The sequence below is a fragment of the Marinobacter segnicrescens genome, assembly GCF_900111555.1.
GTDB classification, from domain to species: domain Bacteria; phylum Pseudomonadota; class Gammaproteobacteria; order Pseudomonadales; family Oleiphilaceae; genus Marinobacter; species Marinobacter segnicrescens.
The window spans coordinates 57,672-105,766 of record NZ_FOHZ01000003.1 but is presented as its reverse complement, the minus strand read 5'-3'; the positions used below and the strand labels follow the sequence as shown (position 1 = coordinate 105,766).

Genomic DNA, 48,095 nt, shown 5'->3' with positions numbered 1-48,095 from the left:
GGCCGAGCGTCGGCGTGTCGATTACCGTGGAGCCGGTAATCCGTAACGGGTGTTCGTGGGTGATAACATCGCCTTCCGGGTACTCGCCGATGCTGAACTGTTGCCCGTTGGTGGTGGTGATCTCCGCGTGCTGGATGACTTCGAAGGCGAGCAGGTCACCCAGCATACTTTCCACCTCGTCGAAGTTCATCAGCCACAGCTGTTGGCTGAGGTTGCCTTCAATAATCTCGGCGGTTTTCTGCTGGAGGTTACGGATTTCACCAAAGCGACGGCTGGTTTCGCCCGCCAGCTGCAGCCCTGTGGCGACAAGTGCGACCACCAGGCTGAAGAGTAATACATAGGCCAGCAGCCGCGCGGCCAGCGGGCGTACGCTGAGCGCTCGGGTCACGGCAGCAATCACTCTGGATGCAGACAAGGCACATGTTTCCCTGTGATACAGAATTCCATACGGCAGTCTAACAGACTGTCAATATAACAACACCGACAGTGTCAAACCTGAAACGGACATTCAGGTCATAAAGGTGAGCGCCGTAGATCCGTTCTTCGTCCTGCCGGCCACGGCGGAACGACGGCCTTGGATCATAGCAGGTCACATCCTCGATCAACCCTTTCAGATCAGGGTAGTGCTCTCCGGGGAGGGCGGCAAGCTGGGACAGGGCTTCATCAGAAAACCGGACGGGCAGCCGGCCCGGTGCCGTTTCGCCGGCCCAGCCGATGCGAGCATCCGGGATGGCGTCGGCAAAGGGCAGGTAAGGCTTGATGTCCAGTATGGGGGTGCCATCTATGAGGTCGTGGTCGCGGATGCGTAATATCAGCTCGCCTTCACGCCGGGTCAGTCCCTCGTTGCGGACGACAGAGAGGCCAAGGCTGTTGGGGCGAAAGGGCGAGCGGCTGGCGAAAACGCCGACCTTGCGGTTGCCGCCGAGTCGGGGAGGTCGGACCACTGGTCGCCAGTCAGCCCTGACCGCCTCGTGGAACTGGAAGGTGAGCCACAGGTGACTGCAGGTTTCCAGTCCCCTGAACGCATCCTCCCGATTGAACGGGGGCTGGATAACCAGCTCCGCCCAGGCGTGACGGGTCAGGCCAGGCTGGCGGGGCACGCCAAACTTGTCCCGGAAGCAGGACCGGGTTATTGCGATGGGCGTCAGCGTGAGAGCTTCTTGGGCAGGTCTGGCAGGGTGGCGCGGCACAGTAGCTCCTTGGCTTGCGGGAAACTCAGCGTGACAGGATGCGGCCCGAGAAGAACATCTCCAGGCGCACGAGCAAGGCGGTGTGTTCCTTGAAGTCATTGTCTCGCTGGAATTCAACCGAGGGAATGACCTCCCCGAAGAGCCAGTTCTGATAGAGACGGTAACGCCAGGTAACATCTGCAAAGTAGCCGGTGTGCCGCCATGTGGGCTGGCTTTCACCGAGTACACCTAACCGGGGGTTCAGCTCCGAGCGGTTATTGAGCCGTTTGTGAAAATCCAGGATCTGGGCCAGGTCGAACTGGCGCTCATCGTGTACCCATACTGCCTCGGAGCTGGCCAGGAAGGTCCAGCCATTGCCAATGTCCCTGCCGAATCCGAGCCAGGACGATGCGCCCCAGCCGTCCTGGTGGAAATAATAGACCCGCTGACGTGCGCCCACGCGCCAGTCCGACAGCCGCCAGTCCCCCCGCGCCGTGGCTCGCCAGAAAGCGTCCGGGGGAAAGCGCAGCCGGGCACCGATATCGTTGCTCAGGTTGATTGTGTCCGAGATGACCGACAGATAGCGCAGTGCCCCGGTGGCATCGCTGTCGGAGCGCTGGTCATCAGTAAGCTGTCGGCTGCGACGGCGCTCTCCGAGGGGAACCAGTTCATCGCTTTCGCTCTCCAGTACTACCCTCAGCTGCTCTTCGGCCGTGGGCAGGTCGAGTCTGAAGCGGGCTTCAGGCTCAACGCTGGCCAGTTTGCCGGTTTCGGACTCGGCGGCCAGCCCCAGCCTCAGGTAACTTTCGTTGCCGGGCAGTGACCGGGCATTGCCGGACAACGTGCGATCAGCCCAGGCCCCCAGAATCTGGATACGTTCAGACTGTACGTGCTCGTGGTGGATCACCCAGTTGGAAAAATTCAACCAGTAGGAGTCGCGGGGTTCCCGCCAGAACTCTTCCGGGGTAAAGGTGTAGAAGTCGGCAGGCAGGTTGTCCGGTGACAGGGATTCCGATACCGACGGCTCGGCCAGGACCGGTGTGCCCAGCCCCAACGCCAGCATAAGGGCGATGGCCGGCAGCCGGTAGCGATGGACAGCAGATTGAAGGAGCGCCAATATCTATCCCCGACAGCTGTCCAGAAGTTGCTTGTGCAGTTCCTGCACCTGTTTTTCCACCTCAGCCAGGGGCTGGTCATTACGGATCACGTAGTCAGCGCGGCTGAGGCGGTGCTCCCGTGGCATCTGGGCGGCGATGATCCGTTCCACCTGTTCGCGGTCATTATCGTCGCGGCTCATGGTCCGGTCGATCTGGGTTTCCACTGGCACATCCACCACGATGGCACTGGTTGCAAGGGTATGCTGATCCGTCTCCAGCAGAAGGGGAGAAACCAGTAACACGTAGGGTAAGTCGTAGTGGTCCGGTTGCAGCTGGCGGGCCAACTCATCGCGAATGGTAGGATGGAGCAGGGCTTCCAGCCATTCACGTTCATTGGCGTCCCTGAACACAATGGTGCGCAAAGCCGCCCGGTCAAGGTTGCCATCGGGCTGAAGGATATGGTCGCCGAAGTGTTCAGCAATCCTTGCCAGTGCGGGTGACCCCGGTTCTACCACTTCTCGCGCCACGATATCGGCGTCTACCCAGTGCACACCCAGTGCACCAAACATCTTTGCTACAGTGGATTTTCCGCTTCCGATGCCACCGGTCAGGCCGATTACCGCAGGCTTGCCCATCGATACCTCGTTCGTTGTTTTCCGGGGAGGCGTAAGGATTGCCTACGCCCCAAGGGTCAGTGGGTGAGGATTCTGCCACGGACCCGAGGCCGGATGCATCATTGTTTTATGTCCGGTTTAACCCAACCTGGCCAGGACCGAGTCTCCGATTGTACGGGTATCCCGCTGTGTGCCGCCGTTTTCCGCCAGGTCCGCGGCCATGGCGTCAAACAGTTCCTGCCCGGCCTTTGCCAACACCGGTTCCTTACGGCCAAGCCAGTCGAGCATGCGGGCAGTCGTAAACAGCATCGCGGTGGGATCGGCCAGGCCCTGGCCAGCGATGTCCGGCGCGCTGCCGTGGGTGGGCTCAAACATGGATGGCATGTCCGGGTTGTCCGGGTTCAGGTTACAGGAGGGCGCTACCCCCATGCCGCCGGACAGCACTGCGGCCAGGTCGGTAAGGATGTCGCCCTGCAGGTTGCTGGCGACAACCACATCAAAGGCCCAGGGGGCCTGCACGAATTTCATGCAGGCTGCATCGATCAGTTCATGGTGGGTGGCGACATCGGGGTAGTCCCGGGCAACTTCCTGGAAGACTTCGGTGTACATGTCGCCCCAGTAGCGGAGGGCGTTGCGTTTGGTGATCAAGCAGACCTGGCTTTCGCTGACCCGGCATTGGGGGCTGCGAAACTCCCTCTTGCGGCCCTCGGCACGCCTCGCTTCGGCCCTTTGGCGGGCCTGTTCAAAGCCATAGCGGATAATGCTCTCTGTGCCCCGGCGAGTGAACACCTCCATCTGGGTCGCTACTTCATGTTCGGTGCCCTGACGCAGGCGGCCACCCTGGCCGACGTACTCGCCTTCGCTGTTCTCCCGAATCACCAGCATGTCAATGTCCCGCGCCCGGTCGTCGGCCAGGTATTGTCGCGCGCCGGGCAGCAGCCGGGCTGGCCGTTCGCAAACCCACTGGTCGAAGCCTTTGCGCATTTCCAGCAACGGGGCGAGGGATACGCTGTCCGGAAGCAGGTAACGATCCGGGTCATCCATGGGCCCCGGGTCACCCAATGCCCCCAACAGAATGGCATCGTAGCGCGCAAGCTGCTGCAAGGCGTCAGCGGGCATTACCTCGCCATGTTGCTCATGCCAGGCGTGGGATGGCCAGGGGAACCGTGTCCACTCCAGGGGAAGCTGGTGTTTCTCCCGCAGTCGTTCCAGGCAGTGAACCGCCTCGGTCACGACTTCCGGACCAATTCCGTCGCCGGGCGTTACGGCGATGCGCAGGGGCTCGGGCATAGATCAACACTCCATGAGCTGCGAATTTACAACTGTTTGCAGAACGGGTACCCGGATACGGGTACTCTTGTCAGACTGAAAACGCAAGGGCTCCGGGAGCAGAGCCAAGGCGCCTTCCGGGCCTCTGGATCAGTGTAGTCAGGCAGGCTGGATTCGTCAGTCTTTTAATACATTTACGGACCCCCGCCGGGTGTCTATAGTGAAACGGGGTTCCTGTGTGTAAAGCTTCATGCAGGAGCAGGCTTTCCTACTCGCTAACACATAGGAGCATGCGTGGAGCGGCCAGAAGTATTGTTTGATGAATCCCATTGTGGCCAGTGTGCTTGTGGGGAGGGCCTGGATTTCCAGTTTTCGTTTGCTTACCAGCCAATCGTTGACGTGTTTGACGAGTCTGTCTTTGCCTATGAAGCGCTGGTGCGGGGCACCGGTGGTGAGAGTGCCTGGAGCGTTCTGTCACAGGTAAACGAGCAGAATCGTTATTCCTTTGACCAGGTTTGCAGGGTCAAGGCGGTCAAGCTCGCCGCCCGCCTGGGTATGAAGGCCATGCTCAGTATCAACTTCATGCCCAACGCTGTGTACCAGGCGGAATATTGTATCCGTACCACGCTGGCTGCCGCGAAAACCTACAATTTTGACACCCGAAAGATCATCTTCGAACTGACGGAAGGTGAAGACCTGTCTTCGGTCGATCACCTGGTGTCTATCATCAAGGCATACCAGGGGATGGGTTTCAGTACGGCGATCGACGATTTCGGCGCCGGCTTTTCCCGCTACAACCTGATGACGGCCAGCCCCCCGGATTTGCTCAAACTGGATATGGGGCTGATCCGCGATATCGACCGTGAGCCCAACAAACAGGCTGTCGTCAACGGAATAATTACCATGATGACCCAGCTTGGCGGGCGCATCGTCGCAGAAGGTGTTGAATCCGTGGAGGAGTATGCCTGGCTCCGCACCCGGGGAATTCGCCTGTTCCAGGGCTATCTCTTTGCCAGGCCCGGGTTCGAGACCCTGCCGGAACCCTGTTTTCCGGATATTGGGCAGGGGGGCTAGGCCCGGTGCTTTATCGTCTCATTACGCTGATTGGCGGCATTGCCTTTGTTGCTGTGCTCTACGGCCTCATCTGGTTGCTTTGCCGGAAGTTCCTGCAGGGCCACAAGGTCACTGATAACCTGAACGACCGAGCCACGGCGCTGGCTACCTGGACGTTCACTGGCGTGTGCCTGGGGCTGGTGTTTGCGGTTTTCGGTGCCTTCCTGCTGGGGCCCTGGGCGTTTTACCGCACTGTCAGGGCCCATGATGTCGGCGTGTCAGACGCTGCCGCGGTCTGGTGGGGGCTCGGCGTTGTTAGCCTGGCCCTGGTGCTGACCGGTGCCGGCTTTGCCGGTTTCCTCTGGGTGGTCGGGGTTTTCTGAGCCTTTTCGCAGGTGACCTGGCTCAGGCGCCGCCCTGGTAGTCCGTCGCCACGGCGTGAAACTGCTCCCTCAGCCACAATAGTGCTGGTTCTTTCTCGTAAGCCTGGTGCCAGTAAAGGTGAATATCAACGTCTGGCAACCCCTCGGGCGGGTTGAGGATGCAGGTATCGGACCGCGCAGTCATCTGACGCGCGTAGCCTTCCGGCATTGTCAGTAGCAGGTCCGAACCCTCGACGACCTGGCAGGCGGCGTAGTAATGCTGGCACCGGAGGCGGATCTGGCGTTGCAGTCCCATTCGGGACAGTTCGAAGTCCTCGATACCAGGCCCTTCATTCCTTGATGACACCAGGATGTGCTTTGCGGACAGGTACTTGTCCATGGTGAGGTCCTGACCCTCCAGCGGGTGCCCCTTCCTGGCGATGACCACGCGCCGATCCTTTCGCAGTTGCTCGTGGGCAGTCTGGTCGCTGATCGGTAGCAGCACGTCCACAGCGAAATCCAGTCGGCCTGCAGCCAGCAGACTTTCCATATCCCTTCGGGCCACCCGCTGGCTGTTGATCTCGATCTCCGGGTAGTCGTTCAGCCGGGTAACCAGCTGGGGCAGGAAAGTGGATTCCAGCACGTCGCGCAGAGCCAGGGCGAAGGTTTTGCGATGGCTGGAAGGGTCAAAGGCATGGAACTGGTTTACGGCACTGTGAATCTGGTTCAGGCCAGGTCGCATGGACTCCACGAAACGTCGTGCCAGTGGTGTAGGGACCATCCGGTTGCCCTGGCGCGAAAATAACGGGTCGTCGAAATGGTCTCTCAGGCGGGCTAGAGAGTGGCTGACCGCGGGCTGGGTCAGGTTCAGCGCCCGGGCCGCACGGGTCAGGCTACCTTCCCGGTAAATGGTATCGAATACGTGAAGCAGGTTAAGATCTAACCGGTTTGAGGCCATCAGGGTGCTGTCTCGCTACTGAATGAATTTCGATAATAGTAACGGATTAGAATAATTCAGTCGCGTAATACTTGGTGCCCCACTAGACTGGCCCGTTACGACAAATTTGAGTGGATTTCCCGGAATGTCCCAGAGAATCTTTATTACCGGTGGTGCCAGCGGCCTGGGTAGGGCATTGGCGCTGCATTATGCCCGTGAGGGTGCGAAAGTCTGCATCGGTGACGTCAACCCGGAAGACGGCATGGTTACGGAGGACGAGATCAATGCGGCAGGTGGCGAAGGGCTGTTCCTGCCTTGCGATGTACGCCGGCTGACGGACCTGGAAAAAGTGCGGTCGGAACTTGAGCAACGTTGGGGTGGCGTGGATGTCGTGGTCAACAATGCGGGCGTGGCCACCGCCGGGTCCATCGAAGACTCCACCATTGCTGACTGGGAATGGATACTGGACATCAACCTGCTGGGAGTCGTTCGAGGCTGCAAGGTGTTTACCCCGCTGTTCAAGCACCAGGGCAGCGGTACCTTTGTCAATGTCGCGTCCATGGCAGGTCTCATGCTTGCGCCCATGATGGGCAGTTACAACGTGTCCAAGGCAGGCGTGATCGCGTTGTCAGAAACCCTGAGTCTGGAGTTGCGGGACGCTGGCATACACATCTGTTGTGTGTGTCCGTCGTTCTTCCGCACCAACCTGGCCAGCGGTATGCGCTCGGACCTGCCGGGAATCCAGCAGAATATCAATGGACTGATGAAGCGGTCGTCTGTCAGTGCGGAGGATGTCGCGGACGATATCGCCCGGGCTGTTCGCCAGGGGGATTTCTGGGTTCTGCCCCATCAGAAGGAAAGGCGCTTGTGGGTTCTCAAACGCCATGCACCCTGGGCCTTTGACTATATCATGCACCGGGAAAGCCGGCGCTGGATCAAACGCATGGCAGGGGGCTGACTTGTGGCGACGATTTATCTGATTCGGCATGGCCAGGCCAGTTTTGGCAATCACAATTATGACCAGTTGTCTGAAACGGGTTGGGAACAGGCACGTGTACTAGGACATTGGCTCGCGGGCAGGGTACACCCGGACGTGGTGATTGGTGGGGATATGCAGCGCCACAGGGAAACCGTGGAGGCCATTGCATCTGGCTACCGGGCACCGTTTCCCGACATGCAGGTGGCTGTCGGCTTCAACGAATTCGATCCCACCTCTGTGGTGCACCGCTTCCGGCCCGAGTGGGCAGACCGGGAGCGCATGCAGGCGGACCTGGCCGCTACCGGGCATCCGGCGAAAGCCTTCCAGCAGACCTTTACGCAGGCGGTCCAGCGTTGGGTCAGTGGCGACCATGATGGTGAGTACCCGGAAAGCTGGGTGGAGTTCAAGGCCCGGGTTAATGGCGCGCTGGATGAGCTGATTGGCTGGGCCAATGGTGGCGATGTTTTCGTGTCTACCTCCGGCGGCCCTATCGCTGTGACCATACAGAGCCTGCTGGAACTCAGTGACAGCAAGGCACTGGCGCTGAACGAGGTGATAGCCAATACCAGTGTTACCCGTGTGCTGTACTCGGGACGGCGACGCAGTCTGGCGGTATTCAACAATTACAGCCACCTGGAGGCGGAAGGGCAGGACCTGGTCACTTTCCGCTGATGGATCAACGATTGACTGAAGGAGCGTATACATGAGCAAACAGAACCTGTTCGACCTTGATGGCAAGGTGGCCCTGGTTACCGGTGCCAGCCGGGGTATCGGTGAAAGCGTTGCCCGATTGCTGGCGGACAATGGCGCCCACGTCATAGTCAGCAGTCGCAAGATCGATGGCTGCGAGGCCGTGGCCAGCAGTATCCGCGAAAATGGCGGCAGCGCTGAAGCGGTGGCCTGCCACATTGGGGAAATGGAACAGTTGGAATCCATCTGGCAACACATACGCGAAAAGCATGGCAAGCTGGATATCCTGGTGAACAATGCAGCCACCAATCCGTACTTCGGCAAGATCGAGGAAACGGATCTGGGGGCCTTCCAGAAGACAGTGGACGTGAATATCCGTGGTTATTTCTTCATGTGTGCCGAAGCGGCCAAGCTGATGAAGGAGAAGGGCCAGCCGGGGGCCATCGTGAACGTGGCATCGGTCAACGGCGTGACACCGGGTTTCATGCAGGGCATTTACTCCATCACCAAGTCGGCGGTTATTGCCATGACACGGGCCTATGCCCGCGAACTCGGCCCGGACAATATCCGCGTCAACGCGCTGCTGCCCGGCCTGACCGACACCAGATTTGCGAGCGCCCTGACCACCAATGACAGCATCCGTGAGCGTGCCATGGAGCATATTCCCATGCACCGTATGGCGCATCCGGATGAAATGGCAGGCACGGTCCTGTACCTGGTCTCTGATGCTTCCAGCTATACCACCGGTACCTGTGTCAATGTGGATGGCGGTTACCTGACAGTCTGATCCGTCCGGCTCCTGCCAGTCGAGCGCCAAAAAAAGCCCCGGTCCTGATGGTCAGGCCGGGGCTTTTTTGCTGGCGCCGGTGTTATCGGGTATCAGCCTGGGATAGGGCTGTCCCGGTGGGCGGGTTGCGGTGCAGTGAATACAGCACTTTGTCCAGAAGCGCCTGTCCGTTCCAGGCCGGTGAGTGGTTGACGATGCCCACCACAGCCCAGGTTGTGTTGTTGTCGTCCCGGGTGAAACCGGCAACAGAGCGAACGTCCTGCAACAGGCCGGTCTTGATGCGACCCATGCCTTCCATACCAAGGTTGCGCAAGCGCCTTGCCATGGTGCCATCCATCGCGGTCAGCGGCATTGAGGTCATGAGATCGGGACCATAGGGGCTCGACCAGGCCTGGGCCAGTATGGCAGACATCTGTCGTGCGCTCATGCGGGCATGCCGGGAAAGCCCGCTGCCGTTGTCAATGACCATGCCACGGGTGTCAATGCCCTTGCCCTCCAGCCAGTCATAGATCGCCCGGATGCCTGAAACCCGGTCGTCTTTATCTGCCTCGTGACGATTGTTGGCACCAATGGTCAGCAGCAGTTGGCGGGCCATCACGTTACTGCTCCACTTGTTGATATCACGAATCATGGTGACGAGGTCCGGTGACGTGCTGCTGGTCACCAGCCGGGAGTCAGGTGGAATCGTGCCGGACCGCCAGGTACCGGTGATGGTGCCGCCAAGCTCACGCCACAGGGACATGAGAATCTCGCCGCTGTAGCGGTCGTGGGGCAGCAGCGAGAGGTAGGTTGTGGTGCGACAGCCTTCGGGCAGTTCGCCCTCCACCCTGACGGTGACCTTGCCGGCCTGGTCGAATACCGGGGTCCAGTCGATTTGCCGGCGACCGGGGCAGGAGCCCGACGCCACGGAGGTGATGCGATTGTCAATGGTGACGGATGGCAGGGCAGGCGTGGACCAGGCGCGGGTACCTCGTTCATCTGCACGCACCTGGAAGTGCACCAGGTTCATGTTAAGGAGCACCGGCGATGGTTCCACCAGGAACGGGCGATGGGGGTTGTTGCCGTTATCATTGAATCGCGGCAGGCCGTCGGGAAGCAGGAACACCTGTCCGTCGAGTACGATATCCCCCTCGATGGTATTGACCCCCAGCGAACGAAGTTCATGGATCACCGTCCACAGGCGTTCAATGGTGAGTTTCGGGTCGCCACCGAAACGGACATACAGGTTGCCCTTGAGGGTGTCTCCCTCGAAGGTGCCGTCAGTCAGGAAGCTGGTGGTCCAGCGGTAATTGGGGCCGAGGATTTCCAGCGCCGCATAGGTGGTGAGTACCTTCATGATGGAGCCGGGGCTCATCACCGCGTCGGCGTTGACGTATTGCTCGATACCCGGGCCATCCATTGGAATGGCAGCGACGCTAAGGCCGTTGAGGTCCTTCAGGGACTCCTCCGCGAAGCCGCGTACCTCACTGCCCCAGATACGCTTGTCCATTCCCTCGGCGAGGGCTGCCGTTGCCATGCCTGCCAGCAGGCTGGTCGCAATAATGCCTGCTCCCAGCGAGCGGGCCAGGATGCTCAGTCTGGTTGTGGTCAGTGTTCGAAGAAGCATGGCAGGAACATCCATCGTGGTGGGGGCTGATTATCTAACCTTAGCTTAATTTCTGTATGGCGACTATGTTCCCGGCCTATACATAACGTTAAAAAATGACAGCAGACTATGGGAATTAAAGCATTTTTGTGACAGCTGGTTACGAAGTGTAGGGCACCGGTTATCCGATGTCGGGAAGTCAAAGGTTTGTACAGGGCTGCCCGGACCGGCAGAGGTTGCTAGAATGCGCGGACCAGAACCGTATTTCATAGAGTTCAATCAAGGAGTTGGAAACGATGCTGACGGGGCACTGCCTGTGTGGCGAAGTATCATTTGAGTACGACGGTCCCCTCGGGCCCATAGCACTTTGCCACTGCAGCCAGTGTCGCCGGGCCCATGGCAGCGCCTTTTCAGCCAGCGCTCCGGTGCAGCGGGTGCATTTCCGTTTTACCGGCGGCGAAGAGCTTATTACCGAGTTTGAGTCCCGGCCCGGAAAATACCGGGCGTTCTGCAGCCGTTGTGGTAGTCAGCTATATAGCCGGGTTGATGCGATTCCAGGTATTCTGAGGCTGCGAACGGGTGTCATTAACGAGCCCCTGGGCAAGGGCCCGGGCGCCCATGTATTTACCGGTTCCAAGGCTGACTGGTTCCCAATCACCGATGACGTTCCCCAGTACGAGAAAACCGAGCGAACCAACGACCCTCATTAAACCCTGGACCCTGCGGTTCCGGGTCACAGGGTTGCTTTCCGTAAGGTAACCCGTCTCAGGGGCTGGGCGGTACCAGCCTCAGGACCTCGCCATCGGCCGAGTCCGTCAGCAGCCACAGGTGGCCATCGTTGCCCATGGCGACGGCTCTGATCCTTTTGTTGAGGCTGGCGATCAGGTCTTCCTCCTCAACTATACTGCGATCGTCCAGCTCCAGTCGCACCAGCTTCTGCATCTTGAGGGCGCCGACAAACAGGTCTCCCTGCCAGTCGGGAAAGTCCTCGCCGGTATAGAGCGCCATGCCCGAGGGGGCTATGGACGGATCCCAGTAGTGCAGCGGCTGTGCCATGCCTTCCCTGTGGGTGTCGTCGGTTATGGGTGTGCCGCTGTAATTGATGCCGTAGGTAATGTCCGGCCAGCCATAGTTGGTGCCTGCTTCTATGATATTGATCTCGTCACCGCCGCGGGGGCCGTGTTCGTGACTCCAGATGGCTCCTGTGTCCGGGTGCAGGGTCATCCCCTGAATATTACGGTTGCCTTTGGTGAACAGGGTTTTCCGGGTGTTCTCTCGGTCCATGAACGGGTTATCGGCAGGCACCTCGCCGTCGACCGTGATCCGGTGGACCGCACCTGCATCGTCGCTGAAGTCCTGGGCGCGATCCATCTCCCCGCGGTCGCCGACCGCCACGTAGAGATAGCCATCGGCGGGAATGACCATGCGTCCGGCGAAATGTCGGGTGGTACCCGAGCGGGGCTCCGCCTCGAAGATCACTTCAAGGTTTTCAAGGGAGTCATTCCGGAGTTCAGCCCGTGCCACCCGCGTGGTCATGCCCGCCTCGTTGGCGTGGGCATAGCTGAGAAACACGACCCGGTTCTGCTCAAAATCAGGGTGTAGCAGGATGTCCAGTAGCCCCCCCTGACCACGGGCTGCGACTCCCGGCACGCCGGCAACCGGCTCATCCGCCAGCTTTCCGTCACGAATGATGCGCAGGCGTCCCGCTCGCTCCGTAACCAGCTTGCTGCCATCGGGCAGGAAGGTGATGGCCCATGGGTGTTCAAGCCCGGACGCCACCGTTTCGACCTGGAACCGTGCCTGATCAGAGTCGTGGACCGTTGCCGCCGCCAGCGATGCAGGCAGGGCTGCTACCGCCAGTGTTGTCGCCATAGTGAGCGCCTTTGACATGGGTGCCTCCATAGAGTGCTGTTTGCGGGACATACCTGAGTTTATCAACCGTACCGGGCCAGCCACCAAAGAAACATTACCGGCGAGTTATGTTTGAAGTCCCTAACGAGGGTATATACGACGAGTCTGTGAGATAGTCTTTGCAAGCGAGAATGAATATCATTAAAGTATAGGGGAGACTTGTTACTACCCTGGCCCAAAGCGGGTTTGCCGGTCCAGGAATCATCACAGGAGAAGAAGTCTATGTTCGAACAGGAAGTGAAGGAGGGTATCAAGCTGGCTGCGACAGCGATGGTCATCATGCTGATCGCATCATTGCTGGTCATGGGGTGAACCAGCAGAGCTTAAGCATACGTAATGCCTGCTGACCGTTGAAGTTCCCCGGTCAGGGCTACACTGAACACGTGAGCCTTGAGCAAAACGCCACAGCCGTGGCTTTTCATGCAGCAAACGACAGGAGGTTTATCCTATGTCAGCCAATCACGTGTACAAAAAGACCGAAGTGGTAGGTTCGTCGAAAACCGGTATCGAGGATGCGATCGAAAATGCCCTCGCAGAGTGCGCCAAAAGCATCCGCAATATGGAGTGGTTCGAGGTGACGGAAACCCGGGGGCATATCGAGAACGGCAAGGTAGGCCATTACCAGGTCAGCCTCGTGGTCGGGTTCCGGATCGAAAACAGCTAATCTCGCAGGCCAGTCAGGTAAAGCCAGTCCCGGTTACCTTGTTCCGCACTGGCCGGGTGCTGGCTGCCTTTCTATGGGGGTAAATACCCGGGGTGTCCTGGTCATTTATAGCCTCCATGCTACTGCCCGACGCTTGCGCCTCTCACTTTCAACCGAGCGTATTATTCGGTCAGGGTTTGCGGTGATTCTTCTGCAGCCAGCGGTCGAGCTGGTCGGCAAATTCCTTTCGGTCCTGTTGGCTGAACGCTGCTGGCCCACCCGTAACCTGGCCCGCACTGCGCATCTCTTCCATAAAATTCCGCATGGCCAGTCGCTGGCGGATATTCTCGCGGGTGAAAGCCTGCCCCCTGGGGTTGAAGACATCAGCGCCTTGTTCGATGGCCTCCGCAGCCAGGGGGATATCCTGGGTGATGACCAGGTCTCCGGTGGTCAGTTGGGCGACGATTTCCTGGTCGGCCACATCGAATCCGTGAGGTACCTGCCGCGCGTGAATCCAGGGGCTCGGGGGCAGCTTGATAAAGTGATTGGCGATGAACGTGGTGTTGATCTGCCAGCGGGCGGCGGCCCGGCACAGAATCTCGCGGATGGGGACGGGGCAGGCATCGGCATCGACCCATATTGGCATGGTAACGGTTCCGGTTTGGATATTGGCGGGAGTGTAACCGCGTGTGGATGGTAATGGTAGCCGATGGTCCGTTGGGCGCAGGTTACGGTAGATAATATGGCTGGTTGAAATTGGAGATCCAAACCATGATCCTGTGTCGCCTGGCTTGTTCTGCTCTGCTGCTACTGCTTTCGGCGTTGACGGCTTCGGCGGTCTCGGCTGATGAGGAAGCCTGGAAAGCTCTGCAGGAGGGCAGGGCCTTGCTGATGTTGCGCCACGCACTGGCCCCCGGTACGGGTGACCCGGAGAATTTTGCCCTGGATGACTGTTCAACCCAGCGCAATCTCAATGACCGGGGGCGCGAGCAGGCCCGCGCCTGGAAGGAATTGCTCTGGAAACATGGTATTGGCGAGGCCAGGGTCTATACCAGCCAATGGTGTCGTAGCCGGGACACGGCAACGGAAATGGCTATAGGGAAGGTTACCGAATGGCCGCCACTGAACTCGTTCTTTGCCGGACGGGGAAACGGTGATATGCAGACGCGTCAGACCATTGCCTTGGTGAACGAGCTGAAGCCGGGGTTACCAGTGGTGCTGGTATCTCACCAGGTGAATATTACCCGACTTACCGGAGTGTATCCGTCATCGGGTGAAGGTGTGATCATCGCCCTGCCGTTATCGGACAACCCCACAATACTGGCCACGGTTATGCCCTGAGCCTTCCGGGTAGCCCGAAAGGCGGCAGGCCATAGGTCACCAGGGATTTGCAGAGCCATTTCAGAGATTCTGCAGGAAGCCATTGATGGCTTCACGCTGATTGTCGGCCTCCTCCCGGGTCTGGAAGACCAGTTTGTTTGCGTTCCGGCGCAGGTCCAGGGCGTCCCCGAATCCGCAATCCACCTCGGAAATTTCGGCCACCTTCTGCTTGAACCCGCTATCCTTGCGGCAAAGGTATTCCATTTCCGCCGCGACCTGGCCGCAGTATCCGGAGATGCTCAGATTGTTGAGTTGCTCATCGCCCAGACCATCCCAGTTCACCCGGGTCTTCACCCTGGTGCCGCAGACGGTGCTGGCAGACTTGTCGATGGCTGCAAGTGCCTGGCGCTGCCGCTTCAGCGCTTCGTCACGATCGAACCGCGCCAGCTCTGCCTGAACCCCCTGTTCCATTTGCTGCTGGTATTCAGCCATCAGCGCCTTCCGGTCCACCGATGCACCGCCCGCTTCGTCGGCGACCAGTGCATAGGGCTCTTCACGCCCCGGAATATAGGCGGTGTAGTCGGTGGGTGCCCAGTAGGAGCGGGCAAACACCACGACCGAGCGAAGCTTGCCATTGATTTCTGCCCGGTAGGCCCGTTCGTCGTTCGGGCGTTTCTCCACCTCAGTGAGCATCACCACGCCATCCAGCGGATGGTCTACACCATTGAGCCTGAGCAGTGCCTTGCTGCCATCTGCCGTGGGCACGAGGGTGGCCGAGATCCCGCTTTCACTGGTTAGCACTTCCGCCTGGTCACCGAGCTCCAGTGCACGGGCTGACAGAGACAAAAGCGCAAGGGCTATCAGAAGAGAGCAGGTGGGAAATCTTCGGATCATGGAGTTCAGTCCTTGTGTCCTGTTGAACGGGCCTGTCGTGTCAGGGCAGCAGCCCCGGACAAGCGTCAGGTAGTATGCTGCCGCGAATTCTGGTGCGATTCCCTGTCATTAACAAGACGATAGCTGATAACGTCTCAGTTTGTGGTCATTAGCGAGAACCGTGTCTCGTTTCCGTTGAACAATTGCTGACCATCGACTAGAAAATAGGGACAGGCCCGTGAGATCCACGGGGCACCCACCAACAGCCATCGTGACGCAACAGGCCACAAGCCCGGGAAGCCACGGTGTGAGGAGACGGGGATGAAAGACCGTTATGAGCTTACGGTGGACTATGTCCGCTACCTGAACGATGCCGGTGAGCCGCTGGATGAATTACCGGCACTGTCCGCTGATGCAGATCGTCTGCTCGATGCCTACCGCAATATGGTGCTTGCCCGCACCCTGGACCAGAAGATCATCGCCCTGCAGCGAACCGGCAAATGCGGTACCTACCCTTCCGTGCTGGGCCACGAGGTTATCGGGACCGCCATTGGTCAGTGCATGGAACGGCACGACGTATTTGTACCCTATTACCGTGACCAGGCTACGCAGTTGCTGCGAGGGGTGCCCATGGTCAACATGTTGCTCTATTGGGGCGGCGACGAGCGCGGCAGTGCAGGTTGGGAACTTTGCCCCCAGGACCTGCCGATATCGGTTCCGATTGCTACCCAGTGTTGCCATGCCGTAGGTATCGCTTCGGCCATGCGCATCCGTGACGAGAAGCGGGCGGTCGTGGTTACCCTGGGGGATGGTGCCACATCCAAGGGGGATTTCCTGGAGAGCGTTAACCTGGCAGGGGCCTGGCACCTGCCGGTCGTGTTTGTGGTGGCCAACAACCAGTGGGCCATTTCCACCCCGCGTGGCCTGCAGACCGGAAGCGAAACCATTGCCCAGAAGGCTGTCAGCGGCGGGTTGCCCGGGCACATCGTGGACGGCAACGACTACTTTGCCGTCAGCGAGGCTGTAGAGCATGCACTTGAACGGGCACATGGGGGCAAGGGCGCTACGGTCATCGAGGCAGTGACCTATCGCCTGGGTGACCACACCACTGCTGATGACGCCACCCGCTACCGTAGCGCGGACGAGCTGCGAAGTGCCTGGGACAAGGACGGTATCAAGCGCCTGCAGAGTTACCTTCACCGGGCCGGGCACTGGGACGCAGACAAGGAGAAAGAGCTCCAGGCTCACTGCCGGGACAAGGTGGATAAGGCGGTTCATGTTTACCTTGAAAAAGCGCCGGAGCCGCCTGTTGCCATGGTGGATTACCTGTTCGAGACATTGCCTGCTGCCCTCGCCGGCCAGCGTGAGCGGCTTGCCCGCAAGGTCGAAGGAGTAAGGTCATGAATGCGTCTGCAGAGAATGCCATCCGGCACGGGGAGGGCGCACCGGTTGCCCACAAGGTCACCCTGGTGGAAGCGGTCAACCTGGCCCTCGCAAGGGAAATGGCCAATGATGATTCGGTGGTGGTTCTCGGAGAGGACATCGCCACCAATGGCGGCGTATTCCGTGCCACGGTAGGTCTGAAGGAGCGCTTCGGCTACAAGCGGGTGATGGACACTCCACTGGCCGAGAACCTGATTGCCGGCACCGCGGTAGGCATGGCTACCCAGGGGCTCAAGCCGGTGGCGGAATTCCAGTTCATGGGGTTTATCTACGCCGGCTGTGAGCAGATTATCAGCCATGCTGCGCGTATGCGTAACCGCACCCGTGGCAGGCTCCATTGCCCCTTGGTATACCGGGCTCCGTTTGGCGGCGGCATCCATGCACCTGAGCACCACAGCGAGAGCACCGAGGCGCTGTTTGCCCATGTTCCAGGCTTGCGTGTGGTCATTCCCAGCTCGCCCCAGCGTGCCTACGGCCTGTTACTGGCCGCCATCCGTAACCCGGACCCGGTGATCTTCCTGGAACCAAAGCGCATCTACCGGGCTGTGACCCAGACGGTAATGGACAATGGCGAGGCCTTGCCCCTGGACACCTGTTTTACCCTGAGGGAGGGCGACGACATTACCCTGATAAGTTGGGGCGCGTCGATCATGGAAACCCTGCAGGCTGCCGACCGTCTGGCGGAACAGGGTGTATCGGCGGAAGTGATCGATGTGGCCACCATCAGCCCCCTGGATCGGGAAACCCTGCTGTGCTCTGTTGCCAAGACCGGCCGGGCGGTGATTGTCCACGAAGCCTGCCGCAATGGTGGTGTGGGTGCCGAGGTGGCTGCGTCGATTGCGGAAGGCGCCTTCCTGGACCTCCAGGCACCGGTAGTGCGAGTGACCGGTTATGACACGGTGATGCCCTATTACCGCAACGAGCAGCATTACCTGCCGCAAGTGGACGATATCGTGGCAGCCGTAGAGCAGGTGATAGCGCTCTGAGTCAGTGTGCGAGGGTTAGCAGGGAGTAACGTCATGAGGAATTTCAAGTTGCCCGATCTCGGCGAGGGCCTCCCGGAAGCCGAGATCGTGGAATGGCATGTGAAGGTCGGCGACACCGTTGAAGTGGACCAGGTGCTGGTGAGCGTGGAGACCGCCAAGGCCATCGTCGAAGTGCCATCCCCGGAGGCGGGCATTATTGCCAGGCTGTTCGGTGAGGCGGGAGATATTATCCATACGGGAGAGCCACTGCTGGCGTTCGAGGGAGAAGGCGACGACAGCGGTACGGTCGTGGGCGAACTCAAGTCCTCGCAGGCAAGGGACGGTCAGGGCGAGGCGGACTCCTTCATCATCGGCGCAGCCCCCTCCAGCAAGCGCGCCCGCGCCAACCGGGCCACCCCAGGGGTACGGGCCCTGGCAGAGAGGCTGGGTATCAGCCTGGAAAACATCAAGGGCAGTGGCCCCGGTGGTCTCATTACCAATGACGACGTACACCGCCAGGCCAGCCACCAGAAGCAGTTGGGAGAGGCGGAGGGGCTGCGAGGCCCAAGGCGCACCATGGCGAAGAACATGGCGCTGTCCCATGCCCAGGTGGTGCCGGTGTCGATCTTTGAGGATGCCGACATCCACGACTGGGAAAAGGGAACCGACATTACCATGCGCCTGGTGCAGGGAATGGCCCGCGCCTGCGAGGCCTCACCAGCCCTGAACTGCTGGTTCGATGGCGATAACCTGAGCCGGCGCCTGCTGGATGAGGTGCATATCGGCATTGCCGTCGATACACCCGACGGACTCTTTGTGCCGGTGCTGCGGGACGTCAATCACCGCTCCATGGAAGACCTGCGGCAGGGGCTGGAAAACCTCCGGGAGGCGGTGGCAACCCGCAAGATTCCACCCCGGGAAATGCAGGGCGCTACTATTACCTTGTCCAACTTCGGTACCATGACAGGACAGTACGCCAACCCCGTTGTGAGCCCGCCACAGGTGGCGATCGTGGGGGCCGGGAAAATTCGTGACAAGGTAGTGCCACACAAGGGTAAACCTGCTGTGCGCCGTATCATGCCGCTGTCAGTAACCTTTGATCACCGGGCCGCCACCGGTGGTGAGGCGGCAAGGTTCATGGCTGCACTGGTGGAGGCCCTTGGTGTTGATTCGAACGGGTAACAGGACCTGTGTCCGAAGTTGAAACCTGGCCGCGGGCACACCATAGTAGCTAGCATGACGACATTATTTATCGTACTGGTGGTTCTGTTCGCTGCCCTGTTCATTCTGGTGCCGCTGCTGGAAAAGCACGCATCGAAGGGGGATGCGATCAATGAAAGCCGGATTTCCCGGTGGATCATTCCGTTGATGGCGGCGGTACTGATTCTGGGGATATTGCGGCATTACTTTGGGTAGGGCATGCAGCCTGCGCAGGCGTGCCTGGCAAGTTGTCAGGGATAAATAACACGCATTAAAAAAGGCAGCCGAAGCTGCCTTTTTTACGTGCTGTGACCTGTTATTTACAGGGCAACAACGTTTTCCGCCTGCGGACCTTTCTGGCCCTGAGTAACGGTGAACTCAACCTGCTGGCCTTCTGCCAGGGTCTTGAAACCGCTGCTCTGAATAGCGCTGAAGTGAACGAATACGTCGGGGCCGCCTTCACGAGTGATAAAGCCGAAGCCCTTGGATTCGTTGAAGAACTTGACGGTACCGGTAACTGTAGACATATCTTTTAATATCCTGAAATCAATCTGATTAATGCGCCGCCAGGGACCATTGTTGGGCTGGTCAGCATTGTGCGGAAAAGAAACGCGCGGGATCAAAAACAGGACGTACACTACAATTACTGACAGGTCGTCTTATTGATGAACTGCTTTGCTAACTCTTTCCTACGTCGCCCAATCTACGCACCTTCCCCGGGAAAAGCTACTGTTATTTTCATTCGTGGGTATATTTACGCATCCAGTGCTTCCAGGGAGAGATCCCGGTTCAGGCGAAGTTGCATGAAATCCCGGGCGAGCACCAGGTTGCCGTCATAGAACGCGCTGGCCTCGCCGGCCAGTTCATCGATTACCGGGCCGCGACCGGCCTGAAACTGGTAACGGGAACTGAAGTGGGTCAGTACCAGGTGTGGCAGCCCGATTGCCTGGGCAAACAGCGCTACCTGTTCGGCAGAGCTGTGCTGGGGCCAGGGGCCAACCCGCTCTGCCACGTTTCGGGTGTAGGTGGCTTCGTGGACCAGCAGGTGGGCTTCTCTGCAAGCCCCCGCCAGCAACTCCGGGGTGTCATTGTCACCGGCGATCACTACCCGCCGTGGTGGTCGCGGGATCTCGGTGTAATCCTTGCTGGCAATGTAGCGGCCATCGGGCAGGGTGACGTCCTCGCCCTTCTGGATGCGCCCCCATTCCGGTCCGGCGGGCACACCATCAGCTTCCAGTTTGCTGGTCAGCAACTTGCGCTCAACCCTCAGCTCGTCAAAGCGGAAGGCGCGGCACGGGACTCGGTGGGACAGGGGAATGCTGGTCACCCCAACGGCGTCGTCCTGCCAGTGAAAGTCGTCGGCCTCGGCGTTGATAAACTGCAGTTCAAAACCCAGCCTGGAATCGGTACTGGCCAGGGTGATTTCCAGGAAGTTCCGCAGTTGGGGTGGACCGATGATCGGCAGCGGCGTTGTTCGCCCATTCATGGAGGCACTGGACAGAAGCCCGGGAAGGCCGAAGGTATGGTCGCCATGGACGTGGGTAACAAAGATTGCCTGCAACTGCATAACGGACAGGCGGGTTCTCAGCAGCTGATGCTGGGTACCCTCGCCGCAGTCAACCAGGTACCAATGCCTTGGGCCGCCATGTTGCAATGCAAGGCCAGTAACGTTGCGGGCCCTTGTGGGTGTGCCGGCTGAGGTGCCAAGGAAAGTGAGTTCCACTGATGCATCCTTAAACTACACTGGAGTCGTCAACGCCAGGATACTGGGCGGCAGGACATCGCCCGGACGTCCAGGTCGCAGTACGAGCATAACAAAATACCTGACAGCGAGGTTCTATGAGTAACCGTCTACCCTGGTCGAAAGTGGTCCTGGCCTTTGCTACTGCGTTGGTGACTGGTGCCCTGCTGGGTTCCATCGTGCAGACACAGATCAACCTGCTGGCTTTGCGAGGACTGGGTGTGGAGATCGGTATCGGGACCTGGTTAGGTACCACCCTCGAAGACGCGGCCAAGTTCGGGCCGGTGTACCTGATGGTGTTTGGTGTCGGCTTCCTGATTTCACAGGTGACGGCTATGGCCTTGACCCGCCGTGTGCTGCAATCCTGGCGCAGGGTAAGCTGTGCACTGGCAGCGGCGGTCGGTCTCTGGGTGACCTTCACCCTGGTGGATGCCATGGCGCCACCGCCTACGCTGATCGCCGCCACCCGGGCCCCGGAAGGAATGCTTGCCATGTTGGTGACGGCCGCCATCGCCGGCTGGGTATTCGCCGCCATGGCCTCTGCAGCTCCCCGTCGCAAGGGCAATGCAAGTGCGGTTGCGGCTGTACTGCTTGCCGCAGTGCCGGCTCTGCCATTTGACCAGGCCTCGGCTCAGTCTGGCCCGGGTTATCAGCTGGAGACGGTGGTTTCCGGCCTTGAGCATCCATGGTCCCTGGCCTTCCTGCCTGATGGCCGGATGCTGGTTACAGAGCGCCCGGGCAGGTTGCGGATCATTACCCGGGATGGTGAGCTGCTACCTGAGCCTGTCACCGGTATGCCAGAGGTCTTCAACCAGGCCCAGGCCGGTTTGTTCGAGGTGCTGCCCGCCCCGGACTTCGTTGAGAGTGGGTATCTCTATCTGAGCTATGCCTGCGGCACAGAACAGGCAAACCATACCTGTCTCGCCCGCGGGCGGCTTGCAAACGGCGAGTTGCAGGGTGTTGAGGAAGTATTCCGTGCCATGCCAGCCAAGGTTGGTGCAGCTCACTATGGAGGCCGAATCACCTGGCTGCCAGACGGCACCCTGGTGATGGGCCTGGGGGATGGTTTTGATTACCGGGAGGAAGCCCAGAAGTTGTCCAGCCACCTCGGCACCCTGGTAAGGCTGAACCCGGATGGCTCGGTGCCGGACGACAACCCCTTTGTTGGAGACCCGGAGGCATTGCCGGAAATCTACAGCTATGGACACCGCAATATTCAGGGGCTGGCGTTCGACCACGAAAAGAGGCGCCTGATTGCCCATGAGCACGGGCCCCGGGGTGGCGACGAAATCAACGTCATCGAAGCTGGCGTCAATTATGGCTGGCCGGTGGCTACCCATGGCCTGGACTATACCTGGGCACGGGTGACGCCCTTCACCGAATACCCGGGCACACGTCAGCCCGAGCTGCACTGGACGCCTTCGATTGCCCCTTCGGGATTGGCTATCTATAGCGGCGACCCGTTTCCCGACTGGCAAGGACAGTTGCTGGTTGGAGCACTGGCCGACCAGGCGGTATACCGGGTATCGCTGGCGGAACAACCACCTGGGCAGCATCGTCTGCTGGGGGAGCTTGGTGTACGCATCCGGGATGTCCGCGTGGGCCCGGATGGACTGGTTTACCTGCTTACGGACGCTGCATCCGGCCAGCTTCTGCGACTGGTGCCATAAAAAAGGCCCGCCGGGGCGGGCCAGAGGATCCGTTGCTTACAGGTCAGTCGGTCACTTCGATCAGGACGACCAGGCCCAGTTCACTGGGATCACCGCCGGTGAGACCATACCGGTTGGTCAGCAGGGCCATGCTGGCATCTTGGTTGAAGAAGCCTTCCATGATGGTGGTTTCTTCGCCTTCCGGAACAGTGATGGTCAGAGCGCCATTGGAACCGATGGACACAGCACCGCTCAGGGTCTCTGTATCCGCACTCTTGTCAATTTCCATGTCACCGGCCAGGCCGTTAATGCTGGCGTTGGTAAAGCGGCCTTCAACCGTGGCTTCGGTCTGGCTTTCCATGGAAAGGTAAGTGTTGAACTGGCTGTTGCTGATTTCCACTTCTGAGCTGCCATCGCTGGTATTGCCTGCCAGTCCCAGTGACAGGGACATCAGGCGATAGCGCTTGCCGGAGACTTGCGGCGTGCTGGCGGGCAACTTGACCATCAGGGTCTGGCCTACCATGCCATCAGTACCATTGGTTCCTTCCGCACTGACGATCGAGATGAAATCAAACGTATCGTTGACAAATCCGTCCTGGTTTTCACCGCCAATGGAGACGATATCTCCGTCACCGGACTCGCTCAGCACCACCGGCAGACCGGTCTCGGCTACCTCAGATACGGTTTCATAGGCAGCACCTGAGGGGGAAATCGACAGACGGTGGCCGGAGAGGGCGTCCACATCGAGCTTGCCAGCGCCGTCAAAGGTCAGGGTGTTGGTCTCTGTCAGAACCTCAATGTTGCCACTGTTGAGGTAGGACTCGATGTAGACACGCCCGAAGTCGCCGGCCAGGTCCGCATCCGTCATACCAGAGGGCTGGCGGGCGAAGATTTCGAGGGCCCGGGAAATTTCATCACCCTCCTTGGCGTCAGGGTCGATGCCGGTATTGTCCTCGGTTAACGCGTAGCGCGCGCTGGCTTCCTGGGACAGCAATACGAACAGCCCCTTGTCGCCTACCTGCTGGAGGTTCAGCATAACGGGCAGCCAGCGCCATCCATAGCCATCATCGGTATCCAGTTCTTCGCTGAACTTGCTTTCAATGGTCAGTACACCGTTGGCGAGATAGGTGCCAGGGAAGGTTTCGTTCATCTCCTCTATCCAGGTGTCGAACCAGACATAGCTGTGATTGTGGAGGCCGGCATCGGCACCTTCCTCGGAGCCCAGGGTGATATCAACCTGGCCGTCGGCGCCGGTCGCAAAGGCAAAGTCATTGAGCCAGATCTCGACTCCCAGGGTTGCCCCCTGGCCAAGGTCGCTGTCGTGCAGGTCGTAGCTGAACGCGGAGCTGTAGTAGTTCCCGGCAATGGTGTTGGTATCACCTTCCTCCGTGGAGATCTTGGTCACACTGGATTCCACGAACTCACCCAGTTCGCTGTCCAGGATCGCCAGCATGGCTTCGATATCGGCACTCGGGTCAGCGGTCAGGTCGAACTCTTCCACCTGGCCACGCAACTCCACCACCTCAGACAGTTCGAGAGAACCCAGGTCGGCATCGCTTTCGATAAACTTGCGGGCAACGAAATCGGTGGCCGGGTTGATGTCGATCGCCTGCTCTACCACCATCGCACTCATGGTGGCGTTGTTCGTGCCGGTGATGCGGACAATCAGGTCGCCGGACAGGTCAACGCCTGTGGGCAGGTCCAGTTCGTAGTTGCCATCGGTGGACGTATAGGTGCTGGCGATAACGTCACCCACCTGGTTGCCATCATTGTCAATTCGAATCAGCTCTACACGCGCGCCTTCCACGGCTTCCAGCCCCAGAATCGCGGCAGCGGCCGGGCTGATGAAGAAATTGGCGATCGATGCCAGCGAACCCTGGTCTGCGAAGGCGCTGGCGGACGCTGCGGGTACTTCAACGATACCGCTGACGCTGGCGGTCGAGCCGGTATCATCGCCATCAGTGATGTCACTACTGCTGCTACTGCCCCCACCGCAGGCGGTGAGGGTGAGAACCGAGGCAATGGCCGGGACTAAGAGGATCTTCTTGAACTGCTCCATGGGAACTCCTGTGACATGGTTAAATCGATTATTACCGCCATGTCATGCTGTCAGGTGTTGGTGACGCAGGAATCCCCTGAACGAGGTATATGATTGTAAAGAAATGTTTAATTCTTGAATTGGTCGCCCTTGCGCCCCGATCGGGTATTTCTGTCGCTGTTTTACAGGTATCAGACGGACAACTATTCTTTAAGGTGCACCTGACACAAGGAGAATGGATTATGAGCAAGGCCGTTAACGGAACGTTCAAGAGTATTGAGCAGGCTCGCAACACAAGGGAGGACCTGATCGGAAGCGATATCCCACAGGACCTTATCTACATTGATGAAGAAGCACAGGTGATCCGGGTCAAGATGCCCCCGGAAGAGGCCCGGGAGGTTCACGAGATCTTCGATCGTCACGGTATTACCTACTGAGTGACCCGCCAATTCCACTTGGCTCTTTATTAGTCGCCCGGCCGGTGTCAGGCCGGGTAGCTATACAGGCCTTACGCTGCATTCAATTATTTAAGGGGGAGTATTGAGCCAGGAAAATAAGGTTGCGCTGGTGACGGGCGGTGCCCGGGGTATCGGCCGCGGTATTAGTCGGCATCTGCTGGACCAGGGCTGGCGGGTTGTGTTTTGCGACGTCGATAGTGAGGCCGCCATCGATTTCCTTGCACAGCATCCCGGTACCAGGGATCTGTATTTTGTTCACGCAGATGTCTCGGTGGAAGCCCAGGTTGAACAAGCCCTCGGTGAGGCCATGGCGTGGGCCGGCCGGCTTGATGCGTTGATCAATAATGCCGGGCTTGCCGACCCGGATAACGGACCGGTGGAAGACCTGGACCTGTCAGTCTGGCAGCGACGGCTGGATGTGAATCTCACCGGCCCACTGCTGATGACGAAGCATGGTATCAGGCATCTCCGTGAAACCCGGGGCAGCATCGTCAATATTGCCTCAACCCGGGCGCTCCAGTCTGAGCCTGACACAGAAGCCTATGCCGCCACCAAGGGTGGGCTGGTGGCGCTGACCCATGCCCTTGCTGTCAGCCTGGGGCCGGAGATCCGGGTAAACTGCATCAGTCCCGGCTGGATAGACGTGCGGGCCGAACAGCCTGGCGCCGGGGACAATGTTGAGCCCCTGTCGCAACGCGACCATGAGCAGCACCCCGCGGGGCGGGTCGGCAGGGCGGACGATATTGCGTCTACCGTGGCCTTCCTGATTTCGGATAATGCCGGGTTTGTCACCGGGCAGAATATCGTGGTGGACGGTGGCATGACCCGCAAGATGATCTACGAGGACTGACCGGGAGGACCAGTGAAATTTATCTTCGAGGTTCGCATCAAAGATGGACACACCGCTGAGGAGTACGCGGATGCCTGGGTAAGGGCCAGTGAGCTGATCCAGCAGGCTCCGGGCGCCCGGGGTACCGAGTTGCACCGCAAGATTGGTGATCCGAACACCCTGATCGCCATTGCCAGCTGGGAGAGCAAGGCCCAGCGGGATGCCATGGAGGGGCAGCATAACCCGGAAATTGCCGAGATTATCCGCAGTGCGGCGCCATTCGTTGATATTACGCCCGTCGGCGAGTTTGAAGATCCGGAGTGGGTAGTCATGCCACCCGGCCGGAAGGAGGACTGATATGGCCGGTGGCTGGTCAAAGGACGGTGCCGTTCAGGAGCAGATTGACAGCACCGTGGAAGACGCCCTGGAACGTGCCCGCGCCAGCCTCCCGCAAGGGGAGAGCCTGACCCATTGTGAGGAATGCGACGAGCCTATTCCTGAGGCTCGCCGACAGGCCCTGCCAGGCGTTCGACTGTGTGTGCGTTGCCAGAGTGAGCGGGACAGGGAACAGACGGATAATAGCCTTTTCAACCGCCGGGGCAGCAAGGACTCCCAGCTTCGCTGAGGGCACTCTCCAAACCCCCTAAGCGGCTGCCTGTTCAGCCCAGTGCCTCCTCCACCATCCACAGCCGGTCCTGACCGAAAAACATTTCTTCGCCCACGAACAGGGTTGGTGCCCCGAACACACCCCGCTCCACGGCTTCGGTCGTTATCTCCTTCAGGCGTTCCTTGACCTCCGGATTACTGGCCCGGGCCACGACATCTCCGGGCTCGAAACCGGCGGCAGAAAGGACCCGGGCGACAACGTCAGCGTCTGCCATATTCTCTTCATCTATCCACATGGCGTTAAAGACGGCCGTCAGATAGTCGTTGAAACGGGGCGTATCCAGGAAGGCCACGGCGCCGCGCATCAGCTGAAGGGTGTTCACTGGAAAGTAGGGGTTCTGGTTCAGGGTGACGCCATAGCGTCTCGCGAACCGCTGCATATCCATGCGGGAGTAACGGCTCTTGGCTTCAATGGCGGCGGGGGACTGGTTGCCGGTGGCCTGGAAGACGCCGCCGAGCAGCATCGGCTTCCAAACCAGTTCGGCGTTGTGCCGCCGGGCCAAGTCAGGCAACTGGGTCCAGGCCAGGTAGCTGGCGGGGCTGCCTACGTCAAAGTAACACTCGATGGTCTTGCTCATGGATTGTCTCCGGCTTTGTTTTCGATCAGAAGGTTTCCATCCAGGGGCGCAGGTCCAGTTCGTGGGTCCAGGCATCCCGGGGCTGGTGATGGAGTTGCACATACTGCTCGGCAATGTGATCGGGGTTCAGAATGCCATCCTGGTCTTTCAGGGCGTAACGGTCCGGGAAGTTGTTACGGATGAAGTCGGTGTCGATGGCGCCATCGATAATGCTGTGGGCCACATGGATGCCTTGCGGGCCCAGCTCCCGGGCCATGCTCTGGGCCAGGGCCCGCAGAGCGAATTTCGCGCCGGCAAAAGCCGAAAATCCGCTGGCGCCTCGAAGGGAAGCCGTGGCGCCGGTAAAGATGATGGTACCCCGCTGGCGGGGCAGCATGACCCGAGCCGCTTCTCGCCCGGCGAGGAAGCCCGCGAAAGCCGCCATTTCCCAAACCTTTCGGTAGACCCGGGCGGTGGTTTCGGTGATGGGAAAGCGGACGTTGGCGCCAATGTTGAACACCACAACGGCCACCGGGCCGATGTCCTGCTCGATGTGATCGAACAGGCGAGTCATGGCGTCTTCATCGCGGGCATCACAACCGAAGGCATTGGCGGCACCGCCATCGGCCGTAATCGCTTCGGTAAGTGGCGCGAGGGCCTCAGCGGTGCGCCGGGTGACACAGACGGTATAACCTTCCCGGGCGAAACGGCGAGCTATGGCGCCACCTGTGGCGTCGCCTGCGCCGATGACCACGGCAACTTCGTTGCTGGACATGATGGGTCCTCCGGAATGTTGTAAGAGTTCTTTTTTGGAACTAACCAATAGTCGGTTCCAAAAAAGAACCTGTCAAGTTATTCTGTATCTGAATGTCTTGGTGAGGTCATCCATGCGCTGGCAAGAGCTTGATCAACAACCCTGTTCCCTGGCCCGAACCCTGTCAGTAGTTGGAGACCGGTGGACCCTGATGGTCCTGCGGGACTGCTTTCTGGGCATCCGGCGGTTCGATGAGTTCGAGAAGCGGCTTGGAATCACCCGGCACGTGCTCACCGATCGACTGAAGAAGCTGGTGGAAGAGGGCGTACTGAAGAAGGTTCCGTATCAACAACGGCCCTTACGGGAGGAATACCGGCTGACCGAGAAAGGCCTTGACCTACACCCGGTCATCCTGGCGCTGGTGAATTGGGGTGACCGCCACATGGCTGACGAGCGTGGCGCGCCCATAGAGCATGTTCACAAGGCCTGCGGCAAGGTCATGCAGCCGGTAACCGTTTGCTCGGAATGCGGCGAGCCTGTCACAGCGCGGGATATCCAGGTTCAGGTGGGTGTTGGCTGGAAGCCAGAGGACGAAGCCGAACAGGTTCTGCCCTGATCACATCACCTTGCCGCGAAGGGCCTTGGTCTTTCCCCGCTGGGTCTTCTTGTCCACCCGTTTGCGCTGGGACGAGCGGGTAGGGCGTGTCGGCCGGCGTTTTTTCTGAATTTTCACCGCATCCTTTATCAGCACCTGAAGCCGGTCCAGAGCGTCCTGGCGGTTCAGTTCATAGGTGCGGAAGGACTGTGCCTTGATAACGATAACCCCATCCTTGGTGATGTGGTGGTCGGACAGGGCCAGCAGACGTTCCTTGTAGAAGGGCGGCAGGGAGGACCGGTTGATATCAAAGCGCAGGTGAACCGCGCTTGCCACCTTGTTCACGTTCTGTCCGCCGGCCCCCTGGGCGCGGATCTGGGTGATCTCCACTTCCCAGTCAGCCAGTTCTACGGCGTTGGACAGGCGTAGCAACGTTGCCATGATGAACCTCAACAGAATTGGCCAACGAGTGTAACAAACGCAGGCTTGCGATGCCGGGCCGGTGGAGTATCCTTTCGGCTTTTCCCCCAAGACCTATCGAGGCAGGTGTGCTGGAAAGTTATCTTACTGGATTGCTTGTGTGTGGCGGCATCATCATCGCCATTGGCGCCCAGAATGCCTACGTGCTGAGCCAGGCCATCCGGCGGGAGCACCACTGGTGGTCCGCCGGGCTCTGCATGATTTCCGATGTCGTCCTGTTCAGTGCCGGGATGCTAGGGATCAGTGCTGCGCTGATGGCGGTTCCAGAAGCGCTGGAGGTGCTGCGCTGGCTCGGTGTGGTTTTCCTGGGCTGGCTGGCGGTACAGGCGTTTGTCCGGGCAGGCCGGGGGCGGAACCGGCTGGAGACCGGCGAAGCCGGGGCAAAGAGTCTGAAAGGGGTGTTGTTCACCACTCTGGCGGTTACCCTCCTCAATCCCCAGGTATACCTGGATACGTTGCTGCTGATCCCAGCCATCGGCGCACAGCAGGAGAGTGCCACCTCGTTCGTCGCCGGTGCCAGCAGCGCCTCGATCCTATGGTTCGGGGGGCTGGCCTGGGGTGGTTCGGCGCTGGCTCCCCTGCTGTCCCGACCGATTGCCTGGCGGATCATCGACGGGCTCATCGGCCTGATGATGGCGGGTATCGCGTTGCACCTGGCCATCAGCGGGCTGGGCTAAGCGAATGCCGACGCCAGGTTACCTGCTATATTTATGGACATAACCGTGGTTTGATTCTGGGCCGGGTTGTACAGGCAGGCCGCATAATCCAGAGGAACAGGATTGATGCTATGGCTGTTCGGTTCGGGCTGTTGCTTATGGCGGCCCTGGTTTCACTTCCTTCCCTTTCGTCAGCGCAGGATGTTGTGGCCCGACTCAAGGGTGAAGGCCTTGAGGAAAGGTTTACCGAGGAGGCCTCGGTCAGTGGTCGGGTTGTGGCAGGTGTGCTCGCCGGATCTGCAACGGCCAGTGACGCCCTGGCACTTTATGCCTCGGCGACCCGGGCCAGTGATGATATCTGCGTTCGTGTGATTTCCCGGGACGGCCTGTACTGGTCCGAGAATACATTCACCTGGCCAGACGGCGCTGACTCGGGGGTGGTCCCCCTGGAGTACCAGAGTCGTTACCGGGAACAGCTCGCCGGTTACGACGCGAAGGACCTGGCAATACTGGGCTACGAAGGAGATTGCCGGCAAGTGCCGGATGGTCCGGTTTTGGTCGCGGCGCGGGGTACCGACTGGCAACAACCCGCCACCCTGGACATCCTGGTTAACTCGGGTCGCTCCGATACCTTCGCTGTGCTGACCAACCTTGCTGGTGGTCCCAAGACACTCGCCTGCCAGACCATTACCTCTGGGCGGCGCACCGGCTACGACACGGTTTGCACCGTACCGCTGGCGGAAGCACCGGACAACGGCCTGCTTGAAGTCAGGATCATGAGGCGCCGCTTTGATCGTATGATGCCGGCAACCAGCCTGGTCGTTCACACGCCCGTAAACGGAATACGGTAATGCAACAGACCGATCGGCCCCAGGAAAGCGGCGTCAAAGGGTGGTTAGCAGCGGCCGTTCGTGGATCAGGAAGGGCGATGGGTGTCGCCTGGCAAAGTGGCAGTCTGATACCTGCGTTTCTCGCGCTCGCCCTGTTGCTGGCCGCAGTAATCGCCTTTTGTGAAGACCGGGACAATATCTTTACCGTGGAGGCGACGACGGAAACCCTCTCACTGGTGACATCCGATGAGGTTTTCTCCCAGTGGTTCGTTGGTGGCGGTCGGCTGATGACCGATCCACTGGCATCCAGTGATGACTCGGTGTTGTTGCCTGCAGACACGTATCTGAACATCAGCAGGGGAACCGAGGTAACGGTGCAACGACACGGCATCCAGGCACTGCGTATCAAGCTCCAGAATCCGTCAGGCCCTTTGGGGACACTGAACAGTGTTGAACCGCTGGATACGACGCTCGGAAGCTGGGCCGTGGTGGTCACTAAGCCGGAGCTCACCCCCATGATCCTGCCCTTTCGGGGTGTGCTGACCGTTGGCGATGATGTGACCTCGCAGGTCGACAGTATTTTATTGTCAGGCAGCATTAGTGTGCTGGAGCAGCAGTGGGTCAGGAATACTCGCTACGTTGCCGGGAACACGGTGCTGGATCCGGGCGATCGCATCCGGTTCTGGGATGAGGCCGATGGCCAGGAGCCCGGGCAGGCGGTCGTGGAAGGGTTTATCAGGGTGGAACCCGCCAACCAGGAGCGGTTTACCGAAGCGGTCAATGCCATGCAGTTGATCGCCCATGGCGCGGCCAGCTATGTCCAGATTGAGCGTCTGGGCAGCACCGGGTACCAGGTCCATGCGCACCGCTGGGCCCGCTTCCTTTACGATCCGTCGCTTGCGTTCCTCGCGGCCCTGGGCGCGCTATTGTTTGCTGCCCTGGAGATCTACTCGAAAAGCCGCGAAATAGGTATGCACTTGCGGGAGCGACGAGATGGCTGAGCACAGGTTGTTTGTCACTCTGATCCAGGCGCTGCTGTTATGCCTGGCCCTGGCCACCCCTGTCTTCGCCGCCGGGCCCAGCCAGGCTTTCATCAACGCCGGAGAGCAGGGCCAGGCGGTACTGATGGGACGGCTTGGTGAGTGCTACGCGGTTACGCCGGCCCACGTGGTTGGCGACAGTCTCTTCTCAACGCTGGTTGGCACAGGCAATGGGCGGCCCCGGGGCGACGGGGACCTTCTGCAGGTGTTCGGCTATGACCTGGCTATTCTCCGGGTTACCGGAGGGATTACGTCAGGGTGTGGCACCGCCATTGACCAGGTGGTGAGCCTTGACAGCCAACTTGCCTCAGCCGGTTCTGGCCAGGTGGTTTCAGTCAACCCTGATGGCAGTGTCAGTCGGAGGCATGTGTTGGTATCCGACGTAGGCATCCTCTACATCCGCGTTAGCCCGGTTGGTGAGCAGGATCAGTTGTTCAAGGGGCTGAGTGGCAGTCTGGTGACGCTGGGTAGCCTACCTGTCGGGCTCCTGATGTCCGTGGACCCGGACACTGGTGACGGGCGTGCTTTGCGGTTTGACCGTGCCCTGGAAACCCTGAGACCGTTCTTCGGACTGGCAACTGCGAAGCGTGAGTCTGCCGGCGAGCAACCTGAGGAGGTCGGCCCGGCCGACTCAGGCAACCTTGTTACCGAAGTTCTGAGCTGGTCCAGCGCACCGCTGGACAGCGATCACCGGGCAACGAACCTGTTGGGGAGTGGCAAGGCCCCATGGCTGGCCCGGGCAGGAGAGTTCCCCCTCGAAGTTATTGTGGACCTGGCGGGTGACCGGGCTGTGGCCATTGACCGGGTTGAACTGGTGGGCGAGGGAGTGGCGCCATCAGAACGGCTGCCAAGGGATTTCGAGGTGTTGATCCGGACAACCGGGGAGGGCGGCTGGATGCCCGTGTATACCGGTACCTACTTTCAGTCCGAACCGGCGCGCACCGTCCGGTTTGCGCCAGTGCGGGCCAGACAGGTTATGCTGCGAATTCACTCCCATTGGGGTGACCCATCCTCTGTCGGGCTGGCTGAACTGCGGATTCCTCCCATGTAGTGTGCACTTTCAGTGGAGCCGGGCGCTGGCTATGTAGGTACCTTCGTAACCACCTTGGCAGCGTATTTCGCCAATCAGTGATGCGCCATCCCCGAGCGTAAAATCACCCCGGCAATAGCCTCCTTGAAATTCCATGCCGGTTCCGCTGACCTGGCCATTGTTACGACTGTTATGGTCATTCCCCACAAATACGAATCGCCCAGAGGCTTCGTTGAATTCAGCCAATTGGAAGCGGTAGGTACCGGCCCATTTCTGAAGTATTTTTTCTTCAGTCTCAGTGGTCTCCTGCTGTAAGGTCAACTTGAAAGGAATTACCTGTAGATCCCTGAATTTGCCTTTTAGCGCCAGGGCCCGCATGGCATCATCGGCACTGCTGAAGCCGGCTCCATAGGCGATCTCCTTCATGGCGGGATCCTCCGATTTGAGCATCACGTCCAGTGCAGCCAGCCGGGTGGTCTGGTCCGGATCATTGAGCAGCGCCCTGAACTGATTGATCCGTTCCTTGCGCTCGTTGATTTCCTTGAGTAGCTCTTCTGCCGATTGACCGGCGGCCGAAATCGGCAACCAGGCCAGCCCCAGCATCAGTGTCAGACAAAGTTGGCGAAAGGACATTGGCAGTTTCATGGCTCACGCTCCCCGGTTGTGTGCCTGTTGACTAAATACTAGCGGAAACTGTGAGCGTGTCTATTTTCTGCTCAGTTTCGTGCTAGTCATGTAATTCCGGGCGACGGGCCTCTCTGGTAACGCGGGATTGCGATCCGGCAAGGTCTTCTATCAGATCCGGTAAATAAGGCAGTAATCGATGGCAGTACAGCGAAAACGTGGTTTTTCTCCGGCGGTGGGGCTGTTGTTCCAGGCGGGCATCGTTGTCCTGGGGCTGCTGCCCCTGTGGCTGTTTGATATTCCGGTGGCTACTGAAGGTCTGCCGGTGTTGGGCTATCTTGCCTGGGGCGTTGCTGGTGGCGTGCTGACCTATGGACTGCTGCTGTTACTCTCGATCACAGATGTCCTGTCCTCCGACAGCTTGCAGAAACATATCCGCGACCTGCACCGCTTTGTGCGATCCCAGTCATGGCCTGTTTTGATTGGACTTGCGGTATTAGCTGGTGTCGGTGAAGAACTGCTGTTCCGGGCGGTCATTCAGGGCTGGGTCGGGGAGCATCTGGGAACTGTGACAGGCGTCTTCGCAGGGGCAGTCGTTTTCGGGCTTGCCCATGCCATGTCGCGGGCCTATTTTCTGGTGGCGACGGCATTGGGGGCGGTATTCGGGGTGGCCTATGCACTCACCGACAGTATCCAGCTGGTGATGGTGTGGCATGCGGTCTATGACCTGGTGGTGATCCTGGTGTTACGTCGCTACCCGCAGCTGTTCGGGCTCAGTCGAAGCGTCGGGCCTGGGTGAAGCGGTCCCGCCAGTAATAGCCATTTAAGGATGAGCGGGTGACGCCTACCGAGGTAGACGCATGGATGAAGTCGTCACCGCCCATGAAAATTCCCGCGTGTTGCTCCTTGCCCCGAATCCGGAAAAACACCACATCCCCTGGCTGAAGCTCCCGCGACGATACAGGCGTGCCGTGGCTGAGCATGGCCGAGGTGGTTCTGGGCAGTTCCATGCCAAACGCTTCCTGGTAGGCCTGTCCGATAAAGCCGGAACAGTCGAACCCCCTGGCGGTAGTGCCACCGTAGCGGTAGGGAGTACCCTCGTACCGGTCGAACACGTCCTGCAGTCGGCTTACCCGCTCGTTATCGCCTGCCACCGGCGTGCCGTAAACCGGGATGGGTGACTGGCGGCGGTCCGCTACATCCGGCGAGGAGGCACAGCCGGTCAGCACCACTGCCAGAACCAGCAACAGGGCGTTCCGCGTTGCACGGACGTTTTCCTTGACCGGAATCTGGTGGAATGTGGGCATGGATTCAGTCCTGCTCGGTGTCTGTATCTAAAGACTTTACCTGCACAGGGTGAACCTGTCAGGCGTTCGCTGCCAGTTTTGCGGAGTCTTTACAGTCGCCGAGCCTGCACATGTTTATCGCAAGACGGGGTCGACCGTGACGGACCGGGGGGGCCGGTCCGTCATATCCGGGTGCTATCTCAGTGCGCCTAGCAGCCGGTCCACCGAGTCCTTGGCATCGCCGAACAACATGTGGCTGTTTTCCCGGAAGAACAACGGGTTCTCCACACCGGAGTAGCCCGTAGCCATCCCGCGCTTGAGGATGACAACCTGCCGGGCTTTCCAGACTTCCAGCACCGGCATGCCGGCAATGGGGCTGTTCGGGTCCTCGGCAGCGGCCGGATTGACGGTGTCGTTGGCACCAATTACGAGGACCACGTCAGTTTTGGGGAAATCGTCATTGATTTCGTCCATTTCCAGCACGATGTCGTAGGGCACATGGGCCTCCGCCAGTAGCACGTTCATATGACCGGGTAGCCGGCCCGCCACAGGGTGGATGCCGAAGCGCACGTTGATGCCCCGCTCCCGCAACAGTTTCGTGATCTCGCTGATCCCGTTCTGGGCCTGTGCCACAGCCATGCCGTAGCCGGGCACGATAATCACCGAATCCGCATTGCGCAGCTCCTCGGCCAGCTCCTCCACTGAAATTTCCTGGACTGTCTGGTCCTCATCCGCTGTCGCACTGCTGGAGGAGGTCTGGCCAAAGCCCCCCAGGATCACGCTGATAAACGAACGGTTCATGGCCCGGCACATGATATAGCTGAGAATCGCGCCACTGCTTCCCACCAGGGCACCGGTAACAATCAGCAGGTCGTTGCCCAGCATGAAGCCGATGGCAGCCGCCGCCCACCCGGAGTAGCTGTTGAGCATGGAAACCACCACCGGCATATCGGCGCCGCCAATAGCCATGATCAGGTGTACACCCAGTACGGCTGCTATCACTGCCATCAGTGCCAGTATGGCAATGCTCAGGGCCATGCTGTCACTGCCAAGGAACGCCGCCCCCAGCAGTACACACACAATCACGGCGGCCAGGTTCATCCAGTGGCGCCCGGGCAGGGTAAGGGCCTTGCTGTCGATTCGTCCATCCAGCTTGCCACAGGCCACCAGTGAGCCAGTGAAGGTGACAGCCCCGATAAAGATGCCCACAAAGATTTCCACCAGCTTGATGGTGTGTTCAGCCCCCACCATGATCACCAACGGATCGATATAGCTGGCAAATCCCACCAGCACAGCGGCCAGGCCCACGAAGCTGTGCAGCAGGGCCACCAGCTGGGGCATCTGGGTCATTTCCACCTTGTTGGCAATGGGCAGCCCGATAGCCGCACCGATCACCATGGCGGCGACAACCCAGGTCAGGTCGGCGGTCTCGAACCCGGCCATGGTCGCGGCGAGCGCAATGACAATACCTGCGACCCCGTACCAGTTACCCCGGCGGGCAGATTCCTGGTGGGCGAGGCCCCCCAGGCTGAGGATAAAGAGAATGCTGGCCACCACATAGGCGACGCTGATCAGTCCACTACTCATGAATCACGCCTCCTATCGATGGAACATCTTGAGCATGCGATGGGTCACCCGGAACCCACCGGACACATTGATCATGGCAATCAGTACCGCCACGAAGGACAGGATGCCAACCGCTGCATGTTCAGCCTGCGCCAGGTGGAGCAGGGCACCAATCACGATGATGCCGCTGATGGCGTTGGTCACGCTCATCAGGGGGGTGTGTAGCGAGGGTGTGACATTCCAGATCACCTGCCAGCCGATGAAACAGGCCAGCACGAAAACCGTAAAGTGCCGCAGGAAGCTCTCCGGCGCATAGGCCCCTACACCGTAGAGAGCCAGTGCGGTTACGGCCAGCAGGGCGATTTTGCCCGTCAGGCGCTTCGCCGGTGATGGACCCTTCGTTGCGGTTGTTGTCGCTGGTGAGGGCTCTTCCGTACCAGGGGGTGGTGCGGTGCTGGTGGGCGCTTCCGGTTGGGGCGGCGGCCAAGTGACATCGCCCTGGTGGACCACGGTCACCCCGCGAATCACCGCATCCTCCATATTCACCACCGGCTGGCCATCCTTCTCTGGTGTCAGTTCGGTCATCAGGTGGACCAGGTTGGTGGCGTAGAGATCACTGGCCACCTTGGCCATGCGACTGGGCAGGTCAGTATAACCGATCAGGCGTACACCATGCCTTTCCACCACCTTGCCAGGCTCGGTCAGCTCGCAGTTGCCACCGCGTTCGGAGGCGAGGTCCACAATGACACTGCCGGGCTTCATGGACTGAACCATCTCGGCGGTGATCAGCTTCGGCGCTGGCTTGCCGGGGATCAGGGCGGTGGTGATGATGATATCCACCTCTTTGGCCTGTTCGGCGAACAGGGCCATTTCTGCCTTGATGAACTCATCACTCATCTGCTTGGCGTAGCCACCGCCACCACTGCCTTCCTCGCCGCCGAAGTCCAGTTCCAGAAACTCGGCGCCCATGCTTTCCACCTGTTCCTTGACCTCCAGGCGGGTGTCAAAGGCCCGCACCACGGCCCCCATACTGTTGGCGGTACCGATGGCGGCCAGGCCAGCCACGCCTGCGCCGATGACCATGATTTTCGCCGGGGGCACCTTGCCTGCGGCGGTGACCTGGCCGGTAAAGAAACGCCCGAACTGGTTGGCTGCCTCGATCACCGCGCGGTAGCCGGCAATGTTGGCCATGGCGCTGAGGGCGTCCATTTTCTGGGCCCGGCTGATACGTGGGAGGGCATCAATGGCGAAAGCATTGACCTGCTTCTCCGCCAGTGTTTCCAGCAGTTGGGGGTTCTGGGCTGGCCAGATATAGCCGGCCAGGTGCGCACCCTCACGAATCATGTCGAGTTCGTGTTTGTGAGTGCCTGGATGTTCGGTCGGTGCCCGCACCTTGAGGATGAAGTCCGATTCCTTCCAGAGGGAGAGCGTGTCCACCGCGATGGCGGCGCCGGCGTTCTGGTAGCTCTCGTCGCTGTAATCGGCCGCTTCGCCGGCACCAGCCTCGACGACCACCTCGTATCCAAGTTTGATGAGTTTCTGCACCGAGGGCGGCGTTGCAGCCACCCGTCGTTCGTCGGGATAGACTTCCCTGGGGATTCCGATTTTCATGGTCTTACTCCTGCCGTCTGACACTTTATTGTTGGTGCCTGTGACTACAGTTAAGCCCGGAATCCGCCCGCCGTCATCTTTTACGCCCGGGTTGTGCGTGACAGATAGTCGCGGCCCGTTACACCGGGGCGACTCCGATAAGCCACTGGTGCGCCCAGACCACGAACAGCACGTAAACAGCCAGGCCGCCTACTAACGCGATCAGGTCGTTGAACGGTTGTGCGGGAAGTGTGGGGATGTCCCGGGCTGTTCTGCGTTTGAGGGAGATGCGGTCGACTACGGCCCACGCCAGGAAGGCGCCGAACAATAGCACATCGTGAGCCATGCCATTTGCCAGCAGGTGAGCTACGGCCCAAAGCTTGACCGCCACCAGCATGGGATGCTTGAGGGTGCGGCTGATCCGGCCGGGGAAGTAGGCGGCGAACAACAGCGGGAACACCGGCACCAGCAAAAGCATGGCCAGGTGACGAAGCCAGGCTGGCGGGCTGTACAGCAGTACCGGGTCAAGCCTTGCCGCGCCATATCCCCAGAAAATCAGCACCAGGCCCACCAGGGCAATCGCGGAATAGATCCCCTTGAAGGCCCCTTCGCCCATCGATTGCACCATTCGGTTGCGCAGGGGTTCGTTTACGATGGACAGAGAATGGATACCGAGAAAAATAATCAGTCCGAGTACAAGTATTCCCATGACACGGTGTCCTTGAAATCGTATGGAAGAAGTTGTCCCGCAGTATAGTTCCCCATGCTGCAGATTCGCGAATCCCGCCGCGATCAATCGAATTCGGTGACGATTCCGTAAATAGCAAGGCAGGCACTCACCGCAGTGACTACACTGACAAGGTGTCCGGAGCTGCTTCTTTGCTTCGGGTTTTCCCGTACCCATCAGGGGAGGCGGACGATGCAGATAGCCTATAACGCCCGGGACCTTACCGAGGCCCATATCATTGCCGGTCTGCTGGGGGCCCACGGCATCAGTGCCCACGTGGGCGGCCACTATCTCCAGGGCGGGTTGGGGGAAATCGGCGCCGCTGGCTTTACCAATGTGCAGGTGGACGAAGACGATTACCTGGAGGCCCGGCGTCTGATCGCAGAGTACGAAGGCGCCGCCACGGAGGATGGCCGCAGTGTTCCCCCGGTGAACGATGCCGGCGAGTTCTATGCCCGGTGGTTTTTGTTGCTCCTGCTGGCGGTCGCCGTTGGTTTTGTGCTGACCCTGTGATGGCCCGGTTTATCCTCGTGGTTCTGTCGCTACTGGCAGCGGGTGGTTGTGGCACTGGTATGCCAACGGACGGGCGTTATCCTGGCGATGCCAGCGAGTGTGATAGCCTGCCCCTGTATGAACGAATGGAGTGCCGGGAACGCCATCCTCCGCTCCATGAGCCCCTTGACCTGAGAAAACCGGAGCTTCGCTAGGCAGTGCGAATTCGCATTACCCATCAGAGAATCACCTTTTTCCTGCAGTTTATCCTTCTCCTTGAGGTGGTGGCTGCCATCTGGGCGGGACGCTGGTTTACCGGTTTTTTCACTGCCCTGATTATCGTGGTGACCTTCCTGCCGGTGCTGCTCGAGCGGCGGTTCCGGATACATATCCCCCCGGAACTGCAATTGCTGGCCATCGGCTTTGTTTTCGCCTCGCTGTTTCTCGGGGAGGTGAGAGACTATTACACCCGGTTCTGGTGGTGGGATATTGCCTTGCACACCAGTTCCGGCGTCCTGCTTGGCATCCTCGGATTCCTGCTTGTACATATCATGAACGAGGTGGAGCGGATCGAAGTCCACATGAAGCCCGGCTTCGTCGCCTTCTTCGCCTTTCTCTTCGCCCTTGGTATCGGTGCCCTGTGGGAAATCTTCGAATTCACCATGGATTCGCTGTTCGGCATGAATATGCAAAAGCCCATGCTGGGTGACCCTTCAGGACTCACTGATACCATGTGGGACCTGGTGGTGGATGCCCTCGGGGCGCTGATAATTTCCCTGCTGGGCTGGCGCTATCTGCGGGCCCCGGAAAAAGCCTCATTCTTGGAACGATGGATCGGTGAATTTGTCGAACGTAACCCGAGGTTTTTCAGGAAATAGAGCCAGGAGGCACCTATGGAACCGGCGGAACTCCCGGACTTTGACACCATCCGGCAAGCGGCTGAGCGACTTCGCGGCCGGGTGACCCGAACGCCGGTGTGGCACTCGGAAGACCTGGACCAGGCCACGGGCCAGAGGGTTCACCTGAAGTGCGAGAACCTTCAGCGCACCGGGAGCTTCAAACCCCGGGGAGCCCTCAACTGGGTACTGACCGCCTCTGGGAGCGAACTGGCCGGTGGCCTGGTCACTGTCTCTGCCGGAAACCACGCCATTGCGCTGGCCTGGGCGGCTGCCACGACGAAGACGCCACTCACGGTGGTCATGCCGGAAGGTTCCAGTGAGCTGAAGATCCGTCGGACCCGGGCGCTGGGGGCGGAAGTGATCGTCCATGGCCGCATTCAGCAGGCAGTCGAGCTTTGCCATGAGCTCGTCGCAACCCGCGGGCTGACCCTGGTTCACCCCTACAATGACCTGCGGGTGATGGCAGGGCAGGGTACCGTGGGGCTTGAATTATTGAATCAGTGCCCGGATATGCGCCGCATTGTCTGCCCGGTGGGCGGTGGTGGCCTCGTCTCCGGGCTGGGACTGGCGGTCAAGGCCTGTCGCCCGGATGTGGAAATTGTCGGGGTGGAACCGGTCGGGGCCGCCACCATGGGGCATGCCTGGCAATGTAATGATCCCGCTGCCAGCCTTGATAACGTCTCCACCTGGGCGTCGAGCCTGGCGCCGGCGGTGGTTGGAGAATATACCTGGCAGGCATCCCGGCAGGTGGTAGACCGGATGGTCACCGTCAGCGAAGCCGCCATTCGGGAAGCCACCCGGCTGTTGCTGACCGAGGCCCGGCTCTTTGTGGAACCCGGCGCCGCAGTCGGGCTCGCCGCGCTGTTGGAGCGTGCCGTTGAACCGGCACCCCAGGGCGGCGACATTCTGGTCATTACCGGAGGCAACCTTGACCTCGACCAGGTCAGCCAGTGCGAGGCCATCGCATGATTTGGCAGTGGCTGGCGGATGCCGTTCTGACGGTTCATGTGGGTATAGTGTTGTTTGTTGTGCTGGGCCTGGTCCTGGTACTTGTCGGTAATCGCCTTGGCTGGCCCTGGGTGAATGTCCTCTGGTTCCGGGTCGCGCACCTTGCAGCGATTGCCGTGGTGGTTGCCCAGGCTTGGCTGGGCGTCATCTGCCCGCTCACCACCCTTGAGGCCTGGTTACGCCGCCAGGCCGGACAGTCGGGCTATGAAGGCAGTTTTATAGAGTACTGGCTGCAGCAGGTGCTCTATTACGATGCACCCGCCTGGGTCTTTATAGCGTTATACACCGGGTTTGGCTTGTTGGTCGTTGTCAGTTGGTGGTGTTTTCCACCCCGGCGCCGGCCCCGCTGATACCGGCGAGCCAACCTCCGAACAGGAGCGAAACATGCCACGACTCTTCGTCGGGCTCGAGTTACCGAATACAACGGGCGAAGTCTTACTGGGCTGGCGCGAGGATATCGAGGGTGCGCGCTGGCAACGGCAGGATCAGTTGCACCTGACCCTGTGCTTTCTGGGGCAGGTTCAGCCCGAACAGGTTCCGGCGCTGTTCCGGGCGATGGAGAGCCCTGAAACAGATGATTTCTGTATTACACCGACCAGTGTGGGCTGTTTCGGCGATCCGGACCAGCCGCGGAGCCTGTGGGCGGGCGTGTTGCCGGAAGCGCCGGTTATCGGGTTGCACCAATGGGTATCCCGTCGCCTGGTCGAGCAGGGTTTTGGTGTGGGGTCTGGCAAATTCCGGCCCCATATCACGCTGGCCAGGTTTGGTCGTCATCAGGCCGGGTCTGCCCGGGATTTCCTGGCACAGCACAGATGCAGTTCCGCCCCGGAGGTGATGGTGCGACATGTCAGCCTGTTCCTGAGTAACACCGGCCCGGAAGGCTCCCGCTACCAGGTGTTGGCGAGATTCCCATTGAAAGAGGGCCTCGACGCCCCACATGCTCTGACAGGTCCCCAATAGCCGGAGGAGGTGTTTTATGGCCCCTACAGCAGAAACACTCCGGGTCTTCTACGACGGCTCATGCCCAAGCTGTATCCGTGATCGCCGGCAATACGAAAAGCTGGCAGGGCGAGCTGCCGGGAACGTGGAGTGGGTGGATATCACTGGCCGGGATGAGGAGCTGCAATCCCTGGGTATTCACCCGGATGACGCGCTGCAGGAATTGCATGTCCAGGACAGCAAAGGGCACATTCATCGGGAGCTGGACGCCTACATTCTGCTGATGTCCCGGGCACCGGTGCTCAAACCCCTGGCGTGGCTGATCGGGTTGCCCCTGATCCGCCCAGTACTGGCCAGGGCGTACCACGCCATGGTCACCCGGCGCCTGGAGCGAACCGGGCGCATGCCCGGTAAATAGTGACCCAGGCGCCGCTTGTAGTGGGCGGAGTTCAGAAGGCATCTTTTCCTATGGCAGCGAGGGCCTGGCGCAGGTTGTCCACCGTTCGATCGATATTATTGAGCTTTTCCAGGCCAAACAGGCCGACCCGGAAGCTCAGGAAGTTTTCCGGTTCGTCGCACATCAGGGGCACACCGGCAGCCGTTTGCAGACCCTGCTCCCGGAACAGGCGGGTGTTGTGGATGTCCGTATTTTCGGTGTGCAACACCACCACTCCCGGTGCTTCGAACCCCTCCGCCGCAACACTGCGGAACCCGGCGTCGGCAAAGACTGCCCGCACCTGTTGGCCAAGCTGCCATTGCCGGTCTTTCAACACATCAAAGCCGGTATTCTCTGTTTCGGCCATGGCGTCCCGCAGGATGGCCAGGGTGTCCGTGGGCATGGTGGCGTGGTAAGCGTGGCCACCGTCCTCGTAGGCCTGCATGATAGTGCGCCATTTCTTGAGGTCAGCGGCAAAGCTGCTGCTGGTGGTCGCTTCCAGCTTCTCGAGTGCCCGACCGCTGAGAGCGATCAGGGCCGCGCAGGGGGAGGCACTCCAGCCTTTCTGGGGCGCAGTAATCAGCACATCAACGCCACAGGCCTTCATGTCGACCCAGAGCGCGCCGGAAGCCACGCAGTCCAGCACAAACAGCCCTCCCACACTGGATACCGCCTCGCCCACTGCCTTCAGGTAATCGTCCGGCAAAACCATCCCGGATGCGGTTTCCACGTGGGGTGCAAAGACCACCTCAGGCTTTTCTTGCTGAATCTGGCGAACGACCTCGTCGACAGGGGCGGGAGCCCAGGCCGGCTGGTGGCCCGGGGTTACGGGGCTGGCTTTGAGCACCGATGCGGATGACGGGATTCGTCCCATGTCGAAAATCTGGGACCAGCGATAGCTGAACCAGCCATTACGGAGGACCAGGCATCTGCGGTCATGGGCGAACTGACGGGCCACGGCCTCCATGCCAAAACTGCCCCCGCCGGGCACAACGACCGCACCCTCCGCGTTATAGGCCCGTTTGAGTGTGCCCGAGATATCCCGCATCACCTGCTGGAACACCGCAGACATGTGGTTGAGGGAGCGGTCATTGAACACGACGGAGTATTCCAGCAGCCCTTCCGGGTCTACCTGGGGAACCTGTCTGGACATGTTGCAAATCCTGTTTTGGGCAGCCATCGGCTGCCTGGCGTTGTTTGGCTGCTAATAATAACGAGGAAGGTATTTTCGCCTGTCACGCCCGGTTCCGCAAATCCGCCGGCATAACAGGAATTTCATCTATTGGGCTGGGGTGTGGAACCTTTAAGCCGCTACAGTACGGGGAGGGCAGGCAAGTGGCGTTTCCCTTGCCTGGATTGAAAGAGTCGCTACAGGGAAGCCGGGCACCATGGAACATACCATCCAGATTCTTGCCCGTGCGGGCTATGCATCCCGTGGAGTTCTCTACCTGGTTGTTGGCCTGCTGGCACTGACGTCCGCTGTCGGTATGGGCGGGCAGACAACCAGTGCGCGAGGCGCCCTGGTGGAAATCCTGGAGCAACCCTTCGGGCGGATTCTGTTATTGCTGATGATAGCAGGCCTTGTCGGCTTCGCCCTCTGGCGCGCGATCCAGAGCCTTACTGATGCCGACCACCATGGCAGGGATCCAAAGGCGCTGGTCATCCGTGCCGGTCACCTGCTCAGCGCTGTGACACATGGCTTCCTCGCATACTGGGCGATCCGGCTGATGCTGGCCTCGCGAGAGGGTAGCAAGGGAGGATCTTTATCGGCTCTTGGCGAGGGCACCGCCACGCTGGTGATTGCCGCGGCGGGTGTATTATTGTCAGGCATTGGCGTGGCTCACATATTCAAGGGCTGGACCGCACGGTTCGAGCGTTACATGACCTTCCCCTCCAGCCATGAACCCTGGGCGCGGCACCTGTGTCGTTTCGGCCTGGTGGCACGGGGGGTGGTCTGGTGCATTGTGGCGGGTATGCTTATCCATTCCGCGGTACGGCTAAATTCCAGGGAAATCCAGGGCACCGGGGAAGCACTGGACTGGCTGGCGGGGTCGCCCTACGGGCAGTGGTTACTCGGTATTGTTGCGGCTGGCCTTGTGGCCTTTGGGGTATACAGCTGCCTGGAAGCCAGGTATCGGCATATCCGTTCCTGAGTAAGGGTAGAGGCTGGCCCTGGCGTAGGTGGCCCGAATCGGGGCGCGGCAATATACCGCAGGGATCGGGGTTGTATTTGGTGGTGGTTACGGAAAGACTGTCGACACTGTACCCCTTTTCAACCACCGGAATTGGATACCCATGACCCATAGAAAAGTCTCACTCCTTGCATCCGGCCTCACGGCTTTCTCCATGCTGGCGGCTCACTCCCTGCCAGTGCTGGCCGCGGAATATCAGCAGGGCGATGTCGCTATTGAACATCCCTGGTCCCGTCCAACGCCACCCGGTACGCCAGTGGGTGTAGGCTATATGACCATTCATAACCATGGTGACCAATCCGTTACCCTGGTGGCCGGTGAGACGCCTGTGGCAGGCCAGGTCTCAATCCACGAAACGGTCATGCACGATGGCCTGATGAAGATGCAGCCCCTGCCGGACGGGCTCACCGTTTCTGCCGGAGAAACCGTGGTACTCAAGCCCCATAGCTTTCACCTGATGCTGGAACAGCTGAAGCGTCCCCTGGCCGAGGGCGAGGAAGTGCCGCTGACACTGCAGTTCGAAGGTATGGAGCCTATGGAGATCATCCTGCAGGTTCAGCAGATGGATGCCATGCCATCGAAAATGGACCATTCTGACCACTGATCCACGGTTCTTCCCATTCGCACAGGTCGGGCAAGGTCGTTGTCCCGGCCTGAGGCCTCACTTGCCTGACGCCATTCCTGGCTATCCCGTTTTCCAGCCAGCGCTTCCCGTCTTTCGACAGATCCTGCCTGCACTGAACGGCACCTTTTTGCGGGTGTGGTATCACGACTTTCCCGCGCCTGTGATGACGATCTCATAACCTCACTGTCATGTTCTTTTTGTAGTCTTGAAAATGTCGATAATCCAGTGGGTTACGGGTCATTTGTTGCTATGTATCACTCATGACGACACGTTGATGCTGCTGTGAAGAGGTGCGCATAATACGCATCGAAACGGTGGCCCGGGAGCCTTGCAGGACATGGCATTCCGGGCGCCGGGTACACAAACCGTCAAATCTCGCCCGGGCGCTGTTCCCACAGGCCCAGCAATGGCATGGACAGTTCAGGCAGCGCCTGCGGGTTTGCCTGACATGCTGACGCTCCAACAAGGGATGGATTGGGATGATACAGAGCAATAGTTTCCGTAATACAGTCATTTTGCTGGTCATATGCCTGCTTTCCGCCGGCACCGTCTCCGCCCAGGAGGCTTACCAGATTGGTGTCGGCGACCGGGTCAGCGTTTCCGTCTACGGTCAGGAGGACATGGACACAGACACCGAGGTTGCTGCGGATGGCACCATCACCATGGCGCTGATCGGCCGCGTCGATGTCGAGGGTATGACGCCTCCGGAAGTCAGTCGATTGCTGGAATCCCGCCTTGAGAACGAAGGCTATCTCCGAAATGCCAATGTCAATGTGGTGGTGGAGGAGTACCGGAGCAATACCGTTTCGGTTCTCGGCCACGTTAACCAGCCCGGAAAGATCGCGCTGGAGGGTCCTACCACCCTGACCGAGGTGCTGGCGCTGGCCGGGGGTATCAACTCCGGAGGTGGCGAGCGCCTTGTGCTGATTCGAGATAGTGAAGGCGGGCAGCAGGAGCGCCACCAGTTCTACCTCTCCGAACTGCTTGACCAGAAGGCTGCTGATCAGCCAGCAGTGAGGGTGCGCAATGGCGATACCCTGTTTGTTCCCAAAGCCGAGCAGTTCTACGTTCACGGCCAGGTCCAGAAGCCAGGTACCTACACCCTCGACCGGTCCCTGAACGTGATGCAGGCCCTCTCTGTCAGCGGCGGCTTTAATCCCCGTGCCAGCACCAGGGGGGTGGTGCTGTACCGCAAGCAGCCGGATGGCACCGTCAAAACTCTGAAGGTGGATATGTCTGATCCGATTCGGGACGGTGACGTGCTGTTCGTCAAGGAAAGCCTGTTCTGATTCCGCTTTCAGGGAGAAAGGCATGAGCCTGAGCAGTCTGTTGAGAATACTGTTGGCCCGATGGTGGATCACCGCAGCGCTATTGGTGGTATGCGTTGGCGTCATGGCGGTGGTGTCCTTGCTTTTGCCCCGCACCTACGTTGCCTCCACCGAGCTGATTATGGAAGGCCAGGTGCAGGACCGGATGACCGGTGAGCTGGCGCCCGCCCGCTCAGGGTATATTGCTACCCAGGCAGAAATCGTGCGCAGCCGCAAGGTCGCCGGGCGAGTGTATGACTATCTGCCGGACGACATCCGGGCGATGGTCGATGCCCGGGCAAAGGAGGCCCACGACGGTGATGGCGAGGCGAGGCCTGCGGCATGGCTGGCCGGGTATGTTCGCCGTAATCTCAGCGTCGGCACCGAGAAGGGCAATAACGTCATGACCATCTCCCTGAGTGGAGAGGAGCCCGAACTGGCTGCCGGCGTGGTAAACAGCGTCGCGATCGCCTATATCGATACCAGCATCGAGCTGCGTACAGATCCCGCCCGACGCTTTTCCACCTGGTACCAGGAACAGTTGAAACTGCTGCGGGGAAACCTCCGGGAAGCCCGGGGGAAGCTATCGGACTTTCAGCAAAAGCACGGCATCGTTGGCCTGAATGAACAGCTGGACCTGGAGAATGCCCGCCTTGCGGAGCTTTCCTCCCGGCTGGTGGATGCCCAGGATCAGAGCACCCAGGACCAGCTTCGCCAGGGTAACGGAGACCGGGCGGTCAGCGTTCCGGACAACGCAGCGATTCAGAACCTCAGGGCTCAGCTTGCGGAAGCCGAGGCTGAGTTGAACGACATGTCAAACCGTTACGGGGAGCGACATCCTGAGTACCGGCGCCAGGCCGCCAGGGTCCAGTCCCTGCGCGCAAGCCTGGCCAGGGAACGCAGTATTGCTGCCAATAGCCTCGAATCCACGGCCAACGTCTCCCAGAGTCGCCTGGAAGAGTTGCAGCAGGCTTTCGACGACCAGAAACAGCGGGTGCTGGCCCTGAAGGAACAGCGCGATGAGCTGGACCTGCTTCAGCAGGAAGTGCAGATGGCCCAGGAAGCCTATAACGCCGCTTCTGGCCGGGCCCAGGCCAACACCCTGGAAAGCCGGCTGGCTGAAACCAATGTCACCGTGCTCAACGAAGCCGTGCCGCCAAGCATGCCGACGTCGCCCAACGTCAAACTCAACCTGGTGATTGCAACTGCTCTGGGGTTGTTGCTCGGTGTGGCACTGTCACTGATCCTTGAATTGACCAATCGACGAGTCAGAAGCCGGTCGGATATCGAAGAAACCCTTGGCCTGCCGGTACTCGCCTATTTGCCGGATACGCCTGGCAGCTGGCGGCAACGTGAGGCACAGACAATATGAGTGAAGTAGCGCTTCCCCTGTTCAGGGATAACTCTCACATTCCGGACCAGACCGACCTGATGGGCCGTCTGATGGTTCAGAAGGGGCTGATTCACAACGATGACCTGGACCGGATCCTGATCCTGCAGAAGCAGAGAGGTATCCGTTTCGGGGAAGCGGCGCAATCGCTGGGACTGGTTACTGCAGAAGATGTAAAGGCGGTTCTTGCGGAACAGTTCGCCTACCCGGTGGTGGCCAGGCCTGCGAGCGAGGTCAGCCTGCACCCCAGGCTGATCGCCGCCTACCAGCCAGCACACCCCCGTGTGGAGGCGCTGAGGAGCTTGCGCAGTGAGCTTATGCTCCGGTACTTCAACCAGCCGGACAACAAGGTTCTGGCTATTGTCGGAGTCGATAGCGAGGCCGGGATCCGGGACCTGGCTACCAACCTGGCTGTAGTGATTGCCCAGACAGGTGCACGCACCCTGCTTATTGACGGCAACCTGCGGGACCCCTGTCTCCATGAATGGTTCGGGCTGCCCAACCTGAGGGGGTTGTCTGATGCGCTTGCAGGCCGCTCCTCCGCGATTCCCAGGCACTGTCCTCCTCTGGATACCCTGTGGTTGCTTAATGGCGGCACTGTGGCACCCAATCCCCAGGAATTGCTGGCCCACAAGCGCTACCAGAACCTGATTACCCAGCTCGTGGCCAAGTTTGATGCTGTGATCATCAATACCCCGGTTCTGGGTGCCAACCTTGACGCCCAACTGGTGGCTGCCCGTTCCGGCGCAGCGCTGATGGTGGCCAGGGAGAACCATACTTCCCTGCGAAGCCTC

The 48,095-nt window shown here is 59.8% G+C and carries 56 protein-coding genes and 1 pseudogene (1 of these 57 only partly in view); 35 read left to right on the top strand and 22 right to left on the bottom strand.

What is annotated here, in order from left to right:
* The 5 genes and pseudogenes from BM036_RS20190 to BM036_RS04685 form a co-directional block, all read right to left on the bottom strand.
* A pseudogene (locus tag BM036_RS20190) lies at positions 1-415 on the bottom strand (hypothetical protein); the annotation flags it as partial.
* A 40-nt stretch (positions 416-455) separates the two neighbouring features.
* Entirely contained in the window at positions 456-1,190 is a 735-nt protein-coding gene (tsaA, locus tag BM036_RS04700; RefSeq protein WP_091849084.1) for a tRNA (N6-threonylcarbamoyladenosine(37)-N6)-methyltransferase TrmO, read from the bottom strand.
* A 25-nt stretch (positions 1,191-1,215) separates the two neighbouring features.
* Positions 1,216-2,286: a hypothetical protein gene (locus BM036_RS04695; protein ID WP_245742472.1), complete on the bottom strand. Its 1,071-nt coding sequence runs from the start codon at positions 2,284-2,286 to the stop codon at positions 1,216-1,218.
* 3 nt (positions 2,287-2,289) lie between these two features.
* Complete coding sequence (coaE, locus tag BM036_RS04690) at positions 2,290-2,901, bottom strand: dephospho-CoA kinase (RefSeq protein WP_091849082.1); 612 nt, start codon at positions 2,899-2,901, stop codon at positions 2,290-2,292.
* 117 nt (positions 2,902-3,018) lie between these two features.
* A complete protein-coding gene (locus BM036_RS04685) occupies positions 3,019-4,170 on the bottom strand; it encodes an isocitrate/isopropylmalate dehydrogenase family protein (protein ID WP_091849081.1) in 1,152 nt (383 codons plus the stop codon).
* 273 nt (positions 4,171-4,443) lie between these two features.
* Between BM036_RS04685 and BM036_RS04680 the strand changes: the two genes are divergently transcribed.
* The gene (locus BM036_RS04680; protein WP_177185994.1) at positions 4,444-5,223 is read left to right on the top strand and encodes an EAL domain-containing protein; all 780 of its coding nucleotides are present in this window, start codon (positions 4,444-4,446) and stop codon (positions 5,221-5,223) included.
* A 5-nt stretch (positions 5,224-5,228) separates the two neighbouring features.
* Entirely contained in the window at positions 5,229-5,585 is a 357-nt protein-coding gene (locus BM036_RS04675) for a hypothetical protein (protein ID WP_091849080.1), read from the top strand.
* Positions 5,586-5,607: 22 nt separating this feature from the next.
* Here the strand turns inward: BM036_RS04675 and BM036_RS04670 are convergent, their stop codons facing one another.
* Positions 5,608-6,522 carry a LysR family transcriptional regulator gene (locus BM036_RS04670; protein ID WP_091849079.1) on the bottom strand — a complete coding sequence of 305 codons (915 nt, stop codon included), beginning with the start codon at positions 6,520-6,522 and terminating at the stop codon, positions 5,608-5,610.
* A gap of 124 nt (positions 6,523-6,646) precedes the next feature.
* Between BM036_RS04670 and BM036_RS04665 the strand changes: the two genes are divergently transcribed.
* Genes BM036_RS04665 through BM036_RS04655 form a run of 3 tightly spaced genes read left to right on the top strand, consistent with a single transcriptional unit; the run spans position 6,647 to position 8,957 of the window.
* Positions 6,647-7,459 carry an SDR family oxidoreductase gene (locus BM036_RS04665; protein ID WP_091849078.1) on the top strand — a complete coding sequence of 271 codons (813 nt, stop codon included), beginning with the start codon at positions 6,647-6,649 and terminating at the stop codon, positions 7,457-7,459.
* Between the two features lie 3 nt (positions 7,460-7,462).
* Complete coding sequence (locus BM036_RS04660) at positions 7,463-8,152, top strand: histidine phosphatase family protein (protein WP_091849077.1); 690 nt, start codon at positions 7,463-7,465, stop codon at positions 8,150-8,152.
* Between the two features lie 31 nt (positions 8,153-8,183).
* Positions 8,184-8,957: an SDR family oxidoreductase gene (locus BM036_RS04655; RefSeq protein WP_091849076.1), complete on the top strand. Its 774-nt coding sequence runs from the start codon at positions 8,184-8,186 to the stop codon at positions 8,955-8,957.
* 82 nt (positions 8,958-9,039) lie between these two features.
* Here the strand turns inward: BM036_RS04655 and dacB are convergent, their stop codons facing one another.
* Positions 9,040-10,563: a D-alanyl-D-alanine carboxypeptidase/D-alanyl-D-alanine endopeptidase gene (gene dacB / locus BM036_RS04650; RefSeq protein WP_177185993.1), complete on the bottom strand. Its 1,524-nt coding sequence runs from the start codon at positions 10,561-10,563 to the stop codon at positions 9,040-9,042.
* Between the two features lie 275 nt (positions 10,564-10,838).
* Here dacB and BM036_RS04645 point away from each other — a divergent pair, with 275 nt between their 5' ends.
* The gene (locus tag BM036_RS04645; protein WP_091849074.1) at positions 10,839-11,252 is read left to right on the top strand and encodes a GFA family protein; all 414 of its coding nucleotides are present in this window, start codon (positions 10,839-10,841) and stop codon (positions 11,250-11,252) included.
* Between the two features lie 55 nt (positions 11,253-11,307).
* Here BM036_RS04645 and BM036_RS04640 read toward each other — a convergent pair whose 3' ends face one another.
* Positions 11,308-12,432: a PQQ-dependent sugar dehydrogenase gene (locus BM036_RS04640; RefSeq protein WP_091849073.1), complete on the bottom strand. Its 1,125-nt coding sequence runs from the start codon at positions 12,430-12,432 to the stop codon at positions 11,308-11,310.
* 469 nt (positions 12,433-12,901) lie between these two features.
* On the opposite strand from BM036_RS04640, the gene BM036_RS04635 reads away from it, so the two are divergent.
* Entirely contained in the window at positions 12,902-13,117 is a 216-nt protein-coding gene (locus tag BM036_RS04635; protein WP_091849072.1) for a dodecin, read from the top strand.
* A gap of 169 nt (positions 13,118-13,286) precedes the next feature.
* On the opposite strand, the gene BM036_RS04630 is transcribed toward BM036_RS04635, so the two are convergent.
* Entirely contained in the window at positions 13,287-13,742 is a 456-nt protein-coding gene (locus BM036_RS04630) for a YaiI/YqxD family protein (protein WP_091849071.1), read from the bottom strand.
* A 125-nt stretch (positions 13,743-13,867) separates the two neighbouring features.
* On the opposite strand from BM036_RS04630, the gene BM036_RS04625 reads away from it, so the two are divergent.
* Positions 13,868-14,437, top strand: a complete 570-nt coding sequence (locus BM036_RS04625; RefSeq protein ID WP_091849335.1) for a histidine phosphatase family protein — start codon at positions 13,868-13,870, stop codon at positions 14,435-14,437.
* Positions 14,438-14,497: 60 nt separating this feature from the next.
* Here BM036_RS04625 and BM036_RS04620 read toward each other — a convergent pair whose 3' ends face one another.
* Positions 14,498-15,310, bottom strand: a complete 813-nt coding sequence (locus tag BM036_RS04620) for a hypothetical protein (protein WP_091849070.1) — start codon at positions 15,308-15,310, stop codon at positions 14,498-14,500.
* Positions 15,311-15,610: 300 nt separating this feature from the next.
* Here BM036_RS04620 and BM036_RS04615 point away from each other — a divergent pair, with 300 nt between their 5' ends.
* From BM036_RS04615 to BM036_RS04600, 4 genes are read left to right on the top strand one after another with little or no spacing between them, the layout of a single operon-like run.
* Complete coding sequence (locus BM036_RS04615; RefSeq protein ID WP_091849069.1) at positions 15,611-16,693, top strand: thiamine pyrophosphate-dependent dehydrogenase E1 component subunit alpha; 1,083 nt, start codon at positions 15,611-15,613, stop codon at positions 16,691-16,693.
* Positions 16,690-17,718 (top strand): alpha-ketoacid dehydrogenase subunit beta, encoded by a 1,029-nt coding sequence (locus tag BM036_RS04610; RefSeq protein WP_091849068.1) that lies wholly within the window; start codon positions 16,690-16,692, stop codon positions 17,716-17,718. Before BM036_RS04615 ends, BM036_RS04610 begins: the two co-directional genes overlap by 4 nt.
* Positions 17,719-17,751: 33 nt before the next feature.
* Positions 17,752-18,879 (top strand): dihydrolipoamide acetyltransferase family protein, encoded by a 1,128-nt coding sequence (locus BM036_RS04605; protein WP_091849067.1) that lies wholly within the window; start codon positions 17,752-17,754, stop codon positions 18,877-18,879.
* Between the two features lie 54 nt (positions 18,880-18,933).
* Positions 18,934-19,113 (top strand): hypothetical protein, encoded by a 180-nt coding sequence (locus tag BM036_RS04600; RefSeq protein WP_091849066.1) that lies wholly within the window; start codon positions 18,934-18,936, stop codon positions 19,111-19,113.
* 104 nt (positions 19,114-19,217) lie between these two features.
* Here BM036_RS04600 and cspE read toward each other — a convergent pair whose 3' ends face one another.
* Entirely contained in the window at positions 19,218-19,424 is a 207-nt protein-coding gene (gene cspE, locus BM036_RS04595) for a transcription antiterminator/RNA stability regulator CspE (RefSeq protein WP_091849065.1), read from the bottom strand.
* A 227-nt stretch (positions 19,425-19,651) separates the two neighbouring features.
* Positions 19,652-20,620, bottom strand: coding sequence for an MBL fold metallo-hydrolase (locus BM036_RS04590; protein WP_091849064.1), 969 nt, complete (start codon positions 20,618-20,620; stop codon positions 19,652-19,654).
* Positions 20,621-20,736: 116 nt separating this feature from the next.
* On the opposite strand from BM036_RS04590, the gene BM036_RS04585 reads away from it, so the two are divergent.
* Positions 20,737-22,308 (top strand): PQQ-dependent sugar dehydrogenase, encoded by a 1,572-nt coding sequence (locus BM036_RS04585; protein WP_091849063.1) that lies wholly within the window; start codon positions 20,737-20,739, stop codon positions 22,306-22,308.
* 43 nt (positions 22,309-22,351) lie between these two features.
* On the opposite strand, the gene BM036_RS04580 is transcribed toward BM036_RS04585, so the two are convergent.
* On the bottom strand, positions 22,352-24,346 hold the full coding sequence (locus tag BM036_RS04580; RefSeq protein WP_091849062.1) for a hypothetical protein: 1,995 nt from the start codon (positions 24,344-24,346) through the stop codon (positions 22,352-22,354).
* Between the two features lie 221 nt (positions 24,347-24,567).
* Between BM036_RS04580 and BM036_RS04575 the strand changes: the two genes are divergently transcribed.
* From BM036_RS04575 to BM036_RS04560, 4 genes are all read left to right on the top strand, one after another.
* Positions 24,568-24,762, top strand: coding sequence for a hypothetical protein (locus BM036_RS04575; RefSeq protein WP_091849061.1), 195 nt, complete (start codon positions 24,568-24,570; stop codon positions 24,760-24,762).
* 103 nt (positions 24,763-24,865) lie between these two features.
* The gene (locus BM036_RS04570; protein ID WP_091849060.1) at positions 24,866-25,633 is read left to right on the top strand and encodes a glucose 1-dehydrogenase; all 768 of its coding nucleotides are present in this window, start codon (positions 24,866-24,868) and stop codon (positions 25,631-25,633) included.
* A gap of 12 nt (positions 25,634-25,645) precedes the next feature.
* Positions 25,646-25,969 carry an antibiotic biosynthesis monooxygenase family protein gene (locus tag BM036_RS04565; RefSeq protein WP_091849059.1) on the top strand — a complete coding sequence of 108 codons (324 nt, stop codon included), beginning with the start codon at positions 25,646-25,648 and terminating at the stop codon, positions 25,967-25,969.
* A gap of 1 nt (position 25,970) precedes the next feature.
* Positions 25,971-26,237, top strand: a complete 267-nt coding sequence (locus BM036_RS04560) for a DksA/TraR family C4-type zinc finger protein (RefSeq protein WP_091849058.1) — start codon at positions 25,971-25,973, stop codon at positions 26,235-26,237.
* A 34-nt stretch (positions 26,238-26,271) separates the two neighbouring features.
* Here BM036_RS04560 and BM036_RS04555 read toward each other — a convergent pair whose 3' ends face one another.
* The gene (locus BM036_RS04555; RefSeq protein ID WP_091849057.1) at positions 26,272-26,856 is read right to left on the bottom strand and encodes a 2-hydroxychromene-2-carboxylate isomerase; all 585 of its coding nucleotides are present in this window, start codon (positions 26,854-26,856) and stop codon (positions 26,272-26,274) included.
* A 25-nt stretch (positions 26,857-26,881) separates the two neighbouring features.
* A complete protein-coding gene (locus BM036_RS04550) occupies positions 26,882-27,610 on the bottom strand; it encodes an SDR family oxidoreductase (protein ID WP_091849056.1) in 729 nt (242 codons plus the stop codon).
* 112 nt (positions 27,611-27,722) lie between these two features.
* Between BM036_RS04550 and BM036_RS04545 the strand changes: the two genes are divergently transcribed.
* The gene (locus BM036_RS04545) at positions 27,723-28,205 is read left to right on the top strand and encodes a winged helix-turn-helix transcriptional regulator (protein WP_091849055.1); all 483 of its coding nucleotides are present in this window, start codon (positions 27,723-27,725) and stop codon (positions 28,203-28,205) included.
* On the opposite strand, the gene arfB is transcribed toward BM036_RS04545, so the two are convergent.
* Entirely contained in the window at positions 28,206-28,616 is a 411-nt protein-coding gene (gene arfB, locus BM036_RS04540; RefSeq protein ID WP_091849334.1) for an alternative ribosome rescue aminoacyl-tRNA hydrolase ArfB, read from the bottom strand.
* A 116-nt stretch (positions 28,617-28,732) separates the two neighbouring features.
* Here arfB and BM036_RS04535 point away from each other — a divergent pair, with 116 nt between their 5' ends.
* From BM036_RS04535 to BM036_RS04520, 4 genes are all read left to right on the top strand, one after another.
* Entirely contained in the window at positions 28,733-29,341 is a 609-nt protein-coding gene (locus tag BM036_RS04535) for a LysE/ArgO family amino acid transporter (RefSeq protein ID WP_091849054.1), read from the top strand.
* A 110-nt stretch (positions 29,342-29,451) separates the two neighbouring features.
* On the top strand, positions 29,452-30,171 hold the full coding sequence (locus tag BM036_RS04530; RefSeq protein WP_091849053.1) for a hypothetical protein: 720 nt from the start codon (positions 29,452-29,454) through the stop codon (positions 30,169-30,171).
* Positions 30,171-31,151 (top strand): hypothetical protein, encoded by a 981-nt coding sequence (locus tag BM036_RS04525; protein ID WP_143066564.1) that lies wholly within the window; start codon positions 30,171-30,173, stop codon positions 31,149-31,151. The genes BM036_RS04530 and BM036_RS04525 overlap by 1 nt, the downstream gene beginning before the upstream one ends.
* Positions 31,144-32,241 (top strand): hypothetical protein, encoded by a 1,098-nt coding sequence (locus BM036_RS04520; protein WP_091849051.1) that lies wholly within the window; start codon positions 31,144-31,146, stop codon positions 32,239-32,241. Before BM036_RS04525 ends, BM036_RS04520 begins: the two co-directional genes overlap by 8 nt.
* 9 nt (positions 32,242-32,250) lie before the next feature.
* Here BM036_RS04520 and BM036_RS04515 read toward each other — a convergent pair whose 3' ends face one another.
* Entirely contained in the window at positions 32,251-32,823 is a 573-nt protein-coding gene (locus BM036_RS04515) for a hypothetical protein (RefSeq protein ID WP_143066563.1), read from the bottom strand.
* A 220-nt stretch (positions 32,824-33,043) separates the two neighbouring features.
* Between BM036_RS04515 and BM036_RS04510 the strand changes: the two genes are divergently transcribed.
* Complete coding sequence (locus BM036_RS04510; RefSeq protein ID WP_091849049.1) at positions 33,044-33,643, top strand: CPBP family intramembrane glutamic endopeptidase; 600 nt, start codon at positions 33,044-33,046, stop codon at positions 33,641-33,643.
* On the opposite strand, the gene BM036_RS04505 is transcribed toward BM036_RS04510, so the two are convergent.
* From BM036_RS04505 to BM036_RS04490, 4 genes are all read right to left on the bottom strand, one after another.
* Positions 33,618-34,151 carry a C40 family peptidase gene (locus BM036_RS04505; protein WP_091849048.1) on the bottom strand — a complete coding sequence of 178 codons (534 nt, stop codon included), beginning with the start codon at positions 34,149-34,151 and terminating at the stop codon, positions 33,618-33,620. The two genes, BM036_RS04510 and BM036_RS04505, sit on opposite strands and share 26 nt — an antisense overlap.
* A gap of 174 nt (positions 34,152-34,325) precedes the next feature.
* Positions 34,326-35,717 (bottom strand): Re/Si-specific NAD(P)(+) transhydrogenase subunit beta, encoded by a 1,392-nt coding sequence (gene pntB, locus BM036_RS04500; RefSeq protein WP_091849047.1) that lies wholly within the window; start codon positions 35,715-35,717, stop codon positions 34,326-34,328.
* 12 nt (positions 35,718-35,729) lie between these two features.
* Complete coding sequence (locus BM036_RS04495; protein ID WP_091849046.1) at positions 35,730-37,307, bottom strand: Re/Si-specific NAD(P)(+) transhydrogenase subunit alpha; 1,578 nt, start codon at positions 37,305-37,307, stop codon at positions 35,730-35,732.
* A gap of 118 nt (positions 37,308-37,425) precedes the next feature.
* Positions 37,426-37,995 carry an NnrU family protein gene (locus BM036_RS04490; RefSeq protein ID WP_091849045.1) on the bottom strand — a complete coding sequence of 190 codons (570 nt, stop codon included), beginning with the start codon at positions 37,993-37,995 and terminating at the stop codon, positions 37,426-37,428.
* A gap of 210 nt (positions 37,996-38,205) precedes the next feature.
* Here BM036_RS04490 and BM036_RS04485 point away from each other — a divergent pair, with 210 nt between their 5' ends.
* Genes BM036_RS04485 through BM036_RS04455 form a run of 7 tightly spaced genes read left to right on the top strand, consistent with a single transcriptional unit; the run spans position 38,206 to position 41,769 of the window.
* Positions 38,206-38,526, top strand: a complete 321-nt coding sequence (locus tag BM036_RS04485; RefSeq protein WP_091849044.1) for a putative signal transducing protein — start codon at positions 38,206-38,208, stop codon at positions 38,524-38,526.
* The gene (locus BM036_RS19800; RefSeq protein ID WP_143066562.1) at positions 38,526-38,720 is read left to right on the top strand and encodes a hypothetical protein; all 195 of its coding nucleotides are present in this window, start codon (positions 38,526-38,528) and stop codon (positions 38,718-38,720) included. Before BM036_RS04485 ends, BM036_RS19800 begins: the two co-directional genes overlap by 1 nt.
* Positions 38,721-38,723: 3 nt before the next feature.
* The gene (locus tag BM036_RS04475) at positions 38,724-39,383 is read left to right on the top strand and encodes a DUF2238 domain-containing protein (protein ID WP_091849042.1); all 660 of its coding nucleotides are present in this window, start codon (positions 38,724-38,726) and stop codon (positions 39,381-39,383) included.
* A 15-nt stretch (positions 39,384-39,398) separates the two neighbouring features.
* Positions 39,399-40,373, top strand: a complete 975-nt coding sequence (locus BM036_RS04470; RefSeq protein ID WP_091849041.1) for a threonine ammonia-lyase — start codon at positions 39,399-39,401, stop codon at positions 40,371-40,373.
* The gene (locus BM036_RS04465; protein ID WP_091849040.1) at positions 40,370-40,762 is read left to right on the top strand and encodes a DUF2784 domain-containing protein; all 393 of its coding nucleotides are present in this window, start codon (positions 40,370-40,372) and stop codon (positions 40,760-40,762) included. The genes BM036_RS04470 and BM036_RS04465 overlap by 4 nt, the downstream gene beginning before the upstream one ends.
* 34 nt (positions 40,763-40,796) lie before the next feature.
* Positions 40,797-41,372: an RNA 2',3'-cyclic phosphodiesterase gene (gene thpR, locus BM036_RS04460; RefSeq protein ID WP_091849039.1), complete on the top strand. Its 576-nt coding sequence runs from the start codon at positions 40,797-40,799 to the stop codon at positions 41,370-41,372.
* A gap of 16 nt (positions 41,373-41,388) precedes the next feature.
* Positions 41,389-41,769 carry a thiol-disulfide oxidoreductase DCC family protein gene (locus BM036_RS04455; RefSeq protein ID WP_091849038.1) on the top strand — a complete coding sequence of 127 codons (381 nt, stop codon included), beginning with the start codon at positions 41,389-41,391 and terminating at the stop codon, positions 41,767-41,769.
* Between the two features lie 31 nt (positions 41,770-41,800).
* Here BM036_RS04455 and BM036_RS04450 read toward each other — a convergent pair whose 3' ends face one another.
* Positions 41,801-42,940, bottom strand: coding sequence for an aminotransferase class V-fold PLP-dependent enzyme (locus BM036_RS04450; RefSeq protein WP_091849037.1), 1,140 nt, complete (start codon positions 42,938-42,940; stop codon positions 41,801-41,803).
* 235 nt (positions 42,941-43,175) lie between these two features.
* Between BM036_RS04450 and BM036_RS04445 the strand changes: the two genes are divergently transcribed.
* From BM036_RS04445 to BM036_RS04425, 5 genes are all read left to right on the top strand, one after another.
* Positions 43,176-43,940, top strand: a complete 765-nt coding sequence (locus tag BM036_RS04445; RefSeq protein WP_091849036.1) for a DUF1206 domain-containing protein — start codon at positions 43,176-43,178, stop codon at positions 43,938-43,940.
* Positions 43,941-44,082: 142 nt separating this feature from the next.
* Positions 44,083-44,583: a copper chaperone PCu(A)C gene (locus tag BM036_RS04440; protein ID WP_245742470.1), complete on the top strand. Its 501-nt coding sequence runs from the start codon at positions 44,083-44,085 to the stop codon at positions 44,581-44,583.
* Between the two features lie 500 nt (positions 44,584-45,083).
* On the top strand, positions 45,084-45,893 hold the full coding sequence (locus BM036_RS04435; protein WP_091849034.1) for an SLBB domain-containing protein: 810 nt from the start codon (positions 45,084-45,086) through the stop codon (positions 45,891-45,893).
* 22 nt (positions 45,894-45,915) lie between these two features.
* Positions 45,916-47,283 (top strand): GNVR domain-containing protein, encoded by a 1,368-nt coding sequence (locus BM036_RS04430; protein ID WP_091849033.1) that lies wholly within the window; start codon positions 45,916-45,918, stop codon positions 47,281-47,283.
* Positions 47,280-48,095 carry the 5' portion of a CpsD/CapB family tyrosine-protein kinase gene (locus BM036_RS04425; RefSeq protein ID WP_091849032.1) on the top strand. It continues 66 nt past the right edge of the window, so 816 of the gene's 882 nt are visible here — the first part of the coding sequence; the start codon lies at positions 47,280-47,282; its stop codon lies off the right edge, out of view. Before BM036_RS04430 ends, BM036_RS04425 begins: the two co-directional genes overlap by 4 nt.

Excerpts from the sequence above, each read along its gene's own strand:
- BM036_RS04515 (WP_143066563.1), bottom strand. The coding sequence starts at position 32,823 with ATGCTGGGGCTGGCCTGGTTGCCGATTTCGGCCGCCGGTCAATCGGCA.
- dacB (WP_177185993.1), bottom strand. The coding sequence starts at position 10,563 with ATGCTTCTTCGAACACTGACCACAACCAGACTGAGCATCCTGGCCCGC.
- BM036_RS04465 (WP_091849040.1), top strand. The coding sequence starts at position 40,370 with ATGATTTGGCAGTGGCTGGCGGATGCCGTTCTGACGGTTCATGTGGGT.
- BM036_RS04555 (WP_091849057.1), bottom strand. The coding sequence starts at position 26,856 with ATGAGCAAGACCATCGAGTGTTACTTTGACGTAGGCAGCCCCGCCAGC.
- BM036_RS04560 (WP_091849058.1), top strand. The coding sequence starts at position 25,971 with ATGGCCGGTGGCTGGTCAAAGGACGGTGCCGTTCAGGAGCAGATTGAC.
- BM036_RS04600 (WP_091849066.1), top strand. The coding sequence starts at position 18,934 with ATGACGACATTATTTATCGTACTGGTGGTTCTGTTCGCTGCCCTGTTC.
- BM036_RS04510 (WP_091849049.1), top strand. The coding sequence starts at position 33,044 with ATGGCAGTACAGCGAAAACGTGGTTTTTCTCCGGCGGTGGGGCTGTTG.
- BM036_RS04490 (WP_091849045.1), bottom strand. The coding sequence starts at position 37,995 with ATGGGAATACTTGTACTCGGACTGATTATTTTTCTCGGTATCCATTCT.
- BM036_RS04485 (WP_091849044.1), top strand. The coding sequence starts at position 38,206 with ATGCAGATAGCCTATAACGCCCGGGACCTTACCGAGGCCCATATCATT.
- BM036_RS19800 (WP_143066562.1), top strand. The coding sequence starts at position 38,526 with ATGGCCCGGTTTATCCTCGTGGTTCTGTCGCTACTGGCAGCGGGTGGT.
- BM036_RS04640 (WP_091849073.1), bottom strand. The coding sequence starts at position 12,432 with ATGTCAAAGGCGCTCACTATGGCGACAACACTGGCGGTAGCAGCCCTG.
- BM036_RS04495 (WP_091849046.1), bottom strand. The coding sequence starts at position 37,307 with ATGAAAATCGGAATCCCCAGGGAAGTCTATCCCGACGAACGACGGGTG.
- BM036_RS04545 (WP_091849055.1), top strand. The coding sequence starts at position 27,723 with ATGCGCTGGCAAGAGCTTGATCAACAACCCTGTTCCCTGGCCCGAACC.
- BM036_RS04625 (WP_091849335.1), top strand. The coding sequence starts at position 13,868 with ATGATCCTGTGTCGCCTGGCTTGTTCTGCTCTGCTGCTACTGCTTTCG.
- BM036_RS04685 (WP_091849081.1), bottom strand. The coding sequence starts at position 4,170 with ATGCCCGAGCCCCTGCGCATCGCCGTAACGCCCGGCGACGGAATTGGT.
- BM036_RS04505 (WP_091849048.1), bottom strand. The coding sequence starts at position 34,151 with ATGCCCACATTCCACCAGATTCCGGTCAAGGAAAACGTCCGTGCAACG.
- cspE (WP_091849065.1), bottom strand. The coding sequence starts at position 19,424 with ATGTCTACAGTTACCGGTACCGTCAAGTTCTTCAACGAATCCAAGGGC.
- BM036_RS04470 (WP_091849041.1), top strand. The coding sequence starts at position 39,399 with ATGGAACCGGCGGAACTCCCGGACTTTGACACCATCCGGCAAGCGGCT.
- BM036_RS04615 (WP_091849069.1), top strand. The coding sequence starts at position 15,611 with ATGAAAGACCGTTATGAGCTTACGGTGGACTATGTCCGCTACCTGAAC.
- BM036_RS04445 (WP_091849036.1), top strand. The coding sequence starts at position 43,176 with ATGGAACATACCATCCAGATTCTTGCCCGTGCGGGCTATGCATCCCGT.
- BM036_RS04610 (WP_091849068.1), top strand. The coding sequence starts at position 16,690 with ATGAATGCGTCTGCAGAGAATGCCATCCGGCACGGGGAGGGCGCACCG.
- BM036_RS04525 (WP_143066564.1), top strand. The coding sequence starts at position 30,171 with ATGCAACAGACCGATCGGCCCCAGGAAAGCGGCGTCAAAGGGTGGTTA.
- BM036_RS04585 (WP_091849063.1), top strand. The coding sequence starts at position 20,737 with ATGAGTAACCGTCTACCCTGGTCGAAAGTGGTCCTGGCCTTTGCTACT.
- BM036_RS04620 (WP_091849070.1), bottom strand. The coding sequence starts at position 15,310 with ATGATCCGAAGATTTCCCACCTGCTCTCTTCTGATAGCCCTTGCGCTT.
- BM036_RS04630 (WP_091849071.1), bottom strand. The coding sequence starts at position 13,742 with ATGCCAATATGGGTCGATGCCGATGCCTGCCCCGTCCCCATCCGCGAG.
- BM036_RS04645 (WP_091849074.1), top strand. The coding sequence starts at position 10,839 with ATGCTGACGGGGCACTGCCTGTGTGGCGAAGTATCATTTGAGTACGAC.
- BM036_RS04450 (WP_091849037.1), bottom strand. The coding sequence starts at position 42,940 with ATGTCCAGACAGGTTCCCCAGGTAGACCCGGAAGGGCTGCTGGAATAC.
- coaE (WP_091849082.1), bottom strand. The coding sequence starts at position 2,901 with ATGGGCAAGCCTGCGGTAATCGGCCTGACCGGTGGCATCGGAAGCGGA.
- BM036_RS04435 (WP_091849034.1), top strand. The coding sequence starts at position 45,084 with ATGATACAGAGCAATAGTTTCCGTAATACAGTCATTTTGCTGGTCATA.
- thpR (WP_091849039.1), top strand. The coding sequence starts at position 40,797 with ATGCCACGACTCTTCGTCGGGCTCGAGTTACCGAATACAACGGGCGAA.
- pntB (WP_091849047.1), bottom strand. The coding sequence starts at position 35,717 with ATGAGTAGTGGACTGATCAGCGTCGCCTATGTGGTGGCCAGCATTCTC.
- BM036_RS04670 (WP_091849079.1), bottom strand. The coding sequence starts at position 6,522 with ATGGCCTCAAACCGGTTAGATCTTAACCTGCTTCACGTATTCGATACC.
- BM036_RS04550 (WP_091849056.1), bottom strand. The coding sequence starts at position 27,610 with ATGTCCAGCAACGAAGTTGCCGTGGTCATCGGCGCAGGCGACGCCACA.
- BM036_RS04440 (WP_245742470.1), top strand. The coding sequence starts at position 44,083 with ATGACCCATAGAAAAGTCTCACTCCTTGCATCCGGCCTCACGGCTTTC.
- BM036_RS04520 (WP_091849051.1), top strand. The coding sequence starts at position 31,144 with ATGGCTGAGCACAGGTTGTTTGTCACTCTGATCCAGGCGCTGCTGTTA.
- BM036_RS04655 (WP_091849076.1), top strand. The coding sequence starts at position 8,184 with ATGAGCAAACAGAACCTGTTCGACCTTGATGGCAAGGTGGCCCTGGTT.
- BM036_RS04575 (WP_091849061.1), top strand. The coding sequence starts at position 24,568 with ATGAGCAAGGCCGTTAACGGAACGTTCAAGAGTATTGAGCAGGCTCGC.
- BM036_RS04580 (WP_091849062.1), bottom strand. The coding sequence starts at position 24,346 with ATGGAGCAGTTCAAGAAGATCCTCTTAGTCCCGGCCATTGCCTCGGTT.
- BM036_RS04455 (WP_091849038.1), top strand. The coding sequence starts at position 41,389 with ATGGCCCCTACAGCAGAAACACTCCGGGTCTTCTACGACGGCTCATGC.
- BM036_RS04605 (WP_091849067.1), top strand. The coding sequence starts at position 17,752 with ATGAGGAATTTCAAGTTGCCCGATCTCGGCGAGGGCCTCCCGGAAGCC.
- BM036_RS04665 (WP_091849078.1), top strand. The coding sequence starts at position 6,647 with ATGTCCCAGAGAATCTTTATTACCGGTGGTGCCAGCGGCCTGGGTAGG.
- BM036_RS04430 (WP_091849033.1), top strand. The coding sequence starts at position 45,916 with ATGAGCCTGAGCAGTCTGTTGAGAATACTGTTGGCCCGATGGTGGATC.
- BM036_RS04635 (WP_091849072.1), top strand. The coding sequence starts at position 12,902 with ATGTCAGCCAATCACGTGTACAAAAAGACCGAAGTGGTAGGTTCGTCG.
- BM036_RS04530 (WP_091849053.1), top strand. The coding sequence starts at position 29,452 with ATGGCTGTTCGGTTCGGGCTGTTGCTTATGGCGGCCCTGGTTTCACTT.